The sequence below is a fragment of the Verrucomicrobium spinosum DSM 4136 = JCM 18804 genome (assembly GCF_000172155.1).
Lineage (GTDB): Bacteria > Verrucomicrobiota > Verrucomicrobiia > Verrucomicrobiales > Verrucomicrobiaceae > Verrucomicrobium > Verrucomicrobium spinosum.
In genome coordinates, this window is record NZ_ABIZ01000001.1 from 5,875,379 (window position 1) to 5,933,049 (window position 57,671).

Consider the following 57,671-nt stretch of genomic DNA (forward strand, 5'->3'; position numbering starts at 1 on the left):
GCAGGGCGGAGGTGATGTCCGCGAGAGTGACGATGGCGGCATTCCCCGCAGTGGCCTCCGTGCGTGAGAAGCTGAGCTTCACATCTGCCTGGTCATTCCGCCCGAGGAAGTACTGGGCCTGCCCCAGTGCCGTCGGCAGATACGGCACATTCTGCGCGACCGTCTCGTCCACCCCTTGCAGGGAGGACTTCACCTCGCTGGCAGACGCATTGTCCACAATGAAAAACCGGCGGGCTCGCGTTGCCCCGTCCACCCTCACCAGAGGGAGCGACTGATTTCCCTCCAGCGGCACTTCCCAATCGAGGGTCGCCGCCGCCGTGTTCAAGACATCACTCTGGAATCCCACGGTGTACTCCCTCCGGTCTCCCACCACCTTCGACTGGGAATCCCGTAAATTGACTCCTCGCACCCTCGCCTCCGGCAGAGAGGCGGGCAGGCTCAGTTTCAATTCACGCAACATCCCCTGATCCATCTGCACTCCCACTTGTTGGGAGTAGAGCAGGCCCGCATCCGTCGCCTGGGCCAGGAGCACGGCATTAACACCGAATTTTGCAGGCTGCGGAAGCAGAGACACGGGTGGCAGATCCGACAATACGGACTCTCTCCCATCCAGGGACTCCCAGCGCAAGGCACGCTTCACCGTCTGCGGCTCCGTCACAGAGAACACGCTCCTTGACGTCGTGACATCAAACTCCCGCCACTTGGATTCTGGAGCCAAACCAATGCGCGTCTCCGTGGCAGCATGCGTGGCGAGATAGGCAACGGCCGTGAGTCCCAAGACGCCCTCCACATTCACCGCAGGCAGCGTCACCGCTGCCGCCGCAGTTCCCGGCGGACGCACCTGAGTCAGATTCAGCACGATCCGCACCTCTCTCAATCCGCTCGCGTCAAACTGGATGAAGACTCCCGTATCATCCCGCTGCCAGCTCTTGATGCCTGGCCCCGTAAGACTCTGCACCTCATACCCCTTGACGAGCGGCACATACGCCTCATGGAGCGGCAGCCGGCCTGCATGGAGCGTCAGGGCAGCGAGGATCTCCACCTTCTCCGCGCTCAACTGATAGACCGCTTCCACCTCGCCTGTGACGCCATTCGGTGCCGGCTCCACCTTGTACTTCAGAGTCGCCTGTCCCGGGGCAATCCAGTACCCAAGACCAACGGCACTGGCATCCGTCCGCCGCTCCAGTTCTGGTCCAGCCACAGGCGTCACGACCAGGGCCGGGGAGGCTCGCAGCCCCACCGCCCTCTCAAGCCTCGTCGCCAGGGCACCCACGTACGGCGCGATTCTCTCCCCCGCAGCGCCGGGTGCCGCACGGCTGAAATCAGCCGTGAAGGTGAACTCATCACGCACCGGGGCCGCTGTGGTAATTTCCGCAAACTTTCGCGCCCCATTTTCGCGAAGGACCACGGACCGGACGCCCGTAGCGGACCAGCGCAGCAGTTGCAGATCACGATCTACCTCCAGGGTGAACTGGCGGCGCTCGGCTCCGGGGAATCTGAACCGGGCCAAGACGTCCACCCTTTCCTGCAAAGGGCGCGCCGTCACATAGGATTGCACCTCCGCCACTGCTGGCAAGGCCATGCCGGTTGCCCGTCGGGCGGGTTCGCGCTGTAACTTGAGCTCCCGCACTCCGGCCAGGGCAAAGGTGAAGACACGACGTCCATCCCTCACCTCTTCAGATACCATTTGAGCCCCCACCCCTGCCCCCAGACCAGGCAAGCCATCCGTCAGCGGCACCATCACCCGCAGCACACTGGAGACCGCCACCGGGAGTTTGAGAGTCGTTTCCTGCCACCCCTGGGGCAGGGCACGGGAGGCCTTTCCGGCCAGCTCATGCGCCCCCGGTTTCTCAATGAGGACCGCTCCATCCTTCAGCGGCGCAGCATGGCCATCGAGCGTCCATTGACTGCCTGCCGAGTCCCCCAGGGCAAACTCAAGCGGCAGGGTTCGCCAATCGCCCTGAGTGGTCGCCTGCAGCCTGCTGCCCACCACCACCTCAGTCTCGCGCACCTCCACCTCATGCAGCGCCAGGTTCACCACCGCCGCCTCGCCCTTCAGCCCCTCCTGGTCCTTTTCCGGGCGACGGGCCTCCTTGGCCAGGTCCCACAGTTTTTGAAAGGCATCGTAGTCGAGGTAATAACGCTCCGGCTTCTGCCCCTGCAATGGCCGGGAGGCATCAAAGGGAACGATCACCGAATGCACCGCGGGGTCCGCGGGAAACTCCGGCTTCTCCTGTGCCCTCAAACCGTGGCTCAAGGCCAGACAAAGAGCCCCTCCGACCACCAGCTTTTGATGGTTGAGTGAGGAATGGTTCATACCGCGAACTCCTTTCCGCGAATCTGCCGTGATGACGGGACCGGAGTGGACCAGAGCAGGAGTTTCCATAGAAGTCGAAGGCCAAAGCCCAGCAGCCAGCCCAACAGGACGGCATTGCAAGAGGGCAACAAGTGGGGGAACAAAAGGGGCGGCACGAACGTGAGCAGCAGACAAAGGAAGAGAGTGGTCATCCAGGGGCGATCACGCCCGATCAATCGGAACGCCAGGGCTCCAAGGATCACCAGAAGACTGGTGCGGAACAATTGCCAGTCCCAGGAGACGTAGTGAATCACGAGCGGCTCTGCCTTTTGATGGCCGGAGAAGCCCAGGACTTGCCCAGCAGTCGGAAGGTCCAGCTCCACTGGCAGAATCCCGGCCTTGCTGGACTTGGCAAGTTTGGCTCGCATCCGCTTCAATGCCTCGGCAGTCATGGACTCAACATAAGCCTCGACCCGATCCAATTGAACCTGAGTTCCCCTGACGATCAGTTGGTTGGTCGACGCGACATAAACGGCGGACGAACCCTCTGGAAAACTCACCCCGCTGCTGGAGAGGATCTCCAGAGCAGTTCCTTTTCTCGTCAATGCAGAAGGAACTTCGCCCCGTCTCGCAAACGGATCCATCGGCTCAGTCCCACCCGCATTCATGGTAAGGAAGCCTGGAGGAACCTTGAAAGTTCGTGTGTACATCTCGGCCCCCACATCCGACAGAGGGACGATCACCACAGCGAATGGCTCTATCCTGTACTTCATTCCGGCCAACTCCGTCACATATCGCAAAGCCTCACTCATGGGCACATCCTTGAGATCCAGGCTGATCTGCGCCGTGCTGGGCGTGGAACCAGACTTCATAATCAGATTGATTCCCTTCCTTGAAGGATCTCTCTCCACCGTGTCAAAGTCGCGGCTTTTAATTCGCAGAAACTCAATGGCTTCCTCGATCGATGCTCCTTGGAACTGGACTTGGGGAAAGATGATCCTGTTCATCTTGCTCGTGTAGTAGCCACTGGCATCCGCCCCCCCCTGTCCTTTGTCGGACTTTTCCGCGAACTCCTCCATGTTCCATTCATCCACTGACGAGTATGCGCGCTGGAGGTCCTCCACAAAGGCCTCCACCTGATCCAGATTGGGCTGCGTATTGCGAGCCACCAACGCCTCCGTCTCCGCATCGTAGGCCGCATTCGCCCCATCGGGAAACGAGATGCCCTGGGCCTTCAGCAGATCCACCACTGAAACCAACCCTTTGGGCGGCAACTCACTCTTATGGCCGGTCGCCTTGCTCTGCAATTCCAGATAATGCCGCAGCAGAAGCTTGTAGCGCTGCGTGTACTGCTCCGTGCCCACATCAGACAAGGGCCCCACCACGATATGGTCTGTCTTGATGACGTATTTGCAGCCGGCCAGTTCTGTCACGTAGCGTAGGGCTTCAATGAGGGGCACATCTTTCAAATCCAAGCTTATCTGTGCGGTGCTAGGGGTGGATCCCCTTTGCACAACCATCCTCACCCCTTTCTTCTCCGGATCACTTTCAGCGGCCATCCTGTCGAGCGCACTCATCGCCACCTCCAACGAAACCCCCTCGAAATGCACTTTCGGCAAAATGATTCGATTGAACTTCATCGTCAGCGCCTGGATGGCAGCGGCATTATCCGGGCGCTGACTTTCTATCCACCAGTCACTGTCACTCACCTTCGAATCGCCGCCGGGCGTGAACTCAACGGATGCTGCAACAGGGTACCCTGACGCCGGGCTCCAGTAAGGCCACGGAAGCTCATCCCAGAGAGTCGCCAACAAGCTTCGGGGCACATCTGCCTGTACTTCTCCCACTTCCAATCCACCGCCGCTGTGATGCAGGGCGTAGCCGTCTGGTGCATGCACCTTCCACTGTGAGCTCAACACCGGCACCCCGTCCAGCACTGCGGGCGGTTCCAGAGGGGTCTTGCCCCATGAGCCCCATGTGATCGGAGCTGTTTCATAGACCACCTTGGCCGATACAAAATCGGCTTCGGAGTTCAGCACAGGCAACGGCAACCGCAACTGGTCAGCACCCCCCGCCTGCACGGGCTTCACAGGCCGATCCTGCACCAGTGTGCTCAGCAGCACCGCCCCCTTGGGAAGCGCCAACGCGAGGAACTGCCGGCCATTGTGCCGTAGCGTGTACGTCACCTCGTGACGCACCGGACCGTTCTGGCCGATGATGCTCACCATGCGGGCCTGCAACACGAGAGCCCCTGCAAGAGCGGCCGGCTTGTGCCGTTTGGCCGTGATCTGGATGGAGTGTTCTCCACCTGTTGAACTGAAGGCAGCAATCACCCGATGTCTCGGCTGATAGCCGGACACCGCTGGAGGCCGCAGCGAGTCCAGGGGCTGCACACCCTTTGTTTCGAACTCAATCTCCGTATCCGTATTCGCCTCCACCACCCAGGCCGTGGTACGACGTCGGGCTCCGGGCGTGCCGATGTCCGGCAAAGTGGAGTGCAGAGATTGGCCGTCACCGTCTGTCGCAGGCAGGCTCATCCGGAACCGGATGCTCTCCGCGCCCAGCACTTCCTTCCGTAGCGTGAAGTGCCAGACGCCTGAGGCATCATCCAGCACCTGCTCCGCCACCAGCGGAGACGTCACGCGGAACAAAGGCGCCAGCTTGGGATCCAGTTTTACATCGAACTTGCGCAGCGGCGCTCCGTTCACCAGCAGTTCGAGCTGCCCTTCGATCTCCACCTGCCGTGCTCTCGGCAGTGCATAGACAGTCACTGCGACGTCGTGCACGGGCGCGCGGCGCGACACTTCGAACTGAAGCTGCCAGTCCTTCAGGCAATACCAGGCCATGCGGCCTTTCACCGGGGAGAGCCTGATGTCACGGGCCTCAAGGCCGGTCGTGGCAGTCACGTTCACCTTCCACGACTCATCAAATGCCAGGGCGACATATCCCGTGGTCCGGGCTGAGCCAGGAACCTGAAGCCCGCTCAGGGCAATGGCTTCGGAGACCGCGCCTTCTGCAGCAGCCGTGCCGATTTCCTTGCGAGTCCGCACCACAAAGATCGCATCGGTTCCAGCCGCCAACCCTCGGGGCCAAAACAACTCCAGAGCCTGGCCCACCTGTTTCCATTCCAGTGGAGCGGCCCCGGTTGACTGAGCCCCCAGGAAGGTTTCCCCGGCTGGCAGTGTCACCGAAGCCATTTCGGTAGTCCCCGCCTCACCATGAAGGGTGAGAGTCCGGGCAATCGCAGCCTCATGTGCGGACAGGGTGACACTCGTGTCCTGATCCACGCTGAATCGATCCGGTGCGCGGGCCACCGTGATGCCCGTCTTGGCTGGCGGTGCATCGAAGTCCATGGCCGCGACAAATTCCGGATGCTTGCGGATGTCATGGTGAAGAGCCGCCGCCGCCTTGGCGTCCAGGCCAAACACATCCGCTGATTCGCGGAGCACCGCAGGCCAAGTACCATCCGACACCTCCTGCCCAGGTGGAGAACTGCTTCGGAAGAGTTCATCGAACCTCACGTCCACTCCGGAACTGGCAAGGAGCACACAGATCCAGCCATCAAACAGACTGCCTCGTTCGTCCTTGAAAACTGGCAGCGTCGCTTGTGTCGATCCCGAGAGAGGCAGAACCAGGGGCTGCTCAAATCCGATCACGAGGCTCCGCACGGAACCAGGGAGTCCCGCCTCTTCCACCTCCAGACGGTTCCCCTCCACCTTCCACCGGTGCTGACCGATGTCTGACCTTATTCCTAACACCTGTACCCCGGCAGGCACTTGAATGTGCAACCGGCCTCCTTCCATCTCAGGCAGCAGGGCATAGGTCAGCATCGTCACCCCCACCAGCTTGTCCGGGGTGATCTTGCAGATCATTCTTCCACGCACAGCGCTTTCCCGGCCATCCCGACGAGCGGAGTCCGCCCTCTTCCACCCCACGGCGAACACCCGCAGCTTGGATTTCAGGGCGTCGTTTAAGTTAGCGGAAGGCACCGAATAGCGCCCGGCATTTTCAACTGCGCGAATTCCCGCTTTGACCACTTCCCCCTGATAGTTCACCGGCTGCCATCCCGAGGGTAGGTTCAATTTGACCACCGTGGACGATGCGGTTGCCAATGCCGCCACAGGATACGTCAAGTCAAATCCGGGATGCGGTGACGTCACCATAGCGAAGACGAACTTCAGCTCGTGCCGTCCTTCTCCCTCCGTGAGCACTCGCACACTCTCTTCATCGGCATGGATCATCACCGGTCGCTGCGACTTCACATCGACCAGCTTCATGCTTGCGCCATCGCGCACCGGCAGCGGAAGTTCGACCTCGCACCAGCCTTTGCCCAGATTGTTGAGCACATAGCGATACTCCACCTGCACGGTGGGCCCTTCAGACGGCACCGTCACCTCCACACGTGCGTCTTCAACGGCGGTGGTCACCGGCGGCTCCGCATTCTCAATGGGCTTCACCTTGCCTGCGTCGCGAATGAGGGCCTCGTACTGCTTGGCATCGAGCATCACGGCATTCGGATGCTTCTTGAGCACTTCTTCCAGGTGCTTGGTCGGCACCCATAGCTCCACTCGCGTGGCCGGGGTCACCAGAGCCTCCTCTGCGGAAGCTCTCGTCCCCAGAAACGGGCTTGCAGGAAACAACGACGCCACCAGTGCGAGGCACCATGGACGCCGGAATGAATTCAGGCGGGTCATTTCGGGGTCCTCCATTAGGAGTTGCTCTTGCCATCATTCTCCGGGCTGCTGCCCTGGCCAGACGGGGATGCAGGCTCCACCTTGGGGAGTTCCGGCGCGACAGTCTCAGACGCAGCCACCGACGGTGGCGTTGCCGGGGCAGACGTCACTGGCGCAGGCGTGGGGTTGCTGGCTGGAGGCACGACGGCGGGAGGACTCAGTCGCTTCTTGAACATCTGAGCCCGGGCCTTGATTCGCTGAATGACTCCACAGACGAACCACAAGACCGCCACCAAGATCGCCGCCAGCACAGCTCCCTTGGCCACCTGCGCATTCGCAGCGCTTACCAGACCGGTGACGAGCAGACCTCCCAGCCCGAACAGCACCAGGAAACGCAGCTTGTCCGGCAACGGGTGATGCCAGCGGCGCAGCCCCAGCACGATGACGCCGAAAAACACCACCGTCTCCAGGAAATAAGACCAGCCGCGCGAGCGGTAGGAGATGTCTGTGGCAGCCGGTGCCCCCAGTCGATGCAGCACAAAGTTGCGCCCTTGGGTCGGCACCTGGAAGTCGAAGGTGCTGCGATGTTCCGCAGGAATGGCCGGTGCCGGAGTCCAGTCACCGGAGCTCTGGGTGAACTGGGGACCAAAGGCTGGCACCAGCGAGTTGACGATGCCGCGAAAACGGCCCCACCCACGCTCTTTCAGACTCAGGGTCATGGGTCCATTGAATTTCGTGTACTCATGGCTCTCCGGCACATAGAGCGCCTGCTGGGTCTGGAGCACCACCGCCACATCCGCCAGCGTGGGTGGCACAATGGAAATGCCGCCCATCCACCCCATCTTCTCGCCCGCCTTCGGGCTGGGGATCTCATAGACGAACCGTACCGGGAAGGCCGTGTTGCGAGCCGCGGCACCCGAGGGGAGCCGCACCAGGAGATCATCTGAACCTTCCCGCTTCATAGGCCGCTGAGATTGCGTGGACACGAAGACATCACTGACAAGCTTGGCCCCCTTTGGCAGCTGTACGGTGAGGAACTGCCGGGCATTGTTCTTCAGCCAGTAGATGACCTCCGTGGTCTGCGCACGATCTGTGGCCACTGCGGTGGTCAACACGGCATGAGTCACCACGGTCTGGGGCACCTCGATATAAGCGTTGCGCGCCACATCCAGCTTCAAGCTGTGTGGCTGGGTCTTGTACTTGAACGCCAGAAACACGCCTGTCTGCTGGAGCTGATCATTCAGCTCTTTGGGGTCGATCTCCTCAAGGTTCTCCGCCAACGGCTCGCGAATCTCCAGGCTGTCATCCTTCACCACGGCCACCTGGCCGGTCTCCTGGAATACCCCTGGCACATGCACCTGCTGGAGCTCCACCTTGGCCGCCTCGCCGCCTGCACTGGGTTGCTCCAGGTTCAAGGTAATATTGAACACCCCCTGGCGTTCGTTGCGCAAGGTCACCTCCCACAGGGCATAGGCTTCCAGATTGGGCAGCAGCGGGGCCGCCCCCGCCGCCGCTGCGGGCGACTGGTACTCCTTGTTCACCTCTTTCACCAGCGGATCCACCAGACGAAGCTCAGCGACCGCAGCCTTGGGCACCGCGAGGACGAACTTGTCGATCGCGGCGTACGCCACATCAAAGGCCAGCGTCCATTGGTGCAGCGTGGACTGCTCGCGGATCTGCGCCAGCGTCAGCACCTGCACGTTCACCTGAGGCGGCCGCTGTTTGAAGCCCAAGGTGGCCTGGGTCTTGACCGCATCCCGGTGCCGGAAAGCCAGCGTCAGTTCCCGATTCTCCGCGGTGGCCTGTTTGAAGTTGAGCACATTGACGTCCTCCAGCCTCAGATCCCCGATCTGTTTCGTGGTGGCCTCCAGACTGGTGTGCACCACCACGCCGATCTTCGCCTCATACCGGTAGCCGGGCGTACTCAGGAAATAAGTCGGCACCCCCAGGTCCTCAGTGGGAGAGGTCCGCACCTTCTGGCCCTGCACGGTAAACTTGGCACTCCCCAGCGTCTGCGCGTCGAATCGCAGCACGAGGTGGTCTTTCTGCACCGCAGCACCATTGACAGTGACCGCCTGCTTTTCCACACTCCATTTTTCCGGCGGCACTCCTACAACTTCCCAGCCAGTCCAGCCATCAGGCAAAGCCACGCGCGCCTCAAAGAGGCCCACTCGACGGATGTTGTAGGCGAACTCTGTCACCAGTTTCGAGCGATCCCGGTCCACCATGAAGCGGCTCACGCTCTCGACATCCACCTGGGCCACAGCAGGCACCACGCCCACCTGGAGCTTCGCGGGTTGTTTGAGATAACGGTAGGCAGCGACGTTCACCATGCCCTCCGCGCCAGCACCTGCGGCGGTCTGTTGAATGAGGCCCTCTCCTGGTTTTGGGGTGACGTCCAGTTGTGATTCGGCCAGGACGCCGATTTCTCCCCGATCCTGCACCGCTCCCTCCACCACCACATCTGGAACTACCGCGTCCGCAGGCAGCTTGGGCAGGGGCGACTCGAGCGCCAGCGTGCCGCTCCACTTGTCCTTTACCGGAGCGTTCGTCGAAACAATCAACAGCTGACGGTCGCCCTTGGCCTCCAGCTTCCATTCCCTGACATCCGTGCCCGTCACGTTCAGGATTTCCTGCCCGGCTGGCACGCTGAACTTCAACTCGCTCACGGGAGCCCGCAGGATGCGCAGATCCACGGCGGCCTTGGTGGCCACCGATCCGCCCCGCACCTCACTGGTCACCTTGGTCTGGGCCAGGATCAGCGGGGCCAGGGCCGTAGCCGCCTCAGTCTTGCTCCAGGCCACGCCAAACTGGGTGCCGTTGCCAAAGAAGAAGGACAACTCTGTGTCCTCCCCCACCGGACGGGAAGTAAAGGCTGCGGCAGGCTTCACCTCAAACTCCCACCCCTTGCCCGGCACCACCGCTGTGAACCGGGACACGGCCGCTGTCGGAAGCCCGAGCGGCACGGAGAACTTGCCTCCGGTCTTCGTCACCGGGGCGTAGAACTTGAGCTTCAGCTCATACACCCCTTTGTCCGGCACGATCACGTCATAGCCATCTGGCTTGCTGGAGAGCACGGCCTTGCCCGCCTCAGCATCCCCCACGGCGGAAAGCTTGCCGCCCTTGGCCAGCGGAATGGTCAGCCAGCCTTTCTTGAATGACTCCACGGTGATCTTTGCTTCCACGGCCAGGAGATCCCCTTCCACCTTGCCCGTGTACTCGGCCCGCGAAACAATTCCATCCTGCGGCGGCTTGGTCTCCTCCTCGGTCCGTTTGAGATTCAGTTCATTCCAGAGTTCGAGGAATTCCTTGTAAGGCAGGAAGACGCCCTTCCCGCCATCGGTGAACACCTTCTGCAACTCGGTGTACGGCACATAGATCGTGCGTTCACGCTCACGCACCGGCACCCCGGTGTTCTCTGGTGGCTTGGATGGGACGGGGGGCACCACCACCGGAGGGGGCGTCGGCACAGGCGCTGGTGCCGGCAGAGTCACGACCGGTGGAGGCACCGGCACCGTTGGCGGAACTGCCGGGCTCGGTGGAGCGGGATCTTGAGCCGTCAAAAGACGACCCATCGCAAATACTGCGATCAGGGCAGGGAGGATACGACGCGCATTCATGAGGGGGTGGACGAGAGCGGCCGGCACTTGAAAATGCCAGGGCCCGCAAATTGGCTAAAAACCTACAAAAATCCCTGATATGTGACAAGGTTTTCGGAGAAGAACCGTCTGTCACACGTCATAGACCAGGACCGCCTGCATCACGTTGCCGCAGCCCTGCCCTTGGAAAAAACGCAGGTTTCCCATCATGCCGCGGTCTCAACCACCTGGAGTCAGCCCCTTGTCACATCTTTGTAAGGGTATTGTAAGCGGCGAAGTCATCCCTCCGCTTGGTCGCGGTTCACCAAACAATACTCCCAAGCGAGTCGTCCGGACATCTCCTTCGCCACACCTCTGGCGCAGTCCGGTTGTGCCAACCGGCTCACTCGCCATGCCTCCCTTGATCCCCTCCCTGCTCCGCCTACGCAGCAGACCGCGGGGCCGGAGACCCCGCCTCCTGTACTCTGCAGCCAAGTCACCTCGTCACTTGTTCGTGAGTACAGGAGGCGGGGGTTCCCAGCCCCGCTCACTTGCCAAGCCACGCTTGATCCCCTCCCTGCTCCGCCCACCCAATAGACCGCGGGGCCAGAGACCCCGCCTCCTTTATTCTGCGGCCAAGTCACCTCGTCACTTGTTCGTGAGTACAGGAGGCGGGGGTTCCCAGCCCCGCTCACTCACCAAGCGTCCCTTGATTGCTATCCCGCTCCGCCCACCCACAAGACCGCGGGGCCGGAGACCCCGCCTCCTGTATCCCGTGGCCGTCTGACTTTGTGACTTGTTCACGGGTAAAGGAGGCGGGGTTCCCAGCCCCGCTCAGTCGCACGTCCACTGAAGTGGACATGGGAGGGCGAGCCTAGCCATGCGCCAGCATTCAAGTCTGGCGTCTTGTGTCTTCTAGTCTGGAGTCTCCCGCGCAGCGGGCCTCATCTCACGACTCCTGCGCCGTGAGGCGGATCAGAGATGCATGCAACCCCTCCACCAGCACCGACCCGCGTGTCTGTGGCCTGAAGGTCTCACCCTGATGCAGCACGTAGTCCGTCGGATCCCCTTCCTGGGTGATCCAGAGCACCCCCCGCACACAGGTGATCCTTGTCAGCCCCCCAGGCTGCTTAATCTTCACCAGTTCACCGCTCTCCACCTCCCGTTCGGGACAGTCGGCGCGCCAGCTTTTGGGCATGAACGGCAGCCGCGCCACCACGGCTTCCCACGCGCGGGGGAATCCAGAGACTTTGCCAAGTTGAATGGGGTGCGGGCGGCTTGCGTTCATGGACCCAAGGTACCCCTCGCCAGCAATCAGCACAGATTCACCCCTTACTTTTCTGAACCGGTACAGTTCCCTCACCCTCAAACTGTGCTGGTGAACAATTCAATAAAGTGTTACTGTGATGCAGGCATCCAATGAGGCAGGTTTCTCCCATGTCCGTGTCCCCCAAGTCTCCTCCTCTGGTTCCCCCAGAAGGCGTTGGTAATCTTTATGAGCGGGTGGCGGGACACATTCAGGATCTGATTGAAAAGGGCACCCTGCGCCCCGGAGAGCGCATCCCCTCTGTGCGTCGGCTGAGTGAGCAACAGGGCGTAAGCGTCTCCACCGTACTACAGGCTTACACACTCCTGGAAGACCGTGGCGTCATCGAGGCGCGCCCGCAATCTGGCTACTATGTGCGGGTGCAATCTTGGAAGCCGCCGGCAGAACCCGAGATGTCCCGGCCCGCCACGCGCGCCACCCAGGTCACGGTTGGCGAGCTGGTCATGAAGGTGATGAAGGCCATCCGCGATCCCGGCCTGGTAGCCTTGGGCGCAGCGATCCCCAGCCCCGAACTGCTGCCCACGCGGCAGCTGAATAGAGCCATGGCCGCGCTGGGACGGCGTTCCCCGGAGCTCGGCAGCAGCTATGACGTGCCCCCTGGCCTCACCGCCCTGCGCATTCAGATCGCCCGACGCGCCCTCGACGCCGGCTGCGCCCTGTCTCCAGATGAGATCGTGACCACTTGCGGTGGCATGGAAGCACTGCACCTATCCCTTAGCGCCGTGGCCAAGGCCGGCGACACCATCGCCATCGAGTCGCCTACATACTTCGGGATCCTTCAGTGCATCGAGTCTCTGGGCATGAAAGCGCTCGAGATTCCCACCCATCCGCGGGACGGCGTGAGTCTGGACGCACTCGCCTATGCTCTCGAGCACCAGCCCATCGCAGCATGCCTCTTCGTCCTGAACTTCAACAATCCACTGGGCAGCTGCATGCCGGATGAGAACAAGCGTCTCCTCGTGGAGATGCTGGCAGAGCGGGAGATCCCGCTCATCGAGGACGACATCTACGGGGACGTATCCTTCACCCCCCAACGCCCCAAGACCGCCAAAGCCTTCGACAAGAAGGGCCTCGTGCTGCTCTGCGACTCCTTTTCCAAAACCCTCGCTCCAGGCTACCGTGTAGGCTGGGTGGCTCCCGGACGGTTTCAGGAAAAAGTCGAACTGCTGAAGACCGTCAGCACCATCGCCACCGCCACCCTTCCCCAGATGGCCATTGCCGACTTCCTGGCCAATGGAGGCTATGCCCACCATCTACGGCGGGTGCAGCGCGTGTACGCAGACCAGGTCAACCTGGTCAGCGAGGCCATTGCCAAGTATTTCCCCGAAGAGACAAAGCTCACCCGCCCCAGCGGCGGCCAGGTCCTCTGGGTTGAACTGCCCAGCCGCATCGATTCCCTCGAACTCTTCCACCGCGCCCTCTCAGAAAAGATCAGCATCGCCCCCGGCCCCATTTTCTCAGCCAAACAGAAGTTCAAAAACTTCATCCGTCTCAATTGCGGCAATCCGTGGTCTAACACCATCGATCGAGCCCTCAAGACCCTGGGCCGGATCGTGGCGACCATGCGGTAGGGGGGGGCGGCAGCCTCGTCCGTGGCAGAGATTTGCGACAACCGACTGCAACCAGTCAGAATGGTGAACCTGGGAAACGGATCGCGCTCAGGACGGTGTTGACGAGCTTCCAGCGAGTGTACGCTGGGTCAACCAAAAGTGAATTGGCACTCCGGCGGTCTGGCCGCCCCTTCAGCGTCTGTGACGGACGGGGCACAATTTTCTGCTGCGGCTTCCGGAGACGGGAGCGGCGGCGGCACCGGCGCGACATCGTGACGATGGATCCACACACTCTGGACGAGTCCCATCATGAACATGCAAACGAGGAGATAGATGCCACCGCAACTGGTGAAAGGCAGAGACTGACCGGTGGTGGGAAACATGCAGATGTTCATCGCCATGTGCCGCAGAGCGCAGACAAACAACACTGCCACCACTCCCACGACCAGCATCCGCCCCAGTTCATCTCGGGCGGTGTAGGCGACATGAATGCAAAGCAGAAACAGAAGCAAAAAGAGCGCCATCTGCAGCAGTCCACCCAAAAGGCCAAACTCCTCCACGATGACAGCAAAGATGAAGTCGTTGATCGCCTCCGTAGGAGTGAAAAAAGTCCGGTGCACCGAGCGCCCATCTACCTTGCTGGACAGCGGCCCCTTCCCTGCAAAGCCAGCCGATCCTACCGCCACCTTCACCTTGTCGCTCATGTAGGCCTCTCCGCGCACCTCCATGCTCGGACTGGTCATCATCTGGACCATGACGTCCACCCGCTTTTTCTGGTAAGGCTTGAGTCCGAAATGGTACCACAAGGGCACTAGGCATATCCCAGCAACCAGGAGTAGAACCAGATGCCGTCCCGGGATGCTGGCCACGAGCAGCATCAGGATAAGCACAAGACCAATAATCAAAGCCGCCCCCACATCGGGTTGCTTCAGAAAGATCAGAATCGGAATGACTGCGATGCCAATCGCCGTGACGAGCCTCAGCGCGTGATGCCTGAGCAGACGGGCGGAATGATGCAAATAGCCTAGCACAACGGCCAAGCCAACGACGGTCGAGACCATCGCGACAGGGGAAGGAGGAATCAAATAAAGCGGCCATAGATCGATTGGCCTTGAGGAGCCATGTCTGCCGTGGACCAATTGGGGAAGGATCAACCAGATGACGCCACCCACGTACATCACCCATCCTCCCCATCGGACCCACTTGTAGTCGATGAAGGCTGCAATAAAAAAGACGATCATCCCCACCACCGCCCACTGTAATTGAGTGCGCCACATGCCTGACAAATGGAGACCCTCTCTGAACGAGGACGCATTATAAATCGCCCACACGCCCCATGTGACCAAGGCGAACAGGATGATGACCAGCAGCCAATGGAGACGGCAGAACTTGCGAAGGAGGGTACGCATGACGAACTCAGGACTGCGAATGATGATCCCACGCACCCCTGGACCAACTCAGACTCAAGCGCCTCGCGAACGCTCAATGCCAATTCACATCAGTCGAAAATGTCATGAGCGAGCCGCCCCCGCGAACCACATCGCCCCTCCCCGTCTTAAACGATCTTCTTTCAGTTTAAGTTTTCTGTCTTGCGTCTTGAAGTCTTCTGTCTCCCGGCGAAGCCGGGTCAGGGTCAAAACTCATCCATTTCACCCTCGTCATCGCGCCGCCCCTTCTTCTTGACCGGGGAAATGTTGCGGTGGATCCAGACACTCTGAACCATGCCCATGAGGAACATGCATACGATCAGGAAGGTACCGCCATAGCTGGTGAAGGGCAGGGGCAGACCGGTGATAGGCATCATGAGGATGTTCATCCCCATGTTCTGCATGGAGTGGGCAAAAAGCATGCCCACGATCCCGACCACAATGAGCCTGCCTAAATTGTCCCGGGCGTAGAAGGACACAAAGATGCACTGTAACAACAACAGAGCCATGACCACAATCTGCAAGAGCCCCCCTCGAAACCCAAACTCCTCCACAATCACGGAATAAATGAAGTCGTTGATGGCTTCCGTAGGCGTGAAGAACGTGCGATGCACCGAGCGCCCGTCCACTTTGCTGGAGAGAGGCCCCTTCCCTTCGAAGCCCGCCGAGCCCACGGCTATCTTCACCTTGTCTGCCATGTAGGCATCCCCCAGCGTGTCCACCTTCTTGTTGGTGAGCATGTTGACGAACACCTCAACGCGCTTCTTCTGGTAGGGCTTGAGGCCAAAGAAATAGGCAACAGGAAGGATGCACATCACCCCCAAAAACAGGGTGATGAGGTATCGGAAAGGAATGCTGCCCACCAGCAGCATGGCCACTACCACCGGGCCGTAAACAGCAGCAGAGCCGAGGTCAGGCTCCTTTAGCACCATGAGCATGGGCACTCCTGCCAGGATGCCCGACACCCCGAGACGAAGCCAATGATGCCTGAAGACCGGCGCGATCCGGTGCAGATCCCCCAAGACGACGGCGATCGAAACGATGGTCGCCACAATGGCCAACTGGGACGGCTGAACGTCCACAGGGCCCAGGTGAATCTTACTATGGGCACCTTTTTCGCCGAACCCGATGAACTTCACCAAGATCAACCCTGCGATGCCAGCAAGGTACATGATCCACCCGCCCCATCGTACCCACTTATAATCGACCAACGCGGCCGCGCCGAATACTCCCAGGCCCAACACCGCCCACTGCACCTGGCTGCGCCAGACCGTGGAGAGATTCATCCCTTCCCGGAAGGAGGAAGCATTGTAGATCGCCCAAACACCCCACACGATCAATGCGATCATGTTGAGCGCCAGGATCCAGTTAAGACCAAGAAATTTGCGAAAAAGGGGGGTCATTGACAGACAGAAGACTAGAAGACCAAAGACCAAAGACTTGATGGAGATTCGCCAGGCGAATCCAAGAAGACATCTCCCACCACCTGCGTCCGAACTCTCAAACGCAGTCCGGCTCCGTGGTCAGGTCTTTTGTCTTCTGTCTTCAAGTCTTTCGTCTACAGAGAAGGTACCGCCGCGAGGAGCTTTTTAGTGTACTCGTGATGTGGATCTTCACAGACCTGCGCCGCGGTGCCCTGTTCGACAATTTTTCCGCGGTGCATCACAATGATTTCATCGCTCATGTGCTCCACCACGGCGAGGTCGTGAGCGATGAAGAGATAGGTGAGTTTGAACTGCTCCTGCAGATCCTGCAGGAGATTGATGATCTGGGCCTGAACGCTCACGTCCAGGGCGCTGACCGGCTCGTCACACACCAGGAACTTGGGCTGCACGGCCAGGGCCCGCGCGATGCCAATACGCTGGCGCTGGCCACCGCTGAATTCGTGTGGATAGCGCCACATCGCCTCTGCGGGCAGCCCCACGCGCTCCAGCAACGCGGCCACCGTGTCCCGGCGGCCTGCCTTGTCCAGATGGCGGAAGTGAATGCGCAGAGGTTCCGCGATGATCTGCTCAATGGTCATCCGGGGATTGAGCGAGCCAAACGGGTCCTGAAAGATCATCTGCATCTCCTTGCGGTAGGGGCGAAACTCGCCCTCGCTCAGCGGCAGGATGTTCTTGTCCCGGTAGATCACTTCCCCGCCTGTGGCGGGAATGAGCTTGAGCACCGCCCGGGCGATCGTGGACTTGCCACTGCCACTTTCCCCCACAAGGCCCAGGGTGCCCCCTTCAGGAATGGAAAAACTGACCTCGTCCACCGCGCGGATCTCATCCACTTTACGGCGCAGGAACCCTGCATGCACAGGGAAGTGAATCTTGAGCTGGTTGACGCGAACGAGAGGTGTCATAAGCCGGGCGGAGCGAGTGTAGCACATGCCCCCAACCGGGAAACTTCAAAAATCCAAAGTTCTTTTGCGCCGTAGTCCCCGCTCCACAGCCTAGCGCAACGGGCGGGTGATCCGCTTCCAGAAGAAATCCAACTCACCGGCCAGAGAAGTCATCACGGCATGGAGGTCCCCACCCCCGGGAGCTGTCTCCGTGTCGGTGAGGATCTGATCCATGGCATAGAGACTGGCAAGGCTCCGGTTGTCCAGATGCACAACATCCAGATGCGTCCGCAGTGCGGCAGGGATGACATCCTGCTGGAGCAACCCCGCGAGCGGAGCGGCCTCCATATCCCCTTTGAAAACCAACAGCTTGATCTGTGGCGAGGGCTGACCGATCTGGCTCGCTGCGGCGGTGAGTTCTGCCACACGACCCACCAGGAAACTCGTTACCGTCTTCCAGTAGCGTTCATCACCAAAATCCTCGAGGCCAAAGATCATCTCAGCCCCCTGCAATCGCCAGCGGGAGAGAGACCGCCCGCCCAGGCCGGGCAACTCCAGCTCATCGTAGGTCACGACTGGGAATCGCTTCCCGGCCACACGCACGACATTGGCGATCATCGGCCAGTTCACCTTCAGAAGCTGGTCCCTACCTAGAATCTGCTGACGGAGGGCGCTAAACTGTTGCGGGAGTTTGCCTTTAGCCTCCATCCCGATGCCATTGGGCTGCGCAGTTGCCGCTGTCGTCGCTGCCACGCCAGCGGGGCCGCCCGGGGGCATCAACCGATGCTTGGAAGGCGGCTCTTTGGCAGGGCTCGCCGGAACGATCCTGACCTTCTGCGGCGATTTCGACGCCGCATCTGGCAAGACGGTGGGCTCAGCGGTTGCCCGCACCTTCGAGAGAAGTTGGCGGAGCCGCTCAAAGTTGTTTTCAGACGACTCAGCCTGGGGTGACGATGACGCGGAAGTCGGCGCAGACCCACCGGAAGGTCCTACACCTGCCGACGCACCGGATGGCGTCGAGTTCGCCTCATCCCGGGAGGGGGCTGGTGCGGGGGCAAAGCTGCTGCCAGACTGGCTGGCGCTCCCCGGCTCCGTTCCTGCCGATGGTGGCGGCGACGAGACGCTATCAGGCGGATGGGCAGCGATTGAGGGCGCCGATTCCGCCGGGGAAACCGGTGCAGGCACGCGTGTGTGCTGACTGTTGTCCGGTGTAAACGGCGAGAAGAATGCGGGCTTCATCGGAGGCCGCTCCATCGGCGGGGACGGAGAGGCAATGGGCGGGGCGGGCAGCTCTTCACTTGCTGAAGCGAGGCCTGATGGCGCAACCGACCCAGCCTCCGCAGCAAGTGCGGCAGACGAGCTCGCTGGCGGTTCCGCCAGTGGCAGGAAGGAGTTACCCGGTTTGATGGGTTGTTGAGGCAGGATGGGAGTGATGTCCCCCCCCATGGTGGGAGCAAGCGCAGGGGAGCCTGCCAAACTCACGACTTCACCCCCTTGGTCTTCTGCCAGGTGCTTGGCCAGGGCGGAGAGGTCTTCTTCCTCCTCCTCTTCAATCTCAGGGAGAAAGGGAGACATCGCGGAAGGAGCCTGCAGACTGGCCACCTCCTCCATGATCAGCGGCAGCGCATCGCCATCCGCCGGGCCGGGGGGGCCGGACTTGCCAGTCTCTGCAACCGCAGAACGCAGCCATTTGCGCCATGCCTGGGCAGCATGCCGCAGCATGCCACGGGTGGAGACACTGCCAGCAGGTCGCCCCAGGAAATAGCGGTCCAGGTCCAGATAACCAAGAAACTCCTCCCGATGGCGCTCCCCCACTCCGACCTTGGCCATCCGCAGTTCAATCAACTCGATCGCCTCTCCCGCATTCAGACCTGCGAGCGAAACGTTGCGGGCGTTGAGCCGGTCCTCCAGTGCGCTCGGCAGCTGCCGGCCAAAGGTGGTGTCCCAGAGGTCCTGATTCATGCTCAGCACCACCCGCACACCAGGCAGAGAGGTGAGCTCCAGCGCCATACGCGCCACAGCTACCCCCGCCTCGGCATCACGATAGAGTCCATCCATGTGATCCGCCACCAGCACCACCGGCTTCCAAATCACCACCAGCTTCAGGAATCGCACGAGCTGCTCCGGCCCTGCCACATCCATGCCTGCCGCCAAGGTCGCAAGATTGGGAGCGGTGGGCTGCTCCACATAGTCAAACATGGCCCGCAACCAGTCCGCCACCTCCGCACGCCCTTCCAGGTAGGTCACCTCTGTAAGGGTCGTGTGCAACTGGTCGTAGTGTTTCCTGAACCACTCGCCGATGACTTTGGCGGGACCGCTGTCGGAAAACAGGTTCATCGGGTCCTGGGACAGCACCCTCAGAGCCTGGCTGGGATCCGTGCTGGGGATCCGCCCCGTTTGAATGAGACGTTTGAGCAGGGCCGCATGCACCCCGCTGCACACACGCTGCAAAAGATTGGGCTTCACTCCCGAATAGGCGAGGTCTGCCACAATGCCCCGTCCACAGCCAGCCCAAGTCATACCATCTTCCGTCTGCCAGGGCAGGCTTGCCACCACGGCTTCGGCTTGCAACTTTTCCGCCACACGGCCGAGCAGGTGTGTTTTCCCGTGACCTGCCCGGGGAGCACTCAGCAAGATGACACGCCCCTCGTTTTCCAATGCCCGGAGCTCTTCGAGGGCTGTCTCATGAATGGCCACGGCTGGCTCCCCCTCTCCCTCATGCCAAGTCGCACAAATGTCATTACCGAACGGTTGCAGATTGGCCAGCGCCACCCGATCAGGATGAATCGCAGCCTTCGCAGTCCCAATGGCCTCCGAATGTGGGTTATTGGCAGGAATCATGTTAACCCGAAGTTCTAAATTGATTCGCAAAAGGGAGAGTTTCCGCATTCGCGGGATGAACGATCAATACTATATTTGCCATTCCACACAAGCCTGTTTTTACTAGAATTTCCAGAAGTTGCAAGCAGCTTCCTAAGATTCTGACACTTTGCCAGTCACGAAGATCGAACCCTATTACATTACCGCAGCGTGAAGCATGCCTTTGCCCTTTGCCAAGGCTGCAACGTCGCTTAGATTCCTTATCCCATGACCCTCCAACTTAATTATACCCACGCTTGGGCCTTTGGTATCGGCCTTTTCATTGGTCTGGCCCTCTTGTTCTCCGCTCTTCGGTCCCACTGGAAGACGGCCCGCGAGTTGCGCCGCTTTAAGAAGATGCTCAACGACAAAATGGATCTCGAATCCAAACAGCAAAGTGAGCTGACCAAAGATCGCGACCGGCTGAAGGGGGAGAACGAAAACCTCCGCCTGCAAGTGGCCCGGCTCAATGACCGACAAGATAACCGTGCAAACCGCGAGCTTGAAATTTACGCCCGTGCGGAGAAGCAGATGAACATCAGCGCCCCGGGCTTCGCGCCCGCTTGGGAGATTGCCAAGGCCAACGCCCTGTCCTCCCTTACTGAAGAAGAAAAAGGCAACAGCTTCCCGCAGCGCATCTTCCGCAAGCTGGTGGGCGGCAACAACGCCGTCGCCCTGCCCGCAGAAGCAGCCTCCAAGGCGCAGAGCACCAATCACACGCAAGCGGAATCCGCTGCTTGATTTCGGGCCTGACCCGCGTCACAGAACGATCGGCCTTTGCGTCGATTTTTCCCGCCCTTCCGGCCCCCGGAAGGGCTTTTTGTTCGTAATCCTGAGCGACTCCCATGCTGCAACTTCCTGACCGCAAGTTTTCCGCCTACATCTTCGACTGCGACGGCACGCTCGTTGACTCCATGCCGCTCCATTATGTCTGCTGGATTGAGTCCCTCCGGCTCAACGGTGCGACCTATGCCTTTACGGAAGAGGAGTTTTACCACTTCGCCGGGGTGAAAGAGTACGACACCGTGGTGGTTCTGAACGGCTTGCACAAAGTCGATGTGGATCCCGATGCTGTGGTGCGGCTCAAGGCCGAGATGTTTGAGAAGCGCATCCCGGAAATCCAGCGGGTCAACCCGGTGGCGGATCTCGCCCTCTCCACCTTTGGCAAGCTCCCCATGGCGGTGGCCTCTGGCAGTGAGGAGCCGATCGTGCACGCCTGCCTGAAACACACCGGCCTTTTTCACCTTTTCCCCCACATCATCACCCCCATCAACGTGGAGCGGGGCAAACCGGCTCCGGACATGTTCCTCCTCGCTGCAGAGCGCATGGGCGTGCCGCCGGAAGAGTGCCTGGTCTTTGAAGACGGGCGCAGCGGACTGGAGGCCGCCAAAGCCGCTGGCATGGAAGCGGTCTTTGTCCCGCGCACCCTCCGCTAATCTGCTCCCTTTCAGGACGAATCCGGGGAGCCCCCGCGTTTCCGCACGTAATCTCTAATACTATATGATTCCCGACACAGACGCAGCATTGGTGATCGCGGGTCACGGTTCAACCCTGAACCCGGACTCCAGTGCGCCCACGCACCAACACGCCGATGAAATCCGCCGTCGTGGAATTTTTGCGGAGGTAGGCTGCGCCTTTTGGAAAGAAGAGCCCTCCATGCGGGAGGTGTTCTACCAGACCACGAAGCCGCTGGTTTACGTGGTGCCCAACTTCATCAGCGAAGGGTATTTCTGCCAGGAGGTGCTACCTCGTGAACTCCGGCTGACCGGCCCGGTAACGGTCCGTGAAGGCGTCACCTATGCCTACTGTGACCCCGTCGGGATTCACCCTTCCATGACCCGTCTGCTGCTGGCCCGCGCCGAGGAGGTGGCTCCCGGCGTGCCGCGCGATCAGACCTGCCTCATCATTGTCGGCCACGGCACCAGCCTGAACGAGAACTCCCGCAAGGCGATCGAAGATCAGGTGAAACTCATCCGCGATGGTGGCTATGGTTTCGCCGAGGTGTTGGATGCCTACATGGAGGAGGAGCCTCTCGTCGCCAAATGGCACGAACTCAGCACCGCCCCTCATGTGGTGGTCGTGCCATTCTTTATTGCCGACGGCCTGCATAGCTATCAGGACATTCCGGTGCTGCTGGGCATGGAGAGCGAGCCCACCGCCGCCCTCAGTCAGAGCGAGGTCTTTCGCCACAATCCCCACGCCCTCCACGGCCGCAGCCTGTACTACAGCAGCGCCATCGGAACGGAGGCCCTCATGGCCGAGGTGATTCTGGATCAAGTAAAGGATTTCAAAGCCAAGCATGGCTCGACCTTGGAGGCAGCATCGGGCAGGAGCAGCCCCCCTCCAGCGCTCCCACGCGTGCCCTTCAAGATAGGCCAAGTCTCCGTGTCCCCCGCAGAAGAAGGAACAGGCTGGATCCTCAGTCATGTCGATGACCTGGGAGCTGTGGACCTCAAGATTCACACTAACCCGATCGAAGCCCGTACTCTGAGCATCTATGATGATGCGGGGCAGTTCCGCCCTCTCAAGACAGCCCCCACCTTGCGCCACGGCTGGAAGCTTGTGCTTGAGGATGACGCCACCCTCCGGCTGGCGCTGGATTTCCTCTACCCTGCTGCGCTCGGCCTCTCCCGGCACCACGCAGCAGGCACCCTGGAGCCCGTGTCATTGCGCCAGACATTGGGACGCCAGACGGGGATGTATCGCTTTTCCAACAAGATCACCGACGAGCAGGCCCAGGAAATGGTTGCTTGCCATTGTGACGCAGAAACCAAGTGCATCCGACGCATCACCTGGCAGCTCAATCTGGAACAGCCGCTGACACTCATCGAGGGCAACAAGCGGCCCGACACCGTGCCGGCGGGCGAGATCCCCTTGCTCTGCGTGGAGGCCTGCACCCACATTGTTTCCGCGGCCCGAGAGATCGCACGTGGCGGCAGCGTGGCCGGGGCCCATGCACATGGGCACAACCACAGTCATTGAGGACGCGACTTTGCTGTGGAGCCGTGAATTCGGCTTAGAGTCATGCCACCAAACAAGCACGGGTTCGACAAAAAACATTCTGGGTGTGATGTTGCTTCACCCCGCCGGGACTACTAGGCTTAATGTTTGCCTGATCATTGACCGGCCTCTGCCATGCCTGAACATCCCGCCCATCTCGATATGGAGCCGTTTCCCTTGCTGAAGTGGGACAGCGACTGCTGGACCGGCGGGGAAGTCGATCTCGTTTCAGGCTGTGCGGGTCTCACCATTTTCCCTCCGGAAGATTTGCCTTCGCTCATGCCGACTGAGGCCCAGCGAGCCACCATGGCCTATCACTTGGAACATGGAGACGTGATACAGTCGGCGGTGCTTGCCGCGCTATGGCCTCACTACAAGTCCTTGAGGCCACGATATGCTTCGTTCCTCGGTCATGAAGCAGACAAACTCATGCCTGCCGTTCATGCTCCTTCAGACTTGCTCGCCCTCGTTGACCTTCGACAGGTGTATCTGCATCCGTGGACCAAGGAAGGCGCAAGCTTTGTGGGTTTCCTCTTTGGCTGCACTTGGGATCAAGAGCACGGTCTGGGAGTGATCTTGGCAGGTGATCGCGTCATCGAGATCGGCGGTGCCGACATCTCCTTCTGCTTCCAGCCTCCCCCACCATGATCCGGCGCGGCAGAACCTTGCTGGCGCAGAAGCGCCGCCTGCAGCAGATGCAGCAGGCCGCCCGCGAGTATTTTCAGAAGCACTACCCTGCGGATCCCATTGTTTGGGTGGTGCTGGTGGAGGAACTCCCCATGGGCTCGGTCGTGGCTGTCGCCTACGGCTCTGATCAAATCCCGCCGCCTTGTCGATTTTTCAGAGTCGGCTCCAGCGGCCTTTCCATCACCCCGATGAGTCCTGGCTATTTGCCCTCTTCGTGGGAATCCGCCGTTGGTCCAGGTCAGCCTCCTCCACAGGGGGAGAGAGACCTTTTCAAGATCGGATATACCTACGGATTGACGCCCAAACCAGACGATCAGAGCTCCCAGCGCAAAACGGCGCTGTGAACAACCCTGTCGGGATAAATGTGAATAACCCGGCTGTTGCGACGGAGGCGTTTCCCCTCTTTCCCCATTCCATCGGGACCGCAGCGTTTCGGACCAGTTTTCAAGCACTATTAAGCGTTTTTCGGGGTGAAAAATTCCCGCAAGACAGGGCTACATCTTGTGCTATATACGAAAGCGCACCCCTACAGCTTGTGCAATCACATCTTTCTTGCCCTTTTTGTCACCTGAGATTTAAGTTCCCCAAGTGATCTCTTGCCGCTTCCATCCGGCACCCGTTCACCGCTCAATTTCAACGCTCTGCTCCCGCTTCCGTCATGTATCTCAAGTCCCTCGAAATCCACGGCTTCAAGTCATTTGCTGACAAGACGTTGTTTGAGTTCCACACGGGCGTCACCGGCATTGTAGGCCCCAATGGATGCGGCAAGTCAAACGTGGTGGACGCGATCCGCTGGGTGCTGGGGGAAACTTCCGCCAAGGCTCTCCGTGGCGCGGAAATGGCGGACGTTATCTTTAACGGGACGGACAAGCGCAAACCCGTGGGCATGGCGGAGGTCATCCTGACCCTGGCCGACTGTGAACAGGGCCTGGGTGTGGACTACAATGAGGTCGCCATGTGCCGCCGCGTCTTCCGTGACGGCCGCTCCGAATACCGCATCAACGGCACCATCTGCCGCTTGAAGGACTTCCAGGAACTGCTGGCAGGGACGGGCATCGGCCGGTCAGCCTACTCCGTGATGGAACAGGGCAAGATCGACATGCTCATCAGCGCCAAGCCGGAAGACCGACGCTCTGTCTTCGAAGAAGCCGCAGGCATCACCAAGTTCAAAGGCCAGAAAAAGGAAGCCCTCCGCAAGCTGGAGTACACGGAGGCCAACCTCCTCCGCGTGGCGGACATCATCGCGGAAGTGAAGCGCCAGATGGGCACTCTGCACCGCCAGGCCCAGAAGGCCAAGCGCTACCAAGTGGTGCACAAGGATCTGCGCATCCTGGACCTGCACCTTGGGCACAAGCATTTCACAGAATACACCGCGGAGAAGACCGAGTCGGAGAACCAGATCATCTCCCTGATGACGGAGCTCAACGACCTGCATCAGCGCGTCCATGCGAAGGAACAGGAAGTCACTGAGACTCGTGAGATCTACCATCAGGTGGAGTCCACCATCAACGGCCTGCGACAGCAATCCCAGGAGTTCCGCTCCAAGATTCAGGGTGCCGAGAGCAAGATCGAGTTCAATCGTGAGCGTGTGGAGGAGTTGGAGGGCCGCATCCGGCGCAATGAGGAGGATGCCACCAACAACCGGGACATGGTGGATCGGCAGCAGCGCGAACTGGCCGCCGCAGATGAACAGTTCTCCTCCATCCGCAATGCAATCGAGAGCCGCCAGTACGCCCTAGAGGAGCACCAGATCACGCACAATGCGATCATCCCCGAGCGCCAGAAACTGGAGATGGAGCGCCGCACCCTGCGAGAAACCTTCCGCCGGCTGGAAGGCGAGGCCGCCACGGCCGATGCCAAAGCGCAGAGCCTGACCAACCAGATGGCCACAGACCGTCAGCGGCACGAAGCCCTGGCGCATGACAAGCAATCCGCGGTGCAGGCCCGCGAGGCCAGCCAGGTGGAGTTTGATCATCTCCAGCGTCAGATTGAGGAGCTGGAAACCGTCCGTGCTGAACTGGAGCACAAGCTCAAGGAGCTGACCAACACCATCCAGGAACAGCGCCGCCAGCGTGACGCCGCCTCAGAGGAGCTTAATAACCTCCAACGCCAGCTCACCCAGCGTCGTTCACGCCTGGAGGTGCTGCAGCAGATCCTGGAAAAAGGCGAAGGCCTGGAACTGGGCACACAAAACATTCTGAAGGGCCTGGACGATCCCGACCGCATCAAGGGCGGCATCCGTGGTCTCGTGGCCTCAGCCATTGAGGTGGAGCCCCAGTTCATCTCCGCCATCGAAGCGGCCCTTCGCGATCATCTTCAAGCCATTGTGCTCAACCACACCTCCCTGGCGGATGAAGTGCTGCAAAAGCTCACCGACCAGCGCCTCGGGAAAGCGGCGGTGATTCCGCAGGATCTGATGTTGCGCAACGGCGGCACGGAACGCCAGTTCATGCCCAATGGCGGTGTCGCCTGGGCGCTGGACAAGGTGAAGTCTCAGCCGCATGTGCAGCCTCTGGTGGAACATGTGCTGCGAAATGTCCTGATCGTGGACGACCTGCAGACGGCCATGCGGCTGAAGCGCGATCACCCAGATCTTGCGTTTGTCACCCTGAAGGGAGAGGTCCTGACCGAGCATGGCGTGCTTCACGGTGGTGCAGGCAAAGAAGAGGCCGCCTCCACCCTGCGACGCGAAACCGAACTGCGGGAACTGCGGGTGCAAGTCGAGGCGCTCGACATCCAGGTCGTGGAGAAGGAGATGCTCATCGAGGACCTCCGCATGGCCTTGGAAGAGCAGCAGCGTGAGGAGGCCAACGCCCGTGATGCCTCCCAGATGAACCGCGAGGCCCTGAGCCAGTATCAGGGCAAAGTGAGCGTCGTTCAGCGGACCCTTCAGCAGGCGACCGCCAAACTCGACTCCCTCGAGTGGGAGCAGGGGCAAATCGCCCAACGCCTTTCTGCCGCTGAGGCCCAGATCCAGCAGCATCGCGAGGCCAACCAGGTTGCCCTCTACGAGATCGAGGAAACTCAGGAGCGGGAACGCGCCCTGGAGACCCAGATTGAATCCGTGATCCGCCGCGAGGTGGAGTCCACGGAGCGCCTGAACGAACTCAAGACGGCCCTGGCCCTGGAACAAAATGCCCTCCAGAACGTGGAGCGTCAAAAGGCCCCGCTCGCCAGCCGTCTGGAGGAGCTTGAGTCCAGCATCAGCCGCTATGAAAACGAATGCTTCATCTGGAGGCAGCGCATTGATTCCGCCGTCGGAGAGAATCGCCGCCTCGTGGAGGAGACGGAAGAAGCCCGCCGCTTGCTGACCAATGTTGACAATGAAGGCCGGGAATCTGTGGAGCGGCGCAACGCCGCTTTCGAGAGGGTGACCGCACTGGAGACGGAACTCAACACCATCCGCTCCCGCCACGGTGAGCTCAACGACCACCGCAGCCGCGCCGAGGTCCAGCAGACCCGCGTGGAGATGAAGCTGGAGAACCTGATCAAACACGTACAGGAGCGTTATCAGGTCAGTCTCGATGCCTTCGAGCCAGATCCTCACTCCCTGCTGCTTTCCATCTCCGAACAGAAGAAGTCCTTCGACCGCACCAGCAAGCGCCGGGCCACCCTGTCGTCCCGCAGCGACAGCACCGCCGACGATGATTCCGCTTCTGAGAGCGAGGGGTCTTCCACCGCAGAAGCCAGCTCCTCCTCTGACGCTGAGATGGAGGGCAATCCCCTCTTCGACGCCGCTGCACTGGAGCGGGGACCGGATTGGGATCTGGTTCAGGAAATCGTCAATGACCTGCGCCAGCGTCTGGAAGGCATGGGCCCGGTAAACCTGGACGCCATCCAGGAGTTCGAGGAACTCGAACAACGCCACACCTTCCTCGAGACCCAGCACGGCGACCTTGTGAAGAGCAAGGAGGAACTGCTCCAGGTGATCGCAAAGATCAACGACACTACGCAGACCATGTTCACCGAGACCTTCATCCAGGTCCGGAACAACTTCCGTGAGAATTTCAAGGAACTCTTCGGCGCAGGCGGCCAGGCCGACCTCATGCTGCAAGACGAGAATGATCCTCTGGAGTGCGGCATCGAGATCATCGCCAAGCCCCCCGGCAAGAAGCTACAGAGCATCAGCCTGCTTTCCGGTGGTGAGCGTTCCATGACCGCCGTGGCCCTGCTGTTCTCCATCTTCATGGTCCGCCCCAGCCCCTTCTGCGTGCTGGACGAACTCGACGCGCCGCTGGACGAGTCCAACATCAAGCGCTTCCTCGCCATGCTGGACAAGTTCATCAACGCCAGCCAGTTCATCATCGTGACGCACAACAAGCGCACCATGTCCAAAGCGGACGTGATCTACGGGGTGACCATGCAGGAGTTCGGCGTGAGCAAGCCAGTGGGCGTGCGCATGACCAACGAGAAGGTGTCGCTGGAAGACAACGCCCCGACTGTGGCCGAGACCGTCCGCGGCGGTGCGGCCCATGCTATGGGCCTGACCCCGCCTTCCGCCCTGCCGAAGAAAACCCGCAGCAAAAAGGGCGCAGCCGCCGAAACCGCCGAGTCAACCGAGGCAGCTCCTACAGCCGAAGATGCTCCAGAGCCAGCACCCGAGGCCGCAGCAGAAGTTCCGGCCGAAGAGGTCCCGGTGATGTAGCGCCAGACTCACGGACAACTCCGTCATTCAACACCGCTGCCAGAACCCCTGGCAGCGGTTTTTTGTTGTTCCGCCCTCAACTCTTCAGTCCCTCGCAATATTCCACCGTCCCAACGACCCCGAACCCGGAGGGTTCACCATGAGTAGACGCCATGATGGCGGGATCAGCAAACATCAGGCAACATGCCTGGTGCCACGAGAAAGGCACTGACCCACACCATCATGACCACCTATACTTTGCACACCCCCATCCCTTGTCACGCAGCGATCTGCAAGGCCCTCAACCTTGCTGGCCAGGAACGCCGTGTCACCCTGGGCCTGGATCTGGAGCTAAACACGCCCGCAGGTTCCCTGGTCGTCGCCGGAGGCCAGCCGCTCAATCTGGGCAAGCACCCTCGCAGCCTCTGGGTCGAACTGGTTGGCTGGCTCGTCAATCAAGGCTGTGAAGTCCACTGCGTCCAGGAGGCTTGTGGCTTTGGCTGGGAGTTTCACCGCGAGTTGGAAGGTGCTGGAGCTCATAGTGTGGTGGTTGCTCCCCAGGAACTCAGCGGCAAACGCAAGACCGACAAGCGTGACGCCCGCATGCTGGCCACCCTGCTCTGGGACTACGTGAGCCGGGGCAACCGAGCCTGCCTGCGCCCGGTCAGGGTCCCCACGGTGGAGAAGCAGCAGCAACGAGGGAGTCACCGCCGCCGAGAGCAGGTGATCAAGCTGCGTGGTCAGATTGCATCCCAGGGACGCAGCTTGCTATGGGACCATGGCTGGTTGAGGGATCTCGACAGCTGGTGGGCACCCAAGAACTGGGAGCAGCTCAGAGCCGATCTGCTCGCCGCCGGCCGCACGTGGCTGGTGGACATGATCGAGCCCATGCAGAGAATGTGCCTGCAATTAAATGGTTATAGCGAGGAGCTCAAAAAGAAGGCCATCAGCGAAGTCAAACCTCCGAAGACTGCCATCAAGAAGTCCGAACCAGGCTTGATCTTGAATGCAGCCGAGCCTCCCAGAGCGTCGGAGGAGGCCCCAGCAGCCCAGGTTCGGCCCAAAGGACTCGGCGAACTCAGCTATGCGATCATCGCCGCAGAGGTGGGTGACTGGAACCGGTTCAAGAACCGGGGACAGCCCGGCTCGTTCATCGGCTGCTGCCCCAGTGAGTACAGTAGCGGGGAAAAGCAAAAGCTTGGGCAGATTGACCGGATGGGCAGCTCGCGGATCCGCACGACGCTGGTGGAAGCGGCGTGGAGGATCTGCAGGCTCAATCCGAACTGGAGGGGGGTGAGGAAATATCCTGAGGAACTGGGGCCGCAAGGCACGGTCCGTGGAGCCAGGAAGCGCAAGGCCATCGTGGCCTGTGCCCGGATGCTCATGGTTGATCTTTGGAGATTGCACATGGGGACGGCAACGTTGGAAGGCCTGGGCTTGGAGCCAGCCACCACCTAAGACACCCCCTGTTGAAACACTTTCAGTCGGAGAATCTGATCGACCCATGGCTTGGCCGCCGCAAGGCTTAGCCCGCAGCAGTAGAATGATCGATTCCTGACTGATCCTTGTAGCCCGCAAGGGCGCGATGCACGGCCCTGAGGGCCTGTGCGGATAGGAGCATGAGAGCAGGAGTAAAGCTGCTCAACAGCGCGTGTCATAGACCGGGCTGCATCAAGGATCAGACGACAGAAAGAATCACGACGAACCCTCCACCCTCAAAGAGCAGCAACGCCGAAGAAAACCGCAAGTCACCTCACAAACCAATTGACCCGCCTCATAGGAGCCATGGGTGAAGCGAGCGTAGCGAGTGCAACCCATGGAAAACAGGATGGAAAATCCTACCGCGGAGCGGTAGGCCCATCGTGCCGCGAACCCCTCACGAAATCCCGCCATACCACCCACTCAGACTTTGGCCGCCATCGGCCTACCGCTCCGCGGTAGCAACACCTTGTTCACCTTCCATGGGTAGTCCTCGCTCCACTCGGCCGACCCATGGCTACGCATGGCGAACCCTCCGGGTTCATGAGATAACTCGCAAATTGACGCACTGACGCACTGACGCACTGACGCACTGACGCACTGACGCACTGACGCACTGACGCACTGACGCACTGACGCACTGACGCACTGACGCACTGACGCACTGACGCACTGACGCACTGACGCACTGACGCACTGACGCACTGACGCACCGCCTACCGCCTCCATGCCGGAATCACCGGATGACTCACCTGCACGCCCTTCATGTCCTCCGGAATCAACCGTCCTTCGTCGAAATCGCAAAGCGAAAGCAGCACATGGTAGCTGTCGCCCGAGTTCAGTGGCGGGATGCCATCCAACCCCTGCGCATAGGCGATGATTTCCTTGCCGTTGGGCAGGGTAGCGCGGTAGGTGCGGTGCGTCAGCACTTCACGAATGGTCACGGGTGCAAGCAGGCGGATGTCACTCATCGGCTGGGAGTTTGAGAAGAAGCAGGAGTTGGCGTCGGGGGCTGGGGCGGGGATGGCACAATCGGCTTCGCAGGGACGGCCTTCGGGATGTCCTCGCCATCGGCTTGATCGCTCGGCGGAGTGACCTGAGCAGCGTCCACTTCCCACTTTAATTTGAAGCCCGAAAGCATCGTGCGAGAGCGAACGAGATCCAGGGCACGCTGCACCACCACCTCACGAAGCTGGCCTTCATCTCCCGGCAGAGGCTGCCCCTGACTCTTGCGAACGTAGGCATCCACCTCGGGATTGTCACCCGAGACGAGTGCAGCCTCGTTAAACCGGGGACGCACACGGTCCATGACAAATGGCTTCATGGACTTGCCCCGGCTACCGGCGAACACCTTGCGCTTGTCCTCGGTGGACCCCACCAAAAAGTAGTGGGGCTCCAGTCCTTTACGAAAAGTGGAGCTGTCATCGGGCAGCAACAGCTCGGCGCTTGCGTAGCGGAGCATGGTCGCGTCATCCAGGCGGACATCGGTAAAGCGCACCATGGCACCACGAGTTTTGGAGCCCACCAGAACGCTCTGCCCTTTTGCTTTCAGGCACGCGGCTACTGCCTCCGCCGCAGGACACGCATCATCATCCACCAGCACAATCACCTCCTGCGTCCAGATGGGAGCGCGCTTGGAAATGAAAAACTCCGCCTCATTACGGCCCATCTGTTTCATCTTGAACATGAGCTGTCCTTCTGGGAGGAAGCACTGGAGCATGAGCGCTGCCTCGTCGAACACGCCCGCGGTGGTGGCAGAGCGAAGATCGAGGATGAGTTGCTTGGCCTGCTTTTCCACCAGGTCAGCGAGGGCTTTCTCGAACAACTGACCTTCGCCCGGAGCGAAGGTGTCGGGACGAAGATAGGCCACGTCGGGTGCCAGGAATTCCGAGTGCACATTCGGCTCAGTGGGCACATCATGTTGCACCACAGGCTGTAACGAGGCCCCAAAGTGCAGGCGCTCCAGCAAGCCCTGCAACGCGGCGCGATTGAGTTCCTCAAACGTGAGATCGTCACGACGGATATAGTCCCGCCGCAGGATCTGAAAGGCCGACTGCACCCCGTTCTGGGGCAACTGATCCAAAAGCGGCCCCGCCGTGAGAGATGGTCTCGCAGCGACAAACAAGCCACTACAGACCAGGAATTGGGCGGTTGAGGACAGGCGCATGGGCATCGGCATGCGCCATGATACGCGACAGAGTCCAGCCTGCCAGCAGCGAGTTCCACAGGGAGAGCCTGACATCCGTGAAAGCGATCCACCGCCGCCACCGCTTCTCCAGGCGAATCCCTGCTGATGACGGCTCGGACGCTCTGCATCACGCGAGACGCTCCCCGCTACTCTTCACATTTCTTAATTTTCACATTTTCCGGTGAATGGGATGGATGCAAATTCCGCCTGTTCACGACCCCTTCTTGTCTCCCCACCCCTCCCCTCCTCATGTATCGCATCCTTCGTCCTGTGATCAGCGTCTTGGCCCTCACGATGGCCTTGGTTTCCTGTGAGACACCCGACTATGCCGGCCCCGGCCCACGTCCCGCCCCGCGGGTGCTCATACCTTCTGGGTTGAGCCAGGACGAGGTACGCTTCATGCCGGAGATTGAGGACGCCCTCATCCGCGCTGGCTACCGGCCCACGCGAGATCGGTCGGCGGAGTACCAACTGGACTTCGACGTCGATGACGGTCCGGTGAACGCGGACACCCATCTTGTCCTCTCGCACGAAGGTTCTGAGGTGGCTCGCTCTTACGCACGAGTGGGAGGACCGCGCATCATCTTGCACAGGCAGGAGTTCATCCGGCAGTCCTTCGACAAGTGCCTGCGTGACTTCGAGTCCCAACTTTCCCGCGCCAGCGGTGGAGGCTATGGCGAGTGGCAGCGGCCGTCTGGCTCCTATCGCCAGACTGACCGTCAGGTGTATGAGGATCGCGGCTACGACCGCGGTGGCTATGACCAAGACCGCTATGACACCTACGGCGGCCCCAGCCAGGGAGGCTACGAACGCCCCTATTGAGAAGGGTCAGCTACAGCCCTGAATCACCCGCACTGCGCATGATTCAGGGCGTCAATTTCGGCACCGTCATGCTGCCAGCGGAAGTGTTGGCGGATGGCGGCAGTCACGAACTTTTTGCCCAGGGCGACTGCCTCTTCCAGCCCAAGTCCACTCCCCAACCCAGCAGCGATGGCTGCCGAGTAGGTGCAACCAGTGCCATGAGTATGCACTCCAGAGATTCGCTCTCCCTCATACCAACGCACGAGCGTGCCATCCACCAGTAGATCCGGCGCGGCATCCCCGGCCAGATGACCGCCTTTCATGAGAACGGCGACCCCATGTATCTTCGCAAGGGTCTGCGCGGCGGAGAGCATTTCCCCCCTCGAAGTGATGGCAGCTCCCAGCAACACCGCAGCTTCGTCCAAGTTGGGCGTGATGACCCTGGCCAGCGGCAGCAGATGGCCAATGAGCGTTTCCTCCGCATCCCGCTCCAGCAGTCGCCCGCCACTGGTAGCCACCATCACCGGATCCACCACCAAGGGCACCTCTGCTTGAGCCATCGGCTGCCAGGCTTCCACCACCGCCTCAATCTGTTTGCGCCCCCCTAGCATACCCGTCTTGGCAGCCGCCAGGGGCATTCCTTTTGCGAGAACCCGGATCTGTGCCCCAATGATGTCCGGCTCCAGGAGTTGGATGGAATCCACCACCGCTGGAGTCTCCGCAACCACACTCGTGATGGCGGTCATGCCGTAACACCCCAGCGCGGTGAAGGTCTTCAAATCGGCTTGAATGCCAGCACCGCCCGAGCAGTCAGAGCCGGCGATAGAGAGAACCACAGGAAGAGAGAAAGCCATAGGGTGAAACGCTCAACATGTCTTGGTTGCCACGGTTGCCAACTTTAACTCGTTCCTTTGCTTCCCAGCCAAGTGTGTGACATCTTCGACGATGTCGATGACGTTTGTGGAATTGCCGGGGCTGACAGTGACGGTGGATCAGGTGCTGTATCAGCCTGAGCTGACCGCCCCAGTGGACCGCCCCCACCCTTTTGCCTATCATCTTTCGATTCACAACGATTCCGACGAATCCCTCACCATCGTAGGCCGCAAGTGGATCGTGACGGACTTGCACGGCGGAGTACTGGTCGTGGAAGGGGAAGGCGTGGTGGGACACAAACCCCACCTGGCCCCGGGTCAGTCCTTCAGCTACAACAGCTTTCACGTCGTGCGGGAGCCCAGCACCGCCTCCGGCACCTTCTTTGGCCAGACCGATCACGGGCAGCCCGTGTATGTGAGAGTGCCCGAATTTGAAATGACACCCCCCTGAACCAGGGATCAGACGGACCTGCGTCCTCCAGGCACATGCCAACCCGCCTCTGTGACGATCTGGGGCAGCAGGATATCATGCTGCTCGCAGGGCACTGAATCCAGGTATTGGATCTGAAAAGCCACGCCTACGGGACTTCCACGGAAACCAGGATGCCCCAAGATCCGGTCGTAGTGCCCTTTCCCACGCCCAAGGCGACTTCCCAAGTCCGCTCCGAAGGCCAGGCCAGGCACCAGAACAGTCCCCAGTTCCTCCACTCGCACCTCGCTCTCTGGAGTCTGCCGGGGCTCCAGCACACCCAAGGGTCCCACGACCACGTCCTCCACCCCATGCACGCGGTAGGGGGCCATGGTCTGCCCTTGAATCCCAAAAAGGGCCACCATGTAGCCCCGCTCAACCAACCAGGGCAGAAGCCGCAAAATCTCGGGCTCGTACTTCATCCCGCCAAAAATCGCCACCACCCCACCTGAATCCACCCACGATTCATGGGTGATAAGGTGTTGATAGACTGCGTCGGACCACCGCTTCCGCTCTTCCTCGCCGGTGGCGCGAAGCGTATCCTTCATGCGACGGCGGAGTTCGCCCTTGGTTTGCTGGATCGTTTCTTCTTTCACGGCACAGAAAATGCGTTCCCGGAGCTCAGTGTTGTCTTGTCATCTTTCCTCAGAAATCTAAACTTTTCAAACGAGGGACGTCTTTGGGCGTCCAATCCCCTGCCAATGCTCCACGACCTCCGATTCAGAACCGTTAACCCGTCCTCCCGCGAGCGTTGGCTTCCACGGTTTCGGTTTGGCAAGGGCGAGAACGACCGGGACACAGGTTCCAATGCAAACGGGAATGGAAATACGGTAGGATTGCTTCCCAGCAAAGGCTGGCAACAACGCAACTTGCAATTCCTGAGCGACATCCTCATTCCAACTCTCCTTTCCCCAAGACAACCCAGTGCCAGTTCCTCGCTGGTGACACACCTGGAGAAGAATGAAACCGGGGTGACCTGGCTGGGGCATGCGGGATTCCTCCTGCAGATGGGCGGCAAAAACATCCTCGTGGATCCGAACTGGGCCCTCTGGCACGGCCCGGTGAAGAGGGTGCGTCACCCTACCCTGCTGGCACCGGCATTGCCATACATCGATCTGGTCCTGATCACCCACGCCCATTTTGACCACCTCCACATTCCCAGCCTGCGGTCCATCGCTGCGGGTCAGCCGGTGGTGGTGCCGGAAGGAGTGGGCAGCGTGGTAAAGAACTGCGCCTTCAGCAAGGTCATCGAACTGGACTACTGGAGTTCCTACGACTTCGGCGATCTCAAGGTGACCTTCACCCCCACCAAACACTGGGGAGCCCGCTACATCCACGACACCTACCGGAAATTTGGAGGCTATCTCATAGAGGGCAGCGGGCAGACCATCTTCCACTGCGGCGACAGCTCGATGTTCGATGGGTTTAAGGAAATCGGGAAACGGGCCGAGATCGACGTGGCACTCATGCCGATTGGAGCCTACCAGGCCCCCAGCGGAAGGCCTGTGCACATGAACCCCGAAGAAGCCATGGCAGCCATGGAGATGATGGGAGCCCAGCACCTCATCCCCATGCACTACGGGACTTTCCCACTTGGAGGAGAACCCATCGCGGAACCTTCGATCCGTCTGCTGGCCTCTGCCAAGCAGCTTGGGCGGGACAAGTTCGTCCACGTCATGGATGAAGGGCACCCGGCGGTGTTTTCGCTTGCTTGACCGGCGTGAAACCAGAACTCACGCTGATTGCCGCCGTTGACGAGAACCTTCTGCTGGCCACCGCACAGGGCATCCCTTGGAAGCTGCCGGATGATGTCGCTCACTTCCGGGCCTACTGCGCAGGAAAGTGGCTTCTGCTGGGGCGGCACACCTACGAGGACATGACAGGCTGGTTCAAGCCGGACCAACACCCGCTGGTACTGACGTCCACCTGTGGCTATGAGCCCAACCCTGGTCGAGGCGTGGCCTCCGTACCCCAGGCTCTGGCTCTCGCGGAAGCCGAAGGCCAGGAGGAACTGGTGTGCATCGGTGGTGGGCAGGTTTTTGCCACCGCCTTGCCGCACGCCACGCGGCTCGTGATCACCCATATCAAACACATCTTCGAGCCGGGCGACCAACCGGTGTATTTCCCTCCAATATCCGCCGATGCCTGGAGGGAAGAGCGTCGCCTCGATCATGCAGTCGATGACCGACACGCGTGGCCGTTCACCTTTGTCGAGTATGTGCCCCGGGTGGAGGAGCAGCCAGAGGTCTAAAGCACCGCCACCACCTGACTCCTCTGGCCGGACCTTCCGCCAGGAAGAACGACCTGCGAGCCCACCTTTGCCCCTACAAGAAGCTGGCCCAGCGGGGAAGATGGAGTGATCACGAGGATCTCCCTGCCTTCATGCTGCACTTCTGTTCCGCCCGCCGTGGGCCCTAGGAAATAGCAAGAGACGCCCTCTGGACCCGTGAGTTGGACAAGCGCCCCGAGGGCGGCAGGTTCGCCCGCTTCCAATGGCCGACACCTCAGGGCCCGATAGGCCACCAGCGCCTCCTCGGTCTCGGCCACCCGCATGGCCTGGCCCCGCGCAAGGTAGGAGGCTTCCAGACTGCGGGTGTCGTACTTGTTCTCGGCCCGGCTGCCTGGATCCGTCGCCGCAGCATAGGCATCCCGTGCGGCACGATGGTAGGCCTCCACCTGCGCGGTGAGCGCGGCAATGATTTCTTGAATGACGGCTTCTTTGTTCACTTGAGAAGACGTGCCACATGATCCCGGCAGGAGCAAATGCCGGGAGGAGGCGGGGCCAAACAACCGGTCAGATTTGCCCCCTGTCCACAATTTGCCAGAGACACTCACTACTGCATCGGCAGGGCAATCTCCGTGCGGCTGCCGTTGCGGGAAAGTTTTACCTGAACCCTGTCCCCCGGAAAACGGTTCTGCAGCAAATACCCCAGCAAAAGGCTCTCCGTCGTAAAAGAAGCCTTCCCGTCCACTTCCAGAATGATGTCCCCCTTCTGGAAACCGGCGTTCTTCGCCGCGGCATGTTTTCCGTGGGCACCCAGCCCCTTGACCCGCAGAGCCATGCCTCCGGGTGCGAGCCCCAACTTCAAACGCTCCTCCGCCGGCAGCGTGTCCAGCGCCATCCCTCCCAATACCATGCCCCGCATGGGCCACGCACCCACACGACCAGAGATGTTGGCCTGGGCCCGCCAACCAGGGAAAAGCTTGAACTGTAGTGCCAGCTCCTGCCCGTTGCGACGAATCTCCATGGGCAACTCCACCGCGTCACCCGCCCCGTGCAGCACCCAGCTTACATCGGCGATCGACAGGATCGGCTGCCCGGCAAATTTCACCAAATCGTCTCCGGCCTGTAGACCAGCTTCAGCGGCGGACGTCCCCGGAACAACCGTCTGCACTCTTGCAGCCTGATCCGGCGCGAGGAGAAAGCCCACCGTCTCTGCCGCAGGCATGGGGTAGATCCACTCTTCTGGCAGGGGCTTTTTCTGGTCCCGATGCCAGGCCCGGAAGGCATCTCCAATCTGATGGCAATGCACACAACTCTGCACCACTTTCCCCTGCCAGTTGAGATCGCGCTCATACCGGCCGGCGAGCAAAGGAATCTCCAGCGGAGATTTGAAGGGCAGCGGCTTGCCCTGTTTCCCCAGCAGACTGGCCTTGTTGGCCGGATACCCAGAGTGCAGCTTCAGTGCCCCCTCCAACATCCGCAAGTAGCCGGAAACGGAGCTGTCCGCAGCATCCTTCTGATGTGTCCACGATCCGTAGCGACCATAGAGCGTGCCGTCACCATTGAAGATCAGCGTGGAGAAAGAGAGATCGTAATCGAACTGGAACACCTGAAGATCCAAGGCGTTTGCATTGATCAGCCGCACACAGACAAACTGGTCCAGCAAAGGCTGCAATTCCTGCTCATCCATCAGAACGCGGGCGTCCAGACCCGCACAGGCGAGACAGGGGATGCACCTGAGGACCACCAGCAGAGGCTTGCCCGTGCGTTTTGCCTCCGCGAACCCGCGATCCAGGTCGTTGTAGATCCAGCGGCCATCGTTCTCCCAGGTGGCACGGTCTTTTCGCACCGCGCCTTCACGATCTTTGACGGCCTCAGCCCTCAATCCCACCGCCGCTGCAATCAGGGCGCCAAGCACAAAAAAATGGCGATGCAATTTCATGCACCGCCATTTTGCTTAAATCGAAAGAATAGTGCAACCACCGTGTGAGGCGGTCAGCTACTGCCCCTTATTTCTTCTTGTCCCACTCCTTGGATTTCACCAGAGCGTCCACCTCACCCTTGGCGGCAAAGTCAGCCGGGAGGGCGTTTGCTTTGGCAAGATACTGTAGAGCGGCCTGGAAGCCTAGCACCTCCCCTTTCTTGCCCTCAAGCTTGTCCGCCGTGAGAGCTTTCAGAGAGGCCACGTACTCATCTGCCCCGGCCTTAACCAAAGCGGCAGTGGCTGACTCATTCTCATAGGCAAGGGACTCCATGAGCAAGAGGGTCTTGGCCTGACCTTCTGCCTTGGCCGCATTCTCCCGAATGCCTTTGGCGATCTCCTTGCGCTTGGCCGTGGTTGCAGCCTCAGTCTGCCTGCCATCCGTGCCTCCCTCAATCGAACGGGCAGGCAGCGGCCGATACCAAATGTTGCGATAGCGCACTGGGTTGCCGTGATCCTGGAGCTTGAGTGGCCCTTTCTCCGGGAAAGGACGGGGCTTGGACCGCCCTTTGTGCCCACCCCCGCCCTCAAGCGGAGTATGATCCTGCACCAGCACGCCATTAATGAAGACGGTCAGTGACCCCGGGTCGAGTTCCTTGCCGTCTTTGAAGATGGGGCGGCGGAAGATGATGTCATAGGTCTGCCATTCGCCCGGCGCGAAAAGGGGATTGGCCATGGGCGGATTGACGCCATAGACAGAGCCGGCGAACCCATCCGCATAGGTAGGGTTGTTGTAGTTGTCCAGCACTTGAACTTCCACAGCGCCCATCAGGAAAACACCACTGTTACCGCGGCCCTGGCTATCCCCTTTTACTTCTTTTGGTGCCGACCACTCGATGTGGAGCTGGCAGTCACTGAACTCCTCCACGGAGCGGATGTATCCGGATCCCGGCACACACTGGAGCGCTCCGTCCTTCACGACCCATTTGGTCGGTTCAGCAGGGCTTTTGTCAGCCTGCCACTTGGAAATCTCCGCCTCCGTACCGCCAAAGAGAATACGGGCGTCTGACGGTGGTTTCCCGGGTTGATCCTGGGAGCCGAAGGTACCCGGCTCCACACGAGGAGGCTGGGGCCGGTTCCGATCATGGATGGCCCAAGGATGATTCGCATCTGGCGCATCGCCATAAAAGGCTGGGCCAACGGGATCTGCGGCTTGCAGGCTCGTCGTCAGGAGAGGCAGAGCGCAGAGGGCAGCCAGTGTGGAAGGTGAGGAGAGCTTCATGGTATTTGAAAAAACATCACTGATGTCATGAGGGATGGCTGGTACGTCCACGCCGGCTCCGCCCTTGCAAAGGCCCCTTTTATAGAGAATCTGAAAGGCATGTCCTCGCCCTTCGCCCAACTCGCGGAAGCTCGCATCAAGGAGGCCATCGACGCTGGAGAATTCGATAATCTCTCTGGCAAGGGCCAACCGCTCGACATGGATGGCTATTTTTCCGCCCCTTCGTCTTTGCGGTCTGGATTTGGGTTGTTAAAGAGCGCTTCGGTAGTGCCGCCCGAAGTGACCGCCATGCTGGAGGTCGCCGGGCTGCGCCATCATTTGGAATCAGCCACTGGCGAACGGGCTGAACTTCTACGTAAACAGTTGCAAATGAAAGAAGTAGAGCTGACCATGGCTCTGGAAAGGGTCAAACGCGCATTGAAGGCAGATGTGATTGCCTGACATCATCGGGATCCACGTGAGGGCTATACCCGCGGCAGAACTCTCCACCCAAGCGGTACGGACAGCGATTCTCCGTCCTTGCAATTTGACAAATCATCTCTAAGTAGCCCGCTCCCATGGCTTCGACACCCGTCATCAACCTCCGCAAAGGACACGCTGTTCGTTACAACAACGACGTGTGCCTCGTCACCGGCACCGAACTCAAGACGCCGCCCCGCATGGCGTCATACGTGCAGATGTCGATCCGCAGCATCACTTCCGGCAAAGTTCACAACCTGCGCATGACCTCCAACGAGTCCCTGGACTCTGTGGTGCTCAACAAGGATGCGCACGAGTACAGCTACAAGGACGGCGACGGCTACCACTTCCTGCACCCCGAGTCCTTCGAAGATGTCACCCTGAGCGAAGATCTGGTGAAGGACGTGAAGGAGTACCTCATGGAAGGTCAAAAATACCTCATCATCTTCACAGACGACGTGGTCGCGGGCATCGAACTGCCGCCCTCGCTGGTGATGAATGTGGCCGAGGCCCCCGAAGGTGTGAAGGGCGACTCCGCCAACAACGTGTACAAGGCCGCAGTCATGGAAACCGGTCTCACCGTGCAGGTGCCCCTCTTCATCAACTCTGGCGACAAGATCAGCGTCAAGACCGAAGACGGATCCTACCTCGGCCGCGCAAACTAAGACCTGGGCTGGCTCACGCCATTCCGTCATCACTTATAAAAGAAGGCAGCGCGGCATCCGCGCTGCCTTCCCTGTTTTTGGGGAGGGTTTTAAATTGTTCTCATCACCCCGAAGGCTCAGGCCATGCTGTGCAGGCCGACGACGTTTCCTTCAGAATCCTGGAAGATGCCGATGAAACCGTGCGGCGGGATGTCCGTACGCCCCTTGAGCACCGTCCCACCAGCAGCCGGAATGCGGGAAAGCACCCCATCAAGGTCGCCCTCCACATTCAGATAAATGATGGTGCCGCCCTCGCCGGGCTTCATCTCCTTCATCTTCGTGAGGGAACCACCCACGCCCTTCATCGGGTCATAGGGAAAAATGGCCATGGGCAGCGAAGAGCCGGCAACTTCCTCAAGCTTCTCATTGAGGATCGCTTCGTAAAATGCCTTGGCGCGCGGAAGGTCGTCAACAGCCAGTTCGAACCAGTTCAGGACATTGTCTTTCATGATGTGCTTTGGGTGGTTTGGATTGTTTACTTCGTTCACCGGAATTGCCGGATAACGCTTCAACAAAACCACACCCTCATGACAACCCTATGTCAGGAGTCTTTTATAAAAGCGGCATCCACAGTCCTATGGCGCATAGAGGGTCACCAGATCAGAGGCCACGCGATGCAGTCGCCCACGAAGATCTGGTGGGTCAAGGGCCTCCGCTTCAGTCCCGAAGCCTATCAGCCAGCCTGAAAGCCAGTCAAGACACGGCACCAGGATCTCCACCTCTGTCCAGCCTTCCCGCACCCGGCTGGGCACCATGCTTGCGCAGCGCATCTCCCGCTTGACCCGCTCCATCGCCCGAGCAGAAAAGCGGGCACGGACTGGCGTGAGCTCGTGTCGAGTGATGGCCTCTGCAAGGAACTCCTTCACAGAAAAACCTTCGTGACCTTCAAAAGAATCCGTCGTGACCTCCCACCGGGAAATCCGGTCGAGCCGGAAATCTCGGAAGTCCTGGCGCATGCGGCAGTAGGCGATGAGGTGCCAATGCCGGGCATAGTACATGAGCCCCAGTGGCTCAACCTGACGGGTGGTTACCTCTCCACGAGCACCGGCATTGTAGTGCAACACAGCGCATCGCTTTCGCACCACCGCCTGCTGTAGAGGCATGAGGCAGTCGGGACGCCCCGTCTCATCCTCCCCATCATGCAGACTTAGCCAGACGCCCACAGCAGGTTGCAAGCGATTCAGGAAATCGTGCCGTTCCCTGGGCAGGACTGACCTTACCTTCAACAGGGCCGAACGCAGGGCCATTCGGAGGGAGTCGTCCGCCACCTGCTCCGTCACCTCACCACTCACGAAGAGCGCAGCAGCTTCATCTTCGGTGAACATGACAGGAGGCATGTGGTAACCCCGCATGAGGCTGTACCCAACCCCGGCCTCCGCGACTATCGGCACTCCCGCCTCCCCCAGAGCCGCAAGGTCGCGATAGACAGTCCGCACGCTGATCTCAAAGTGGTCAGCCACCCGCTCAGCGGTGATCACGCGATGACTCTGCAAAAGCAGGATCATTCCGGTAAGTCGGTCAATGCGGTTCATGAGTTGCGGGAGCGGACAGCTAGCACAGTGCTCTTGAACAGCAATAGCGATGCGCCGAGTTCGAAAAGGGACCCGGGCACAAAAAAACCGGCCACCCGAAAATGGGTGGCCGGTTGCAAGTACTTTGCGCGGGAGGCCTGGAATCTTAGGCGTTGCCCTTGGCTTGCCCCTTCGTGCCTCCTACCGAGTAGTAGCTGGCATAGTTGTAGTAAGTGTATTCCTTGAGATTGGAGGCAGAGCGGTTCAGGATGACGCCCCCCACATTGACCTGACGGTCATAAAGCAGGTCCATCGCCTTCGCGCTGAGACGAGCCATGGTCGAGGAGAGACGGACTACGAAAAGAACGGTGTCGAGCTTCGGAGCAAAGCTGGCCGTGTCATCTGCAACGAGCACCGGAGCGCTGTCGAAGATCACATAGTCGTACTCATCGCCCATTTCCTTGAGCACCTCTTCCGTCAGGCGGGAGAGGAACAACTCAGAGGTCTGGTCAAACACTTCACCACGTGGCAGGACGTGCAGGCCCTTTGTGCCGCTTTCCAGCACCGCATCACGCCAGTGGATGCCAGCCGTGAGAACGTTGCTGAAGCCGGGAGCCACCGGAAGCTTGAAGAGCTCATTCACCCCGCCACGACGAAGGTCACCGTCCACCAGCAGCACACGTGAGCCGCCCAAAGCCATGGTGATGGCCAGGTTAGATACCGTGGTCGTCTTGCCCTCGTTGGGCACGGCGCTGGTCACGAGAATCAGCTTGGGAGGTTTGCCATCTTTCCAGTTCTTGAAGAGGATCGACGAGCGGAGGTTACGGAAAGCTTCCGCATACAGATGGCGGTCATCAGCAGGACGAATGAGGGTCACGTCTCCACGGCTGCGCTGTTCTGGCACCTGTCCCACGATCGGTTCGTTCGGGAAGAGCGCCTGGAACTCGCTAAAGGAGTTCATGCGGTCATCCAGACGGTCGAAGAGCAGGAGGATGATGGATCCCGCGGCGAGACCAATAGCGAGAGCCACCAACAGCGGCACCACCAGTTCAAGTTTCACGGGCTGAGCATCAGCAGGAGGCTCCATGATGGCCACAAGATCCGTGGTCAGGAAATTGTTGGAGTTCACACGCGTCAGAGCCTGGTCCCACTTTTCTTTGTCCGCCTTGGTCTGCTCCACCCGGTTTTTGTGCGACTGGTGAGTGACAATCTTCGCGTTGGCCTCGCGGGCCCGGTTTTCCCAAATCTTGACCTGATCATTCAGGTTGTCGATCTTGGTCTTGATGCCGTCGATGCGACGCTGCCACTCTTCCACACTGGCATCCTTGTGAATGGAAATCAACGAACTCTGTGTCTGCAGCTTGGTATCGAGCTCTTTGACGACCGGATGCTCCGGACGGAAGGTCTTCAAGAGCTGATCACGCTCCTTCATGAAAAGGTTATAGTCCGCAAGAGCCTTGAGATATTCCTGTTCAGAACGGGAGAGGCCCGTGAAGAGCTCGGTGCCCGTGGGGATGTCCAGCTTGGCCATCGCGCCCTCCCCTGAGCCAGAAGAGGAGGTCCCGGCAGCAGGAGCACCTGTTGGGCCGGCGCCCTGGCGATCTTTGTTTTTCAGGTAATCATCCAGGCCCATCTTCTCCATCAGCTTGAGCTCAGTCTCATACACGTTGAGACTCTGCTTCAGTTGAGCCAGGTAGAGGGCGGACTGATTGCGGTCTCCTTCAAAGATCACCACGTCATTGTCCTTAAGGAAGGTCTCAAGGTCCCCCTGAGCCTCCTTCACCTTCTTCTCATTCAGCAGCACTTGCTCGACGATGCTGTTCATCACCCTGCTGCTGGAGTCTTCGATCATCTCCTTGCGGAATGCGATGTACTCCTGAAGCAAGGCCGTCGCGAATTCCTTCACGTACTTCCGCTCTCTGCCTGTGGCGATCACATTCAAAATGGAGGACCCCTTGGTCTGGACCACCCGGATATCGACATCAATCTCCGGCAATTCAGGATGCCTGGTGCGTACCATCTGCAACGCACGCTTGCGGAGCTCGGGACCGTTCAGGATTTCGATCTGGGTGCCATAGAATTCTGCCAGGTTGAAGTTCACCAGCGTGCTGGAGTTCTGCGAGGCATTCGCATTGACCATGGTGCCGGCGTGAATGCGACCGATCGTGCGGAACTCGAGAGGTTTACCCGTGATTCGCAGCGTTTGCACACAAACTGCGATGGCAGCCGTGAGGAGCAAGAACCACCAGCGGCGGCGGAGCAGGATCTTATACCGCTGGAACTTCGCCGAGGTCTCGTGAAACCGGTTGAGCGAGCTGGCGGGGTTCTGGAGGGTGTCGTAGGATTCCATACTTTGGATCTGACTGATGGATGGCAGTGGGGATTTTACCCGCCGCAAGGGCAATTAGGAAGCATTTTTTACAATGTACCTACGGCCCCTGGATTTGTGCCGATGACGTTTACGAAAAAGCTCCCGTTCCAGATATGGAAGGGAGCTGCGGTGACCTCTTTTGTAGAGAGAAAGTCCAAAATCGGGACTTAGAAATTGATGAGTTTTTCGTCAACGATGATGACATCGTTGGGACGGATCAGAATGTCTTTTTCCAAGCGTCCCTTGGTCATCACATCGTGTAGATTGATCTCGTAGGTGATGCTGTTCTGGCCTGGGCGCTTGCGGATCACCTTCACCTTCTTGGTCTTGGCAAACTGAGTGAAGCCTCCTGCGCGGAGAATGGCCTGACTGACGGTCAGCTCTTCTTCAGGGGCCAGCTCATATTTCCCCTGCCGCCCCACCTGTCCGTAGATGGTGACGTAGCCCATGTCATCCGGCACCATGTTCGGGCCGAACTTGCTGCGCACAGCCTTCTCCAAGGCGATAATGACCGTGGCTCTCTGGAAGTACTGCTCCTCAAGCTTGGACTTCATGGAAACCGCCACCTGTTTGCAGGTACGACCCGCCGCCTTCACCAATCCAATATAGGGGGCCTGGATGTCACCCGAGTCCTGCACGTCCAAGCTCAGCACTTTCTCAGGATCTTCCACGATCTTGAGGCTGATGCGGTCTCCAATCATCAGGGGCCGCACATCATCCAGCGATTGCATGGACATGATGCGAGACGCAGCCACAGAGGAGTCATCCCGGGTCGGAGCTGGAGCGGCTTCCGTGGAATTCGTCTGAGCAGGGGTAGTTCTGCGACGGCTGCTGCTGGACTGCTCCGCAGGCCGGAAGGACGGATCTTGAGCAGGAAGGTACTCGGAGGCGAACAAGACGGCAACAATGGCCACGAGTGCTTTTTTCATCATACTGGGTGTGGTGAACAGCAGTGAGACAACTACTGATTGATCGCGTTCGAGAATTAGAAGTTGTAGTTCACCGTCATAATCACCCGATTCTGGTCGAAGCTTTGCGCAGGGTCCTCAGCATCAGTGGTCCAGAAGCGGTATCCCAAGCCCAGATTAAGCTTGCGGTTCACTGCGTAATTCAGGTCCAGAGTGAACGCGTGCTGCGCATAATCACGACCTTCAAGATTGGAATCGGTGTTGCCGTAGTGGTATCCGAAGCCGAGGGTGACAGTGTTGGTCAAGCGATGGCTGAGGAAGGCATCAATGCCCCACTGTTCGGTGCTCTCCGCGAGACGACCACCGGAATCCTCAGCCTTCTCGTAGAAGGTCGCAAGGCTGATACGGCTGCCGCGCCAAGCGATGATACCCATCCCGTAGGTGATGTAGTCCGCGGTGATGAAGTTGGAAGTGGTGTTGAGGGACGACTCATGCCCGAACGAAAGCTGATGGGCGATGCGGGAGTTGAGCTGGTTGAAGAGCGTGACGTTGTAGTAGTAGTCGCTCAGGTCGTTTCCGTCGAAGGTGTGGCCGCTCTCGAAATCATCATCCGCCTGTTTCTGGATCTGCTGGGCAGCGAGGAGGTCAGAGAGCTGCTGGCGTTGTTGAGTGTAGGCTGCGGACTGGACCTTGGCTTCAGCAGGATCCGTGATGGAGGGCAAAGTGGCTGCGGCATTGGCGTCCAAAGCGGCGATTTGCGCCTGGGTCGAAGTGATGTCTGCATCACTGACGGAGCGGGTGAAGCTCGGCGGATCATCAAATTCAAACACCTGCACCCCCCCAGCGGCCTTCAGCATGGTGCTGCGGGTGATTGGCATGACGAAGAACACCCCGGCGGTGGCAGTGGTGCCATCGTTCTGGAAACTGTCTTTGTAGTTGATCCAGGAAAAGCTGCCTTCAAGACCGACCGTGAACGTGCCCGTAGGCGACCAGGCAAGTGACCCCGAGATGGAATCAATCGTGCGATCATACCGCTCATCCTCATCTTCAAGAGCGAGAGAGTCAGAATGGTTGAAGTTGATGGACAGGTTCAGCTTTGAGTTGATGGCCCAGTTCATGGCCAGACCCACGTCGTTCTGGAACACCCCAAAGATGTCGTTGTCATCCAGTGTGAACTGGTCGTTTGTGGCAGGCCGCACGGAAACGCGGTCATAGAGCACGAAAAGAATATCCCCCACCTGGATGTCGAAAGCCAGGGAAGATCCGGGCAGCACGTTCAAGTTGAACTCATTGCCATTGGCCGAGAGTTCAGGATGGTCAAAGTAGTGGTCAATCCCGATGCCCAAGGCAAGCGAGAGACGGTTGGACTCCGTAATGGGATAATTGGCGTCCACATTCAGGTACGCCCCCGCGATCATGTCGCTGATTTCATCCTTGGACGCCCGGGTAACGTTGTCGTTGTACTCAACGTTGGCCCCGAAACCGAGGCCGATGTTCACCGGACCGAGCTTGATGTTCCGCTTGCCTGCCAAAAAAGGGTCAGTGATGTAAGCAGGAGCAAAATAAGTGCTGGAAGAAGGATATGGACCGGCGGCCCCGCTGTAGTCCCCCACGTTACGACGGGAATACCCCAAGTATCCAGAGCGCGCACTGGGAGTGCCCAAGGCGCGAGAAATGTCTTCCGTACCCGCACGCTCTCCAAGAGCCCGCTCCTCCTCGATCACCGCCTCACCCGTGTACTCGCCGCGGCTGTAGTCGTAAACGCCCGAACTGGCAGTCGGAGCACTTTCATCCACCGCGCCATTGCGAAAACTGAACGCCCGGTTGCGCAGATCGTCGAAGAAAAGACCCGTCTGCGATGGTGCCACGCCGCTCTGGCCATAGGCAGCACCTCCGGCAACGGCGGAAATGACCATCGCGAGCGCAGCAAGATCTCTCGAGAATGGGGTCTTCGCTTTGAACGTCATATGGAAATAAAGAGATTTGGGGTACGAACTCGTCATGCAAGCAAAGCGGCTTCGCATTGTCGAGAGTAATTCGCGAGGAATTACAAATTTTCACGCCCTCAAATGCGCCAATTATGCCACCCGCCCGTGCAAGTTGGCCAATTTGCAGGAAAAGCTTGGAATTGAACACAAAATGAACAATTTCGGGCCTGCCGGGAAATGCTTTTTTTAACCCCCTTCGCCAAGGTCTGGCGAAGTGTCATTTCCGCCACTCAAATTCCAACTGAACCTCCCGACGCGGCGCACGAAAGCTCCGCGTGTCAGGCTCCAGATGACGGGGACGCACGCGACGTGAAAACAACTGGATCATGCTGGCCAGAATTCCTTTGGAGCGCCTCTTCATGAGAGGAGGATTGTGTTCAAAAGAACAGACCAGTCAATGCTCATTTACCTCAATTTATACAAATAATGAGTAAATTGCCCCTCTTCCTGACCCCAAAGGATGGCAATTTTTTCAAATTCCCCTCCCCGCTCGATTCGTTTGAACATTTTTTCAAATTCAGGATCGGCTATTTTCCGACTGAAACTGATGTAGAAAACGCGATTTTCCTGACGAGCGCGGGCGATGAGCGGATCCAGTTCGGAAGTCTGCTCAATAATGGCCACCCCACGGTCATAGATATCCACATCCGAGTAAGCCGCCGCGTGGAAAGCCCCGGCAGGCACGGCTTGAGCGACACCGCGGAGATCCTCCTTGCCGAGATGGTGATAGCGAAGGCCCATCCAGAGCCATCCTGTCAACACCATGGTCAGGAGGAAACCCACTGCGGCACGCTGCCAGAGGTGTCGATTGCCGAAGCTGCCTGCCGCCCCCAGCACCACGCACCACCCGGTCAGGACGTGCAAAAGATACCAGAGGTGTATGAAATTCCCCTGCCGTCCCATGGCAAGCCAGCCGCCTAAGACGGCAAGAGGCCCCGCCACAAGGATCACCCTGGCCACTCCTCCCGCCCGAACCAGGGCCACACTGCCCAAGGCAGCAAGCAACCCCACACTGCCAACACCCACCCAAATCCATGGCTGCTGAGAAAGGAAGCGTCCGAGAGCGAGGTTCACGGGATTTCCCGGATCAGAGTCCACCCACCGGACGCCAGCCACCAGACAACCTGCCAGGTCCAGCCACCATCCCAACCCCATATGGCCGTGGATGCTGACGTTGTTTTGCAAGGCCTTCAGCAACTGGGGCAACATGGGCAACAGCAACGGCACGGCAAACATCGCCCCCACCACCATGCCAAACAGAGGCCCCCAAAGCTGGCCCCAACCCTGCCGGCCTTTCCAGACACGCCAAACCCAGCCGAGCAGGAAAAGGCCGTTGAAAGCAACCAGATAGTAGAGAGTCCCGGAAAAGCTCCACAAGGCGAAGAACTGGGCCAGCCCCATGCCCACCCACCAGCGCCAGCGATTCTCCTGCCACGCCCGCAGGGCGAAATAGAGACATAATGCCACCCCCAGCATCATGAAGGCATACCCCCTGGCCTCTGATGAATAACGCACATGCCACGGATGCAGCCCCAGCAGGAGCATGCCCCACCAGCAGGCAGCGCTGCCAGGAAAAAGCCGCCGGAGCAAAATCCAAACCACCACCAAGGTGACAAGCCCTGCCACCCAGGAGGGGAAACGCAGCCCCACCTCATGCACCGTACCCACCGGGGCCCCGGTGAGCCGGAGGGCCGCCGCATGACTGAGCCGGGCCGACACGGAGAACGGCGTGGAGTTGTTCCCCACCTGGTTGAGCCAGAGGGTTTCGCCCCATGAAGGCTCCCGCCAGCGAGAGGTACCGTCAGTGCGCTGCTGAAAGTACCCGGAGAAATAACGTCTGAAGTTGTGCGCCTCGTCGTTGTAGAGGCTGAGATCCAGACGCAGCCAACGCACGGTGCCAGCCAGCACCAGGATCGTGAACAAAGCGACCCACCCGATGCGGGACAGGCGGGCGACCTTGACCGCCTGCCCTGGTCGAACGGCAGCGGCCCACCAGCGGGCCGTGGCCCCGAGACCAGTGCAGAGCACGGCATCAAGCAAGCATCCCCAATAAAGTCCCCAGTGCGCGTAGGCGATGACCCGGTCCTGCGACTTCACCTTTGCCTCGCCCTCCAGAATGTGGAGCGCATCGCGCCAGTCCTTCCCGGTGGCCAGGACCGCGATCCAGAACAAAAGAGCTGCTCCAGCGAGCATCCAAGTCAGCCAGCGGGCGGCGGAGTTTCCCCCAGGGGGGATCATTTGTGACTGGCATTCTTGGCCCGGGGCTTGCATCATCCGGCGAACCTAGCGGGCGATTCCCGTTCATCACTCAAATTATTTTTGCAGCCTTCACCCATTGCCATGTCCGACGCCTCCTCCATCCCCAACGTGACGCCGCCCCGGACGCGCATCAGCATCCCGGAGTACGCGATGGCCCTGGCCCATGTGGCGAGCCTGCGGTCTGAAGATCCTTACCGGAAGGTGGGAGCGGTGGCGTTCGACTTCGACAACCGGGTCATCGGCACGGCCTACAACGGGTTGGCACCGGGGTTCAATGCGGACCACGAATTCTGGCTGGATCGTGACATCCGGCGCAAGTTCATGCTGCATGCGGAGGTGAATCTCTGTTCCCTCTTCACCCGGGGCACCGTGAAGCTGGTGGCCTGCACCACAAAGCCCTGCACGAGTTGCGCCCAGATGCTGGCCGCCTACGGAGTAAAAGAGATCTACTATCGGGACGACTACCCGGAGTCCGAGGCAAATGCCATCTGCAAGCTATACGGCATCCAGATCCAGCAGCTCACGGACTATCCGGTCATCATCTCGCCCTTCGAAGAGGTGAAGCGATAGCCCTCCAAAGGCTCATACCCGCCATTTCAGCGTCTTCACCTCCCCATGCTGAGGGTGATTCGCATCCAGTGCGCGGAGTTCCAGCCGCAGGGCATCTGGCTGCAAAGTGGCCAGCACCCATCCGTTGGGGAACTCCTGCTTGAACACATAAGCCACAGGCGGGAGGTTGATGAAGTGCAGGCCACTCTCGTCCTCCGTGTGGCTCCATCGATGCGTGTGCCCGTAAATGCACGCCTTCACCTGCCTGCGGGGACGCAACAACTCCAAAAGGGAGGTTGAATCCAAGAGCGCATCGGTCTTGGACTCCTGGAGGGTGATGTTGTGGTGCACGACGATCACGGCGGGTCTATCAGATCGGGCGTCGAGCTCCCTGCCGAGCCAGGCGAGTTGCTCCCCGCCCAATACCCCGGGGGTGGAATTCACCTTGTCCAGACTGTCGAGCAGGAACCAATTGGCATGCGGCGTCTCCTGCACCGAAACGAAGCGACTAGGAACCGCTGGCGAGGTGGCACAATCCAGCACCTCGGTGACCGCCACCCGATCATCGTGGTTCCCCATCAGCAGGTGCACAGGCAGCTTCGCCGCCACGAGCGGCTGCAGGAGGGGTTTCAGCGTCTGATAGTCGGCCCTCATCCCCTTCAGGTGAGCGCAGTCCCCGCTGAGGATGAGGCCTGCTGGCCGTTCGGCCCGGGCAAGAACTTCCGCCACGCAGGACCTCAGGTTGGCGGCCATCGTCACGCCACGGGACACCGCCAGAGGATCCGCATCAATGTGGGTGTCCGAGAAAAGCGCCCACACGTTGTCGGCGCCAGGTGTGGCTTGGGCACCGAGGAAGCGGGAAGACCAGCCGAAGCACACGGCTGCGGCGGACTGGGCAAGAAAGCGACGACGGGAGGTGGAAGGGGCAAGCGTGACCGGCATAGGGGCCTTAACGGGAAAAGTTGGGAGTTTTCCCAGCCGATTTTGCAACACTTTCACCCGGCCAGTCTAGGACGCCCCCGCGAGTTGCGGAGAAAGGGCGACGAGGCAGCTTTCGAGCTCCGCAACGTCCACCGGCTTGGTCAGGTGATAGGCAAATCCCGCCATCTGGCTGCGCTGGAGATCCTCCGCCATGCCATAGCCACTCAAGGCGATGCCGGCAACCGTTCGAGGTTTGGCAACTTCGACGAATGGCTCCATGAGTTCGAGCCCCTGACCATCGGGCAGACCAATGTCGCTGATGAGCACATCAAAGCGATCCAACCGCATGGCATCAGACGCACCCGCCACGCTGGTGGCCAGAGTGACCTGATAGCCGCGTCTCAGGAGAAGGCGTTTCAAGCTGTTGGCCGTATCTTCATGATCCTCCACAAGCAGCAGCCGCAAGGCGGGAATCGTGTCCTTTAGCGTATGCGGTGCCACCGGTGCCTCGGGCAGGCTGGCCGCCCGGAGCGGCAGGGAGACAGTAAAAGCACTGCCCAGCTCCGCCCCACGACTGGCGGCCCGGATTGAACCGCCGTGCAGCTCCACCAGCACCCGACAAATCGCCAGCCCCAGACCGAGGCCCGTTGACCGGTCGCCATGCACCTGCTCAAAGGCATCAAAAATCTTTTCCAGCTTCCCGGGTTCTATCCCAATACCCGAGTCTTCCACCCGGATTTCCAACAGGCCACCCGTCGGATCGTTTTCAGTGGAGATTCGCACTTCTCCACCTCTACCCGTGTACTTGATGGCATTGCCCAGCAGATTGTACACGATCTGCTGGATGCGCGAGCCATCCGCCACCACCTGGGCCTGCGTGGCCTGCAGATCCGTCCGTACGACGATCTCCCTGGCACCAGCCTCGGGCTCACACACTTGCACAGTCCGTCTCACGAGGTTGTGCACATCCACATTCTCGGGATGGAGTTGCAGTTTGCCGCTGCGGATGCGCGCGACGTCCAGCAAGTCATCGATGAGCCTGGCTTCCAGCTTCACATTCCGGCGGATGGTATCCAGGAGCTCTTTCACGGAGGGGCTGCACTCATTCTCCTCCTCAATGAGGGTCACGGCGTGGATCACGGGAGAGAGAGGGGCCCGGAGCTCATGAGACAACATGGCAAGGAAGCGGTCCTTGGCCTGGTTGGCCGCCTCAGCCTCCGCCCGCGCAGCTTCCGCGCGGATGCGCTGGGCCCGATCCTCCGCACTGCGCTCCAGCTCGGCGTTTTTCACCGCCAGTTCCTGGTTCAAGCGGGCAAGCTCCGCAGACTTGCGGAAGAGCTCCACGAAAACGCTGATCTTCGAACGCAGGATCGTCGGATTGACCGGCTTCGTGATGTAGTCCACCGCCCCAGCGCCATAGCCCATGACCACATGCTCCTCTTCAAAGTAGTGCGCCGTGAGGAAGAGGATGGGAATATGCTGGGTTTTCTTGCGCTGCTTGATGAGCTGGGCCAGCTCAATGCCGCTCATGTCGGGCATCTTCACATCCATGACGATGGCCGCGCACTCGTTTTCCACCAGAGCCAGAAGCGCCTGGTTGGCAGTGGTGGCCTTCAGCAGCCGGTGTTCTGGCGAACTCAGAATGGTCTCCAGGACGAGGAGGTTCCGCTCGTCGTCATCCACCAGGAGAATGTTGATGGGATCACCCATATTCAATGCAAGAGTCGATATCAGTCAGGGGGGGGTGAAATCAGCGGTGCAGCCAGACACGCAGGAGCGAAAGCAGCTGCTCCGTATTCACCGGCTTTGCAATATAGTCACTGGCACCAGCCTCCAGGCACTTCTCCCGGTCCCCTTTCATCGCCTTTGCCGTGAGAGCGATGATGGGCAGGGTGCGGAATTCAGGGTTTTTGCGGATCTCTCGCATGGTCTGGTAGCCGTCCATCTCCGGCATCATGATATCCATCAACACCATGGAGAGGTCCGGATTCTCTTCAATCAGCTTTACGGCCTGGCGGCCGTTCGTGACGCTCAAGACCTCCATGTCATGGTTTTCCAGGAGAATGGAGAGCGCAAAAATGTTCCGGGCATCATCGTCCACCACCAGCACCTTCCGACCGTGCAACACCTCATTGGACTCATGCAGGCTGCCGATCATCTTCTGTTTTGCCTCAGGCAGGTCAGTCATCACACGATGGAGGAAGAGAGCTGTCTCATCCAGCAAACGCTCCGGAGACTGCACATCCTTCAACACCACGCTCTTGGCCACCTGACGCAGCTGTTTTTCCTCGTCCGGAGAGAGATCCTTGCCCGTATAGACTACGATGGGAACCTCCTGCAGGGTGGGCTCCTTCTGAATGGTCTCGAGCAGTTCGAATCCGCTCATGTCCGGCAGCCGGAGATCCAGCACCGCACAGTCGAAGTGCTGGTCCAGCAGGAGGCCCAGGGCCTCCTTGCCACGCCCCACGGTGACGATCTGGATGTCTCTGCCCCCAAGCAGCTCCTTGATGCTTTCGCGCTCTATCTCGTTGTCCTCCACCACAAGCAGCCGCTTCATCCGGGGCTGGGAGAAGATCTTGATGCGGTCAAAGGCCATCTCAAGATCATCCGTGGTGGCCGGCTTCACCATGTAGGAGAAGGCTCCACGGGAGAGCCCGTGACGCCGTTCTTCATCCAAGGAAATAATCTGCACCGGGATGTGCCGGGTGGTGGGATCGAGCTTGAGATTGTTCAGCACCGTCCATCCCAGCATGTCTGGAAGGAAGATGTCCAGCGTGATGGCAGTGACCTGGTACTGCCGGGCCAGTGCGAGTGCCTGCTGGCCACGCGTGGCCACCAGTCCCTTGAAGCCCCTGTCCCGGGCCAGTCCCAGCAGGACCCGCGCATAATGCACATCGTCCTCGACAATGAGCAAGACGTTGTCCCCTGGCAGAACGAGGTCCCGATCATCCACAATCTGGTCTTCATCCTGCACTCGGAATGAGGAAATGCTCAACGGACCGGTGGCACGCTTGATCATCTCCCTTCTGGGCTCGCCCTCACCACGCCCCGCGGGACCCACGTAGTCCAGAGGCAGATAGAGGGTGAAGGTGCTGCCCTCTCCTGCCACGCTGTGGAGGCGGATCTCGCCGCCCAGCAGGGTGGCGAGCTCACGGGAGATGGCCAGGCCCAGCCCGGTGCCGCCGTACTTGCGGGAGGTGCCCGCATCCGCCTGCTGGAAGGCCTCGAAAATGAGGCGCTGCTTCTCGGGAACGATGCCAATGCCCGTGTCCTTGATCGCGATGCTCATGACACTCGGCACCCGACTGAGCACCGGATGATCCGGGCTCCACCCCTCCGAAGCGAGCCCCACCTTCAGATTCACACTCCCCTGGGAGGTGAACTTGAACGCGTTGGAGAGCAGGTTCTTCACGATCTGCTGGAGACGTTTGGGGTCCGTGCTGAAGTGGCGGGGCAGCCCCGGATCAAAGTCCAGCTTGAAGGGCAGGTTCTTGTTCTCAGCGATGTGGCGGAAGTTGCGCTCCACGGAATCCCGCAGGGTGGCAAAAGTAATTTCCTCAGCTTCCACCGAGACTGTCCCCGATTCGATCTTGGAGAGGTCCAGGATGTCGTTGATGAGGTTGAGCAGATCCGAGCCTGCAGAGTGGATGTTGCGGGCAAAATCCACCTGCCGGGTGCTGAGATTGCCTGCACTGTTCTCGGCGAGTTGCTGCCCGAGGATGAGAATGGAGTTGAGCGGCGTGCGCAACTCGTGGGACATGTTGGCCAGGAACTCGGACTTGTACTTGGAAGTAAGGGCCAGCTCGGCGGCCTTGTCCTCCAGTGCGCGTCGGGCCTGCTCGATCTCGCGGTTCTTGCGCTCTACTTCGGCATTCTGCTCCGCCAATTCCTGTGCCTTCTGCTCCAGTTCTTCATTTGTCTGCTGGAGTTCGTTCTGGCCAGACTGGAGTTCAGCGGTGAGCTGCTGGCTCTGCTGGAGGAGCCCCTCGGTGCGCATGGTGGCCTCGATCGTGTTCAACACCACCCCGATGGACTGGGTGAGCTGCTCGAGGAAGTTCAGATGCGCTGCGGTGAAGCGGTGCAGAGACGCCAGTTCAATCACAGCTTTCGTCTCCCCCTCAAACAACACGGGCAGCACCACAATGTTGGCCGGAAGAGCCTGCCCGAGGCTGGAACGCACATTCGAATAATGCGCCGGCACTTCCGCGAGCAGGATGTGCTGCTGCTCCAGAGCGCACTGGCCCACCAGCCCCTCGCCCAGTTCGAGCCGCTCACTTTGCCCCTTGGGCGTGGCAAAGCCTGCCAGCAGGCGGAGGGAGCGGTCCGCATCCCCGGTCATCTGGTAAATGGTCCCCTGGTGCGCGGAAACAAGCGGAGCGAGCTCAGAAAGCAGCATCTGGCCCACCGTGAAGAGATCCCGCTGGCCTTGAAGCATGCGGGTGAACTTGGCCACGTTGGTCTTCAGCCAGTCCTGCTCCTGGTTGCGCTCGGTGGTCTCGCGCAGGTTGTTGATCATCGTGTTGATGTTGTCCTTGAGCTGGGCCACCTCGCCGCGCGTCTCCACCTGGATGGAGCGGGTGAGGTCCCCTTTGGTCACAGCCGTCGCCACCTCGGCGATGGCCCGGACCTGGGTGGTCAAGTTCGCCGCCAGCAGGTTCACGTTGCCGGTAAGATCCTTCCACGTCCCGGCCGCACCCGGCACGTTGGCCTGACCGCCCAACCGGCCTTCCACCCCCACTTCACGGGCCACGTTGGTCACCTGATCGGCAAAGGTGGCGAGGGTGTCCGTCATATTGTTGATCGTCTCCGCCAGCGCGGCCACTTCCCCTTTGGCCTGCACCGTCAGCTTCTGGCGCAGGTTGCCATCAGCCACTGCCGTCACCACTTTCACAATCCCGCGCACCTGGTCGGTCAGGTTTGCCGCCATCACGTTCACGGAGTCGGTCAGGTCCTTCCAAGTACCCGCCACACCCGGCACGCGGGCCTGGCCGCCCAGCTTCCCCTCCGTACCCACTTCACGGGCCACGCGCGTCACTTCTGCGGCAAAGGCGTTGAGCTGGTCCACCATCGTGTTGATGGTGTTCTTGAGTTCGAGGATCTCACCCTTCACGTCCACCGTGATCTTCCGGGAAAGGTCTCCGCGCGCCACCGCCGTGGTCACTTCCGCAATGTTGCGCACCTGCGCCGTCAGGTTGCCACCCATGGCGTTCACGGAGTCGGTCAAGTCCTTCCACGTCCCCGCCACGCCCGGCACCACGGCCTGTACGCCCAGCCGCCCTTCCGTGCCCACCTCACGGGCCACACGCGTCACTTCCGAGGCAAAGGAGCGGAGCTGCTCCACCATGGTGTTGATGGTTTCCTTGAGCTGGAGGATCTCTCCACGCACGTCCACGGTGATCTTGCGGGAGAGGTCTCCGTTGGCCACAGCGATGGTCACCTCGGCAATGTTGCGCACCTGGCCAGTGAGGTTGGAGGCCATGGAGTTCACGTTGTCCGTCAGATCCTTCCATGTACCGGCCACCCCGGGCACTTCAGCCTGGCCGCCCAGCTTCCCTTCCGTGCCCACTTCACGCGCCACTCGGGTCACTTCCGAAGCGAAAGCGCTCAACTGGTCCACCATCGTGTTCATGGTTTCCTTGAGCTGGAGGATCTCCCCTTGCACATCCACCGTGATCTTGCTGGAAAGGTCCCCCTTTGCGATGGCCGTGGCCACGTCGGCAATGTTGCGCACCTGGGCCGTCAGGTTGGACGCCATCGAGTTCACGTTGTCCGTCAGATCCTTCCATGTCCCGGCCACCCCGGGCACCTGCGCCTGGCCGCCCAGCTTCCCTTCTGTGCCCACCTCGCGGGCCACACGGCTCACCTCGGCGGCGAAGGCGTTGAGCTGATCCACCATCGTGTTGATGGTTTCCTTGAGTTCGAGGATCTCACCCCGCACATCCACCGTGATCTTCTTGGAAAGGTCCCCGTTGGCCACGGCGATGGTCACCTCGGCAATGTTGCGCACCTGGGCCGTCAGGTTGGACGCCATCGAGTTCACGTTGTCCGTCAGGTCCTTCCATGTCCCGGCCACGCCTGGCACCTGGGCCTGGCCGCCCAGCTTCCCTTCCGTACCCACCTCACGGGCCACGCGGCTCACCTCAGAGGCAAAGGCATTGAGCTGGTCCACCATGGTGTTGATGGTGTCCTTGAGTTCGAGGATCTCACCCTTCACGTCCACCGTGATCTTCCGGGAAAGGTCCCCACGGGCCACCGCAGTGGTCACACCGGCGATGTTACGCACCTGGGCCGTCAGGTTGTTGGCCATGGAGTTCACGTTGTCCGTAAGATCCTTCCACGTCCCCGCCACCCCCTGCACGTCAGCCTGGCCGCCCAGCTTCCCTTCCGTGCCCACCTCACGGGCGACACGCGTCACTTC

The 57,671-nt window shown here is 60.0% G+C and carries 39 protein-coding genes (2 of these 39 running past the window's edge); 15 read left to right on the forward strand and 24 right to left on the reverse strand.

Annotation, left to right across the window (positions count from 1 at the left end):
• The 4 genes from VSP_RS43185 to VSP_RS37150 all read right to left on the reverse strand — a co-directional run.
• Positions 1-2,317 carry the 5' portion of a hypothetical protein gene (locus tag VSP_RS43185; protein ID WP_009963839.1) on the reverse strand. Its footprint begins 1,691 nt before the window's first position, so 2,317 of the gene's 4,008 nt are visible here — the first part of the coding sequence; the start codon lies at positions 2,315-2,317; the stop codon falls past the left edge of the window.
• Entirely contained in the window at positions 2,314-6,990 is a 4,677-nt protein-coding gene (locus VSP_RS43465; RefSeq protein WP_232289504.1) for a hypothetical protein, read from the reverse strand. Before VSP_RS43465 ends, VSP_RS43185 begins: the two co-directional genes overlap by 4 nt.
• 14 nt (positions 6,991-7,004) lie before the next feature.
• Positions 7,005-10,589, reverse strand: coding sequence for a hypothetical protein (locus VSP_RS23780; protein ID WP_157211025.1), 3,585 nt, complete (start codon positions 10,587-10,589; stop codon positions 7,005-7,007).
• Positions 10,590-11,496: 907 nt separating this feature from the next.
• Positions 11,497-11,835, reverse strand: coding sequence for a DUF2917 domain-containing protein (locus tag VSP_RS37150; protein ID WP_009963843.1), 339 nt, complete (start codon positions 11,833-11,835; stop codon positions 11,497-11,499).
• Between the two features lie 149 nt (positions 11,836-11,984).
• Between VSP_RS37150 and VSP_RS23790 the strand changes: the two genes are divergently transcribed.
• Positions 11,985-13,445, forward strand: coding sequence for an aminotransferase-like domain-containing protein (locus VSP_RS23790; RefSeq protein ID WP_009963844.1), 1,461 nt, complete (start codon positions 11,985-11,987; stop codon positions 13,443-13,445).
• Between the two features lie 128 nt (positions 13,446-13,573).
• On the opposite strand, the gene VSP_RS23795 is transcribed toward VSP_RS23790, so the two are convergent.
• From VSP_RS23795 to VSP_RS23810, 4 genes are all read right to left on the reverse strand, one after another.
• Positions 13,574-14,833, reverse strand: a complete 1,260-nt coding sequence (locus VSP_RS23795) for an FtsW/RodA/SpoVE family cell cycle protein (RefSeq protein ID WP_009963845.1) — start codon at positions 14,831-14,833, stop codon at positions 13,574-13,576.
• 224 nt (positions 14,834-15,057) lie between these two features.
• Positions 15,058-16,254, reverse strand: coding sequence for an FtsW/RodA/SpoVE family cell cycle protein (locus tag VSP_RS37155; protein WP_009963846.1), 1,197 nt, complete (start codon positions 16,252-16,254; stop codon positions 15,058-15,060).
• A 155-nt stretch (positions 16,255-16,409) separates the two neighbouring features.
• Entirely contained in the window at positions 16,410-17,198 is a 789-nt protein-coding gene (locus VSP_RS37160) for an ABC transporter ATP-binding protein (protein ID WP_157211027.1), read from the reverse strand.
• 90 nt (positions 17,199-17,288) lie between these two features.
• Positions 17,289-20,018, reverse strand: a complete 2,730-nt coding sequence (locus VSP_RS23810) for a hypothetical protein (protein WP_029190707.1) — start codon at positions 20,016-20,018, stop codon at positions 17,289-17,291.
• A 246-nt stretch (positions 20,019-20,264) separates the two neighbouring features.
• On the opposite strand from VSP_RS23810, the gene VSP_RS23815 reads away from it, so the two are divergent.
• From VSP_RS23815 to VSP_RS23845, 7 genes are all read left to right on the forward strand, one after another.
• Positions 20,265-20,777 carry a hypothetical protein gene (locus VSP_RS23815; protein WP_009963848.1) on the forward strand — a complete coding sequence of 171 codons (513 nt, stop codon included), beginning with the start codon at positions 20,265-20,267 and terminating at the stop codon, positions 20,775-20,777.
• A 104-nt stretch (positions 20,778-20,881) separates the two neighbouring features.
• A complete protein-coding gene (locus VSP_RS23820) occupies positions 20,882-21,472 on the forward strand; it encodes an HAD family hydrolase (protein WP_009963849.1) in 591 nt (196 codons plus the stop codon).
• Between the two features lie 64 nt (positions 21,473-21,536).
• Entirely contained in the window at positions 21,537-23,018 is a 1,482-nt protein-coding gene (locus VSP_RS40580; protein ID WP_009963851.1) for a CbiX/SirB N-terminal domain-containing protein, read from the forward strand.
• A 153-nt stretch (positions 23,019-23,171) separates the two neighbouring features.
• A complete protein-coding gene (locus VSP_RS23830; RefSeq protein WP_009963852.1) occupies positions 23,172-23,684 on the forward strand; it encodes a DUF6985 domain-containing protein in 513 nt (170 codons plus the stop codon).
• Positions 23,681-24,067: a hypothetical protein gene (locus tag VSP_RS23835; protein ID WP_009963854.1), complete on the forward strand. Its 387-nt coding sequence runs from the start codon at positions 23,681-23,683 to the stop codon at positions 24,065-24,067. The genes VSP_RS23830 and VSP_RS23835 overlap by 4 nt, the downstream gene beginning before the upstream one ends.
• A gap of 314 nt (positions 24,068-24,381) precedes the next feature.
• The gene (gene smc / locus VSP_RS39950; RefSeq protein ID WP_009963856.1) at positions 24,382-28,368 is read left to right on the forward strand and encodes a chromosome segregation protein SMC; all 3,987 of its coding nucleotides are present in this window, start codon (positions 24,382-24,384) and stop codon (positions 28,366-28,368) included.
• A gap of 222 nt (positions 28,369-28,590) precedes the next feature.
• The gene (locus VSP_RS23845; protein WP_076612168.1) at positions 28,591-29,805 is read left to right on the forward strand and encodes an IS110-like element ISVsp10 family transposase; all 1,215 of its coding nucleotides are present in this window, start codon (positions 28,591-28,593) and stop codon (positions 29,803-29,805) included.
• Positions 29,806-30,542: 737 nt separating this feature from the next.
• On the opposite strand, the gene VSP_RS23850 is transcribed toward VSP_RS23845, so the two are convergent.
• Together VSP_RS23850 and VSP_RS23855 are read right to left on the reverse strand one after the other, a co-directional pair.
• Entirely contained in the window at positions 30,543-30,797 is a 255-nt protein-coding gene (locus tag VSP_RS23850; protein WP_009963858.1) for a hypothetical protein, read from the reverse strand.
• Positions 30,794-31,993 carry a S41 family peptidase gene (locus tag VSP_RS23855; RefSeq protein WP_157211028.1) on the reverse strand — a complete coding sequence of 400 codons (1,200 nt, stop codon included), beginning with the start codon at positions 31,991-31,993 and terminating at the stop codon, positions 30,794-30,796. Before VSP_RS23855 ends, VSP_RS23850 begins: the two co-directional genes overlap by 4 nt.
• 270 nt (positions 31,994-32,263) lie before the next feature.
• Here VSP_RS23855 and VSP_RS23860 point away from each other — a divergent pair, with 270 nt between their 5' ends.
• Complete coding sequence (locus VSP_RS23860; RefSeq protein ID WP_009963860.1) at positions 32,264-32,836, forward strand: hypothetical protein; 573 nt, start codon at positions 32,264-32,266, stop codon at positions 32,834-32,836.
• 23 nt (positions 32,837-32,859) lie between these two features.
• On the opposite strand, the gene thiD is transcribed toward VSP_RS23860, so the two are convergent.
• The gene (gene thiD / locus VSP_RS37175) at positions 32,860-33,669 is read right to left on the reverse strand and encodes a bifunctional hydroxymethylpyrimidine kinase/phosphomethylpyrimidine kinase (RefSeq protein ID WP_009963861.1); all 810 of its coding nucleotides are present in this window, start codon (positions 33,667-33,669) and stop codon (positions 32,860-32,862) included.
• A gap of 91 nt (positions 33,670-33,760) precedes the next feature.
• On the opposite strand from thiD, the gene VSP_RS23870 reads away from it, so the two are divergent.
• A complete protein-coding gene (locus tag VSP_RS23870; protein ID WP_198141225.1) occupies positions 33,761-34,138 on the forward strand; it encodes an ApaG domain-containing protein in 378 nt (125 codons plus the stop codon).
• Positions 34,139-34,146: 8 nt separating this feature from the next.
• Here the strand turns inward: VSP_RS23870 and VSP_RS39955 are convergent, their stop codons facing one another.
• Positions 34,147-34,752 (reverse strand): 5-formyltetrahydrofolate cyclo-ligase, encoded by a 606-nt coding sequence (locus VSP_RS39955; protein ID WP_009963863.1) that lies wholly within the window; start codon positions 34,750-34,752, stop codon positions 34,147-34,149.
• A 105-nt stretch (positions 34,753-34,857) separates the two neighbouring features.
• Between VSP_RS39955 and VSP_RS23880 the strand changes: the two genes are divergently transcribed.
• The gene (locus tag VSP_RS23880) at positions 34,858-35,871 is read left to right on the forward strand and encodes an MBL fold metallo-hydrolase (RefSeq protein WP_009963865.1); all 1,014 of its coding nucleotides are present in this window, start codon (positions 34,858-34,860) and stop codon (positions 35,869-35,871) included.
• A gap of 5 nt (positions 35,872-35,876) precedes the next feature.
• The gene (locus VSP_RS23885) at positions 35,877-36,407 is read left to right on the forward strand and encodes a dihydrofolate reductase (protein WP_044134862.1); all 531 of its coding nucleotides are present in this window, start codon (positions 35,877-35,879) and stop codon (positions 36,405-36,407) included.
• Here the strand turns inward: VSP_RS23885 and VSP_RS23890 are convergent.
• From VSP_RS23890 to VSP_RS23900, 3 genes are all read right to left on the reverse strand, one after another.
• Complete coding sequence (locus VSP_RS23890) at positions 36,404-36,883, reverse strand: transcription elongation factor (RefSeq protein ID WP_009963869.1); 480 nt, start codon at positions 36,881-36,883, stop codon at positions 36,404-36,406. The genes VSP_RS23885 and VSP_RS23890 overlap by 4 nt on opposite strands.
• Before the next feature lie 107 nt (positions 36,884-36,990).
• On the reverse strand, positions 36,991-38,322 hold the full coding sequence (locus tag VSP_RS23895; RefSeq protein ID WP_009963870.1) for a Trx7/PDZ domain-containing (seleno)protein: 1,332 nt from the start codon (positions 38,320-38,322) through the stop codon (positions 36,991-36,993).
• A 67-nt stretch (positions 38,323-38,389) separates the two neighbouring features.
• Complete coding sequence (locus tag VSP_RS23900; RefSeq protein ID WP_009963871.1) at positions 38,390-39,583, reverse strand: 3-keto-disaccharide hydrolase; 1,194 nt, start codon at positions 39,581-39,583, stop codon at positions 38,390-38,392.
• 99 nt (positions 39,584-39,682) lie between these two features.
• Between VSP_RS23900 and VSP_RS23905 the strand changes: the two genes are divergently transcribed.
• Positions 39,683-40,024, forward strand: coding sequence for a DnaJ family domain-containing protein (locus VSP_RS23905; RefSeq protein ID WP_044134866.1), 342 nt, complete (start codon positions 39,683-39,685; stop codon positions 40,022-40,024).
• A gap of 116 nt (positions 40,025-40,140) precedes the next feature.
• Positions 40,141-40,707, forward strand: a complete 567-nt coding sequence (locus VSP_RS23910; protein WP_009963873.1) for an elongation factor P — start codon at positions 40,141-40,143, stop codon at positions 40,705-40,707.
• A gap of 116 nt (positions 40,708-40,823) precedes the next feature.
• Here VSP_RS23910 and VSP_RS23915 read toward each other — a convergent pair whose 3' ends face one another.
• The 6 genes from VSP_RS23915 to VSP_RS23945 form a co-directional block, all read right to left on the reverse strand.
• On the reverse strand, positions 40,824-41,195 hold the full coding sequence (locus VSP_RS23915; RefSeq protein WP_009963874.1) for a VOC family protein: 372 nt from the start codon (positions 41,193-41,195) through the stop codon (positions 40,824-40,826).
• Positions 41,196-41,321: 126 nt separating this feature from the next.
• The gene (locus tag VSP_RS23920; RefSeq protein WP_029190710.1) at positions 41,322-42,278 is read right to left on the reverse strand and encodes a helix-turn-helix transcriptional regulator; all 957 of its coding nucleotides are present in this window, start codon (positions 42,276-42,278) and stop codon (positions 41,322-41,324) included.
• A gap of 145 nt (positions 42,279-42,423) precedes the next feature.
• On the reverse strand, positions 42,424-44,607 hold the full coding sequence (locus tag VSP_RS23925) for a polysaccharide biosynthesis tyrosine autokinase (protein WP_009963877.1): 2,184 nt from the start codon (positions 44,605-44,607) through the stop codon (positions 42,424-42,426).
• Between the two features lie 188 nt (positions 44,608-44,795).
• Positions 44,796-45,560 carry a polysaccharide biosynthesis/export family protein gene (locus tag VSP_RS23930; RefSeq protein ID WP_009963879.1) on the reverse strand — a complete coding sequence of 255 codons (765 nt, stop codon included), beginning with the start codon at positions 45,558-45,560 and terminating at the stop codon, positions 44,796-44,798.
• A 53-nt stretch (positions 45,561-45,613) separates the two neighbouring features.
• On the reverse strand, positions 45,614-47,503 hold the full coding sequence (locus VSP_RS23935) for an outer membrane beta-barrel protein (RefSeq protein WP_009963880.1): 1,890 nt from the start codon (positions 47,501-47,503) through the stop codon (positions 45,614-45,616).
• A gap of 426 nt (positions 47,504-47,929) precedes the next feature.
• The gene (locus tag VSP_RS23945; protein WP_009963882.1) at positions 47,930-49,762 is read right to left on the reverse strand and encodes a glycosyltransferase family 39 protein; all 1,833 of its coding nucleotides are present in this window, start codon (positions 49,760-49,762) and stop codon (positions 47,930-47,932) included.
• A gap of 102 nt (positions 49,763-49,864) precedes the next feature.
• Here VSP_RS23945 and VSP_RS23950 point away from each other — a divergent pair, with 102 nt between their 5' ends.
• Positions 49,865-50,353: a deoxycytidylate deaminase gene (locus VSP_RS23950; protein ID WP_009963883.1), complete on the forward strand. Its 489-nt coding sequence runs from the start codon at positions 49,865-49,867 to the stop codon at positions 50,351-50,353.
• Positions 50,354-50,365: 12 nt separating this feature from the next.
• Here VSP_RS23950 and VSP_RS37185 read toward each other — a convergent pair whose 3' ends face one another.
• From VSP_RS37185 to VSP_RS23965, 3 genes are all read right to left on the reverse strand, one after another.
• On the reverse strand, positions 50,366-51,274 hold the full coding sequence (locus VSP_RS37185) for a metallophosphoesterase family protein (RefSeq protein ID WP_009963884.1): 909 nt from the start codon (positions 51,272-51,274) through the stop codon (positions 50,366-50,368).
• Between the two features lie 66 nt (positions 51,275-51,340).
• The gene (locus tag VSP_RS23960; protein WP_009963886.1) at positions 51,341-52,963 is read right to left on the reverse strand and encodes an ATP-binding response regulator; all 1,623 of its coding nucleotides are present in this window, start codon (positions 52,961-52,963) and stop codon (positions 51,341-51,343) included.
• A 40-nt stretch (positions 52,964-53,003) separates the two neighbouring features.
• On the reverse strand, positions 53,004-57,671 hold the 3' portion of the coding sequence (locus tag VSP_RS23965) for a HAMP domain-containing protein (RefSeq protein ID WP_009963887.1). 1,869 nt of this gene lie beyond the right edge of the window; 4,668 of the gene's 6,537 nt are visible here — the last part of the coding sequence; its start codon lies off the right edge, out of view — the gene reads right to left on this strand; it ends in the stop codon at positions 53,004-53,006.

Excerpts from the sequence above, each read along its gene's own strand:
- VSP_RS43465 (WP_232289504.1), bottom strand. The coding sequence starts at position 6,990 with ATGACCCGCCTGAATTCATTCCGGCGTCCATGGTGCCTCGCACTGGTG.
- VSP_RS23780 (WP_157211025.1), bottom strand. The coding sequence starts at position 10,589 with ATGAATGCGCGTCGTATCCTCCCTGCCCTGATCGCAGTATTTGCGATG.
- VSP_RS37150 (WP_009963843.1), bottom strand. The coding sequence starts at position 11,835 with ATGAACGCAAGCCGCCCGCACCCCATTCAACTTGGCAAAGTCTCTGGA.
- VSP_RS23790 (WP_009963844.1), top strand. The coding sequence starts at position 11,985 with ATGTCCGTGTCCCCCAAGTCTCCTCCTCTGGTTCCCCCAGAAGGCGTT.
- VSP_RS23795 (WP_009963845.1), bottom strand. The coding sequence starts at position 14,833 with ATGCGTACCCTCCTTCGCAAGTTCTGCCGTCTCCATTGGCTGCTGGTC.
- VSP_RS37155 (WP_009963846.1), bottom strand. The coding sequence starts at position 16,254 with ATGACCCCCCTTTTTCGCAAATTTCTTGGTCTTAACTGGATCCTGGCG.
- VSP_RS37160 (WP_157211027.1), bottom strand. The coding sequence starts at position 17,198 with ATGACACCTCTCGTTCGCGTCAACCAGCTCAAGATTCACTTCCCTGTG.
- VSP_RS23810 (WP_029190707.1), bottom strand. The coding sequence starts at position 20,018 with ATGATTCCTGCCAATAACCCACATTCGGAGGCCATTGGGACTGCGAAG.
- VSP_RS23815 (WP_009963848.1), top strand. The coding sequence starts at position 20,265 with ATGACCCTCCAACTTAATTATACCCACGCTTGGGCCTTTGGTATCGGC.
- VSP_RS23820 (WP_009963849.1), top strand. The coding sequence starts at position 20,882 with ATGCTGCAACTTCCTGACCGCAAGTTTTCCGCCTACATCTTCGACTGC.
- VSP_RS40580 (WP_009963851.1), top strand. The coding sequence starts at position 21,537 with ATGATTCCCGACACAGACGCAGCATTGGTGATCGCGGGTCACGGTTCA.
- VSP_RS23830 (WP_009963852.1), top strand. The coding sequence starts at position 23,172 with ATGCCTGAACATCCCGCCCATCTCGATATGGAGCCGTTTCCCTTGCTG.
- VSP_RS23835 (WP_009963854.1), top strand. The coding sequence starts at position 23,681 with ATGATCCGGCGCGGCAGAACCTTGCTGGCGCAGAAGCGCCGCCTGCAG.
- smc (WP_009963856.1), top strand. The coding sequence starts at position 24,382 with ATGTATCTCAAGTCCCTCGAAATCCACGGCTTCAAGTCATTTGCTGAC.
- VSP_RS23845 (WP_076612168.1), top strand. The coding sequence starts at position 28,591 with ATGACCACCTATACTTTGCACACCCCCATCCCTTGTCACGCAGCGATC.
- VSP_RS23850 (WP_009963858.1), bottom strand. The coding sequence starts at position 30,797 with ATGAGTGACATCCGCCTGCTTGCACCCGTGACCATTCGTGAAGTGCTG.
- VSP_RS23855 (WP_157211028.1), bottom strand. The coding sequence starts at position 31,993 with ATGCGCCTGTCCTCAACCGCCCAATTCCTGGTCTGTAGTGGCTTGTTT.
- VSP_RS23860 (WP_009963860.1), top strand. The coding sequence starts at position 32,264 with ATGTATCGCATCCTTCGTCCTGTGATCAGCGTCTTGGCCCTCACGATG.
- thiD (WP_009963861.1), bottom strand. The coding sequence starts at position 33,669 with ATGGCTTTCTCTCTTCCTGTGGTTCTCTCTATCGCCGGCTCTGACTGC.
- VSP_RS23870 (WP_198141225.1), top strand. The coding sequence starts at position 33,761 with ATGTCGATGACGTTTGTGGAATTGCCGGGGCTGACAGTGACGGTGGAT.
- VSP_RS23880 (WP_009963865.1), top strand. The coding sequence starts at position 34,858 with ATGCTCCACGACCTCCGATTCAGAACCGTTAACCCGTCCTCCCGCGAG.
- VSP_RS23895 (WP_009963870.1), bottom strand. The coding sequence starts at position 38,322 with ATGAAATTGCATCGCCATTTTTTTGTGCTTGGCGCCCTGATTGCAGCG.
- VSP_RS23900 (WP_009963871.1), bottom strand. The coding sequence starts at position 39,583 with ATGAAGCTCTCCTCACCTTCCACACTGGCTGCCCTCTGCGCTCTGCCT.
- VSP_RS23905 (WP_044134866.1), top strand. The coding sequence starts at position 39,683 with ATGTCCTCGCCCTTCGCCCAACTCGCGGAAGCTCGCATCAAGGAGGCC.
- VSP_RS23910 (WP_009963873.1), top strand. The coding sequence starts at position 40,141 with ATGGCTTCGACACCCGTCATCAACCTCCGCAAAGGACACGCTGTTCGT.
- VSP_RS23915 (WP_009963874.1), bottom strand. The coding sequence starts at position 41,195 with ATGAAAGACAATGTCCTGAACTGGTTCGAACTGGCTGTTGACGACCTT.
- VSP_RS23920 (WP_029190710.1), bottom strand. The coding sequence starts at position 42,278 with ATGAACCGCATTGACCGACTTACCGGAATGATCCTGCTTTTGCAGAGT.
- VSP_RS23925 (WP_009963877.1), bottom strand. The coding sequence starts at position 44,607 with ATGGAATCCTACGACACCCTCCAGAACCCCGCCAGCTCGCTCAACCGG.
- VSP_RS23930 (WP_009963879.1), bottom strand. The coding sequence starts at position 45,560 with ATGATGAAAAAAGCACTCGTGGCCATTGTTGCCGTCTTGTTCGCCTCC.
- VSP_RS23935 (WP_009963880.1), bottom strand. The coding sequence starts at position 47,503 with ATGACGTTCAAAGCGAAGACCCCATTCTCGAGAGATCTTGCTGCGCTC.
- VSP_RS23945 (WP_009963882.1), bottom strand. The coding sequence starts at position 49,762 with ATGATCCCCCCTGGGGGAAACTCCGCCGCCCGCTGGCTGACTTGGATG.
- VSP_RS23950 (WP_009963883.1), top strand. The coding sequence starts at position 49,865 with ATGTCCGACGCCTCCTCCATCCCCAACGTGACGCCGCCCCGGACGCGC.
- VSP_RS37185 (WP_009963884.1), bottom strand. The coding sequence starts at position 51,274 with ATGCCGGTCACGCTTGCCCCTTCCACCTCCCGTCGTCGCTTTCTTGCC.
- VSP_RS23960 (WP_009963886.1), bottom strand. The coding sequence starts at position 52,963 with ATGGGTGATCCCATCAACATTCTCCTGGTGGATGACGACGAGCGGAAC.